The organism is Streptomyces mayteni (genome assembly GCF_054783955.1).
The window spans coordinates 1-57,671 of the sequence record NZ_BAAGPR010000032.1 but is presented as its reverse complement, the minus strand read 5'-3'; the positions used below and the strand labels follow the sequence as shown (position 1 = coordinate 57,671).

The window sequence follows — 57,671 nt, the reverse complement described above, 5'->3', positions numbered from 1 at the left end:
GTTGGCGCAGCGAACCGGAGTTTCGGTTCCGACGATCAAGTACTACGCCAGGGAAGGCATGCTTCCCGCGGGCGAGCGCACCAGCCCGAACCAGGTGCGGTACGACGAGTCCCATGTCCGTCGGCTCAAGCTGATCCGCGCCATGCTCGAGGTGGGCGGCCTGTCGATCGCGGCCGTCCGCGAGGTGTTGGCCGAGGTGGACACGCCGGGCGGCACCGTGCACGACATGCTGGGCGTCGCCCAACTCGCCGTCAGCCGGGCCACCGCGGAGCGGGGCACGGCCGAGGAGCGGCTGCTCGCCGAGCGCGAGGTGTCCGAGCTGGCCCGCCGGCACGGCTGGAACCCCGCCAAGGCCGAGAAGAACCCGGGTTGGTCGATGCTCGTTCAGATCGTCACCACCTACCGGGACCTGGGCCAGGGCGAGATGCTGGTGCTGCTCGACCGCTACGCGGCGGCGGCCAGCGAACTGGCGGCCGCCGAGCTGGCGGTCGTGGGGGAGATGGGCAGCACCGACGGCAAGATCGAGGGCGTGGTGCTCGGCACCGTGCTGGGGGACGCGGCGATGGCGGCGCTGCGCCGGATCGCCCAGGAGGACACCTCGCAGCGGGTCACGGCGCGGGCCGAGTCGGCCTGACGCCCCGTCGGTGAGCGAAGGCCCCTGACCCCTGTGGGGGCGTCAGGGGCCTTCGTCGTGACGGGAGTTCTTGGTGTGTTCTTGGCCCGGAGTTCGTGTCCCGACAGGTGATAGTGGCAGTATCGATAGTGTAGAGTGTGGATCGTTGAGGGTGGCCGACCGCCCGCGGCGCCGGTCCGCGGGCGCGGTCGCTCCGGACGCCGGCATGCTCGTGCCCGCCTGCGCCTCGACGGAGTCGCGCGGGGGTTCCACCAAGCGTCGAAAAGCAAGCCGCTTGGCCGTCCTGAGATTCTTCCTGTGCGCGGTTTCCGTGATTTCCCGCCGGGTGAAGGAGACGCCGTCGTTTCTCTTGCTCAGGGCTTCCGCAGGAAAGTCACCCAGCTCAGAAAAGTCACCCCAGCTCAGAGAAAGAAACGGGAGACAGGAATGACACGCAAGAGCCCGGGGGTGCTGTGGGCACTCCTGGCCGCCTCGCTCCCCATGTTCATGGGGTCCCTGGACAACCTGGTCGTGACCACCGCCCTGTCCACCATCGCCGGGGACTTCGACACCACCCAGGCCGAGCTCCAGTGGGTGGTCAACGGCTACACGCTGCCGTTCTCCGGCGCGTTGCTCGCCGGAGCGGTGCTCGGCGACCGCATCGGACGGCGCCGCGTCTTCCTGTGGGGTATCGGCTCGTTCACGGTCGCCTCCGCCATCTGCGCGATGGCCGATTCCGTCGGGTGGCTGGTCTTCGCCCGAGTGCTCCAGGGCGCCGGCGCCGGACTGATCCTGCCGGTCTCGCTGACCCTCGCCGTGGCCGCCGTCAGCCGTGAGCAGCGCAACATGGCGGTCGGCGTCTGGGGTGCCGTCAACGGCATCGGCATCGCGGTCGGCCCGCTGGCCGGCGGCCTGGTCACCGAGGGCCTCGACTGGAGCTGGATCTTCTGGATCAACGTGCCGGTCGGCCTGATCGCCTTCCCGCTGGCGCTCTGGGCCATCAAGGAGAGCCGCGGCGACGACCGCAGTCTCAACATCACCAGCCTGGTCCTGGTCGTCGGCGCCGTCGTCGTCGCCGTCTGGGGCATCGTGCAGGCGGCCGACCACGGCTGGGGCGAGCCCAACGCCCTCGTCGCCCTCGTCCTCGCCGTGGCGCTGCTGGTCGGCTACATCGTGCAGGAACGGCGCGCCGACGAGCCGCTGATCCCGCTCCGCATGTACCGGATCCCAGCCTTCATGCTCAGCAACGCCGTCGCCTTCACCATGTACTTCGGCGTCTTCGGCTCCATCTTCTTCCTCGCCCAGTTCCTCCAGGGGCCGATGGGGTACGGCCCGCTCGAGGCCGGCCTGCGGACTCTCCCCTGGACGGCTGCGCCCATGGTGGCCGTGCCCATCGTGAGCGCGCTGGTGGACCGGTTCGGCGGCGGGATCCTGCAGGCGATCGGTTCAGGCCTCCAGGCCGTGGCGCTCGCCTGGATCGCGCTCGTCGCCGAGCCGGACCTCTCCTACGGCGCGATGGTCGCCCCGATGATCCTGGCCGGCATCGGCATGGGCATGGTGTTCGCCGCCAACCCGGCCACGGTGATCGGCTCGGTGCGCGACTCCGAACACAACAAGGCGTCCGGCGTGAACAACACCGTCCGCGAGTTCGGCGGCGCGCTCGGCATCGCCGTCCTCACCACCATCTTCACCCACGGCTTCGACGGACATCCCATCGTCGGCCCCGAGGACGCCGGTGAGGCGTTCGTGGCGGGCCTCGAACCCGCCCTGTGGTTCGGCGTCGCCGTGGTCGGCCTGGGCGCCGTCCTCGGCCTGTTCATCCGTCGCACCGGCGGCTCGGCCGAGCCGCCGGCCGAGGGCTCGGCGGCCGAACGCGGGCTGCCCGAGCAGGGGCTCACGGTCACCGAGTCGCGCTGACCCGGCGAGCCCCACCAGACCACCATCCCGCCCCCGCGCGTCCGGGGGGCAGCCGCCCGGCGGCTCCCCCCGGACGTGGCCCCACTTGCCGCCCCCGAGTCGACGCGTGTCACTCGGGCCGACCGCTCGCCGCCACTGCCAAGCACATGCCACGCCACGCCATACGGGGTTCGGCGCGCGAGCCACCACGACCAAGCCAAGAGGAGCCTCTGCCATGACCACGTCCAGATCCCGCCGCGTCCACCGCACCGCGCTCGCCGTGTCCGCCGCGGGACTGCTGCTGACCGCCCTCCAGGTCCCCGCCACCGCGGTCGGACAGACCGCCGGCGACCGGCACTCCCACGGTCGCCACTGCCCGGCGGACGAGATAGCCGAGGCCGTCACCTCGGTCTCCCCCGAGCTGTACCCGGAGGGCGTGGCCTGGGACCCGACCCGCGAGGCCTTCCTGGTCACCTCCACGCGGCAGGGCAACGTCTCCGTGGTCACCCCCGACGGCACCGTCGAGGAACTCACCCCCAGCATCGGCCTCGTCTCCACCCTGGGCGTCAAGGTCGACACCCGCCGGAACCGGATCGTCGTCAGCTACACCGACTACTGGGTCCGCCGGATGCTGCCCGGCGTCGAGCAGCCGCCCACCTCGGGCGTCGCCATCATCGACCTCAGGACCGGCCGGCTGCTCCAGATGATCGACACCGGCCAGGGCCGCGAGAACACCTTCGCCAACGACCTCGCCTACGACGAGCGCACCGGCACCGTCTACGTCACCGACTCGGTCTCCGCCACCATCCAGCAGATCGACACCCGGGGCCGGGTCAGCGACCTGGTGACCGACGAGCGCTTCGCCGCCGAGTTCATCGGGCTCAACGGCATCGCCGTGCACCCCGACGGCTACCTGCTCACCACCCGCTACGACACCGGCCAGCTGTTCAAGGTCACCCTGCGCGGCCGGCCGCGGGTCACCCCGGTCGAGGTCCCGCAGTCCCTGATCGGCGTGGACGGCATCACGCTGCGGGCCGACGGCACGCTGCTCGCCGTCCAGAACGAGCTCGGCGCCAACCTCGGCATGCCGCGCGGCGACACCGCCGTCACCTCGCTCGCCTCCCGCGACGGCTGGCGCACCGCCTACCTCACCGGTCGCACCGACCCCTGGGCCTTCCCCTCGCCCACCACCATCACGGACACCCCGTCGGGCGCCTACGCGGTCAGCGGCCAGGTCGACGTGCTGATGGGCGGCGTCGGCACCGCCGACACCTTCTGGCTGCAGCGCACCGGGTTCTGAGCCGCCGACGGTCGAGGCACCGGGCCGGCGGGGCCCGGAGAAGGAGGCCGCATGGCGAGAATGACCGCCGCGGAAAGACGCGAATGCGTCATCAGAGCCGCGATCACCGAGTTCTCCCGTGGCGGCTATCACGGCACCCCGACGGCCGTGATAGCCAGGCGTGTTGGAGTTTCCCAGCCCTATCTCTTCCGGCTGTTTCCCACCAAGCAGGACATGTTTCTGGAGGCGGTGAGTCGATGCCTTCAGGAGATTCGCGTCGCATTGCTCGAAGCGGCTGCGGGAGCGCCGGCGGAAGAACGGCACAGGGCCATGGCCGAGGCGTATCGGGAACTCATGACCGACCCCGAGAAGTTGCTGATGCAACTTCAGATCTACGTCTCGGTCGCGGCCGCGGAAGCGGCCGGTGACCTGCGACTCGGCGAGGCGATCCGGGATCGGTGGCTGGAGCTCTGGGACGACTCACACATCGCGCTGAGCGCCGACACCGGGGAAACCACCTACTTCGTCGCGCACGGCATGCTCATCAATGCCCTGGTGGCCATGGGATTTCCCGCGGCCCATCGGGTGTGGTCGGGATTGCCGTTACTCGAAGCGCCGTTTCCCATAGCCCCGGCCGCGGCGAGCGGCCATTGACGACAGCTTTTATGCTCGCTGTATCTCGGCTTGACGACATTCCGTGAGACTCGTAGGCGACCATTTCCGAGAAATCGAGGGACGGGTAATGACCACGCATGGGGACCCGGAACCGGACCCAGATTCCTCCGAGCCAGGACACGCCAGCACCGTGGACCGCGCCCTGGTCCACAAGGCCGCCGTCTCCGAGGTGTTCGTCACCGACGTTCGACCGACGGCCGAGCGCTCCGTGCGCACGGCCGTCCAACTGCCCCTCGTCCACGCCTACTACAACGACCACCTGCAGTCGCCCGCGACGCACGACGCGCTGCTGCTGCTCGAGGCCGGCCGCCAGGCCGCCATCGCCGGTACCCACGCCCACATCGGGTTCAGCCACGACACCACGATGATCGTGGACCGCTTCACCTTCGCCCTGACCGACCTGAAGGCGCTGGTGATCGGTCCACGACCCGGCAGCCTGCGGATCGACACCGAGTACATCGGCAAGCCCAACCGCGCCGGCCGCTACCGCAAGGGCCGGGTGGAGCAGCGCTACCTGGTGGGCGGCGAGCAGGTCGGCGAGCACGCGATGGACGTGCTCTTCCTGCGCAACGCGGAGAACGACGCGCTGCGCCGCGCGCAGCGCGGCACGCCCGCGCCGCTCACCTCCGACTACGAGGACCGGCGGCCGGGCGACGACCCCCACCTCGTCGACCCGGAACGGGTCGGCCGGGTGCACCCGCTCAACGTGGTGCTCGCCGGCGTGGTGTCGGACGACGCCGGCAGCAGCGCCGAGTTCACCCCCAGCTTCCGCAACCGGTCGCTGTTCGACCACGTCTACGACCACCTGCCGGCCATGACCCTGGTCGAGGCCGCCAGGCAGCTGGCCCTGCTGAGCACCGGCGCGCCGCGCACCACCCACACCGTCGGCATCGAGGCGCGCTTCGCGCGCTTCGCCGAACTGGACGACGCCGTCCGCCTCTCGGTGCCGCGCCCCGGCCCCTCCGACGAGGAGGGTCGCGTCACCCTCCCGGTCACCTTCCAGCAGAACGGCGCCGAGATCGCCTCGGTCACGATGACGATGGGGAGTCTCCTGTGAGTGGTGAACGTGTGGCTGTCTGGAGCGACTTCGGGGGCGTCCTGACCCCGCCGCTCTCGCACACCATGGGCGTCTTCTGCGCGCGGGTCGGGGTGCGGCCCGAGGTGCTGAACGAGGCGCTCCGCAAGGTCACCGCGCGGTACGGCACCGAGGACGTCATGCTGCCGATCGACACCCCGCTGGTCACCGAGGCGGAGTGGCTGGCGGAGATCGGCGAGGTGCTCTCGACCGACCACGGCGTCACGGTGCGGCTGAAGACCCTGGCCGACATCTGGTTCGACGGCCGGGAGACCAACCACGACTGGGTGGCCGCGCTGCGCGCGGCCCGCGGCGGCGGGGCGTTCGTCGGGATGCTCTCCAACATGGTGCCGACCTGGGACGCCCACTGGCGGCGGATGGTCGACCCGGCCGAGCTGTTCGAGGACGTGCTGCTCTCCTTCGAGGTCGGGCACCGCAAGCCGTCGCCCGGGATGTTCGCACTGGCCGCCGAGCGGGCCGGGGTGCCGCCCGAGCAGTGCGTCCTGGTCGACGACCTGGCCCACAACTGCGCCGGTGCCGAGGCGGCCGGCTGGCGGGCGCTGCACTTCACCGACACCGCCGAGGCTGTCGCCCGGCTCGCCGAGATCGTCGAGAAGGGGGTCTGAACGATGAGTCGTTCGGTACTCGTGACCGGAGGCAACAGAGGCATCGGCCTGGCGATCGCCCGGCTGCTCGCCGAGGCGGGCGACAAGGTGGCCGTCACCCACCGCACCGGGGATCCGCCGGAGGGGCTCTTCGGGGTGCGCTGCGACGTGACCGACCGCGAGTCGGTGCGGCGGGCGGTGGCGGAGGCCCGGGTGCAGCACGGCCCGATCCAGGTGCTGGTGTCCAACGCCGGCATCACCTACGACAAGTTGCTGGTCGGCATGGCCGACGAGCACTTCCGCTCGGTCATCGAGACCAACCTGATGGGCGCCGTCAACGTCGCCCGCGAGGTGGCGCCCGACATGATCAAGGCGCGGTGGGGGCGGATCGTCTTCATGTCCTCGACCAGCGGCCTGACCGGCGCGCCGGGGCAGACCAACTACGCCGCCTCCAAGGCCGGGTTGATCGGCTTCGCGCGCTCGCTGGCCCGCGAGGTCGGCCGCCGCAAGATCACCGTCAACGTGGTGACGCCCGGGCTGATCGAGACCGACATGTCCAAGGACGTCACCCCGGTCAGGCGCGAGAACCTGCTGGGCCAGACGGCGCTGCACCGGGTCGGGACCCCCGAGGAGGTCGCCCACGCGGTGCGGTTCCTGGCGAGCGAGGGGGCCTCCTACGTGACCGGCGCGATCCTGCCGGTCGGCGGCGGCCTGGGCCTCGGCAACTGAGACTTCCGGCCGGCCCCCGGTCGGCCGGAGCGTGTTCCACCGATTGACCACCATCCACCTAAGCAGGGAAGGCAGGTTCCACGGTATGTCGGAAAGCGTGCTTGAGATCGCCCACCAGATGGGGAAGATCTTCAACGACCTGGACGAGGAGGTCGCGCTGCGCCTCGTGGCCCCGGAGTTCGTCGACTACGAGGCCCCTCCCGGGACGCCCGGCGGCCCCCACGGCTACCTGGGCACGGCCCGTTGGATGAACACCGTGTTCAAGGACGCCAGCTGGGAGCACCTGGACAGCTTCGCCGACGGTGACAAGGCGGTGCTGCGACTGCGGTTCACGGGCGTTCACGTCGGCAACTTCCTCGGCGTCGAGGCGACCGGCAACAAGGTGGACGTCGAGCACATCCACATCTACCGGGTCGAGGACGGCAAGGTCGTCGAGCACTGGGCCTGCCGGCAGGACCTCTTCCTGCTGGCCCAGCTCGGCGCCGTGAAGCTGCAGCTGCCGCCGACCGGTGGTGGCCAGCCGGCCTGACGGACCGTTCGCGACGTGCCGGCCGCCGCTGCCACCGCGGCGGCCGGTTTCGCGCGTGGACCGTACCACCCACGGCAATGGAAAATACGCACGCGCGTTCTGGTTTTCGGCCCCCGGCCCCGATGGTTGCATATTCAAGGTCGATGTCACTCTGGGTTGCATTACTCTAATTTGACCCTGGAGGGGCCGTTCGGACCGAAAACACTATTGTTGCCCGGTGGGTGTGAAGATATTATGAAGGGGTATAACTCTACCGGCATTCTGATCCGACCAATCAGTCTCGTGTCTCGCGGTAGGGCGCTGTGCGCCGTGACCACGCAACCTACGGGGGAGAGTCAGATTCTGAGTCAACCGGAACGTGAACGGGAGCCACGCACCATCGAGTGCCTGGCGGGTGACGGCCGAGTGAATGGTGTCGAAAAGCTCGGACAATCCGAGATGATCGACCGTCTGTACGCCCAGTACGAGGAGCGGCTGGCATATGCCCTGCTCGAGCGGCGCGATCTACGCGCGGAGTGGCGCAGGCAGTTCGGCTACGTCTTCGACGACTGCCAGCGGAGCATGAAGATCGGGCGCGTCGTCGTCAACGAGGACAAGGTCGCGCTGGCCTCGCTTCTGGGGGTCTCCACGGCCCTCTCCGGCATTTCGCTGGAGAAGCTGACCCTGGCCTGGGGGGAGATGTTCGACGTCTTCCTCTCCGGGCTCACCGGCTTCGGCGCCGGCCGGCTGCTGCCGGTCGGCAGAACGCAGTTGGCCCTCACCGCGATCAACAGAAGCGTGGTCGAACGCAGTCGAATATCTTCTGTGTGGTACGAAAAGGCACTGATCAAGCGACTCGAGGGATTAAGAACCGCGGATCGGAAACGGGCAGCCAGAGAACTCCACGACTGGTTCGGCAGTAATATTAGCCTAGCACTTCGGAAACTGGAACTCCACGATCTGACAACGGAGCCGAAAGAGGGCTTCTCCAGACGGCACATCGAGGACCTGCACTCGATACTGGGGAACCTTTTCGAAGGTGTGAGAAGGCTTTCCTCCGGACTGCGTCTCCAAACCCCGGTGTCCAATATCGACCGCGAACTCCGGTCGTATGTCGACGCCTACGGCCTCGACCTGACCGACGTCACCATCTTCGTCGACGGGGACGAGGCCGACGTGCCGACCCATATCCGCGGCGAGGTGTTCCTGGTGCTCCGGGAGTGCATGCGCAACATATTCACCCACGCCGGCGCGGGACAGGCGCTCATCATGCTTCAACTCTCCCCGAGCCGGGTCTGTGCCGTCGTCCAGGACGACGGCCGCGGATTCGCGGCGCAGAACGGCGCCGAGGTATCCGTCACCGGAAGCGGCCTGATCTCGATGAAGGAGCGGATCAGGGCCCTGGGGGGAACCTTCAACATCACCAGCGTGCCGATGAACGGAACACGGATCGCCTTCCTCGTGCCCCTCACGGACGGACCCCATGATCTCGCCTGATCCCATCCGCATCGTCGTGGCGGACGACCACACCCTGCTGCGCGAAACGCTCTGCGAAACCCTGCTGGTGGAGGAGGACTTCGCCGTCTGCGGGGTGGCGGGCACCGGTGAGGAGGTCGTCGCCGTCACCGGTGCCACCAGACCCGACATCGTGCTGCTCGACCTCGGCATGCCGCAGCACGATCCGCTGGACACCGTGGCGCGCCTGCACCGGGTGTCGCCCCGCCCCAAGGTCATCGTGCTCACCGTGCACGACCGGGCCGACCTGGTGCGCCGGCTGATCGACGCCGGGGTGGCCAGCTACCTCTCCAAGCACGTCAGCCGGAAGTACCTGGTCACCACGATCCGCAGCGCCCACGAGGGCCAGGGCGTCACCATCGCGGTGCCCGGCGGGTTCACCGTCGGCGGCGGCGCCGAGCAGTCCATCGTGCTCTCCCCCCGGGAGCTCGAGGTGCTCAGCCTCGTCGCCGACGCGCTCAGCAACCGGCAGATCGCCTCCCGACTCTCCATCACCGAGGGCACCGTGAAAAGACATCTCCGCAACGTCTTCGAGAAACTGGGGGCGTCCTCCCGCATGGAGGCCGTGCGCACCGCGCGGGAAGCCGCCCTCATCTCGCCGGAATCCTCCTACCTCTGATAGCCGGAGGAGAGGATCTGGAGATAGGTCTGGTGCAGATCGTCCGACGGCTCGATGCCGAGCTGTTCGTCAAGACACCGGCGGGCGTCGTGGAAACTGCGAAGTGCCTCACCGCGCCGCCCCGATCGGTGTAGCACCTCCATCAGCTGTGCCTGAAGCCATTCGTTGAGCGGATCGATCGCGACGAGTTCGTAGAGTTCCGGCACCAGATCCCGGTGCCGGCCGCTGCGCATGTCCGCCTCGATCCGCAGCTCCAGAATTCGGGCCCGCTTCTCTCCGAGATGCGCCAGGTGACCGGAGAGCACCGGGCCCACCGATATCCCCTCCAGCGCGTTGCCCCGCCACACCCCGAGGGCGGCGCGCAGCCGGTCCGCGGATTCGGCGTAACGGCCGCCGTCGAAAAGCGCGCGCCCCTCGTTGGCGAGCCGGTCGAATCGACTCACGTCGAGCAGTTCGTCCGGAATCGAGAGCTGATATCCCATGGGTCTTGTGTGCAACGTCACACCGGACGACGGGCCGGTATGTGAGGAACTCAACACCCGGCGCAGGTTGTAGACGTGAGTTCTGATGGTCGTCGCCTCATTACGCGGCGGGGAGCCCGACCACAACTCCTCGCTGATCGTCTCCATCGAGACGAAGTGGTTGGCGCGCAGCGCGAGAAGCCCCGTCACCTTGGCGAGCTTGAACCCGCGTACCCGACACGTCGCGGCACTGCCTATCACTTCGATTGGGCCGAGGACGTTGAGTCGCATTATGCACCTCTGAATCCTCCGGGTGGAATCGCCCGGCGCGGTCGATGACGACTCATGGAATCACGGACCGCGGACTTCTGGCGAGTCCACTCTAAGGGTTACCACCACTGCCACCAAAGGAGTAGTCAGGTGCGCCGGATTGCGCATCATGATCCCTGAAATCCAGGGGGGTTCTCATGGCTATCATGAGTTGGTCGAGCCGAGCTTCAAGATCCGTTCCGGACCCCATGGAAGGGGAATGACGTTGACGCTACCGGAAGAATTCTGGACAGGGTCCAACAGATGACGGAATCGATATTGTCGATGATTTGTCATCGGCCCGCATCGGACTCGAAACTCACCCTTTACCTGATGCACCACGCCGGCGGCTCCCACAGCACGTTTCGGCCATGGTTGGCGCACCTCCCCGAGGACTGGGAGGTCCGTCTCGTGGTGGCCCCGGGGCGCCCCAAGGCCGCCAGGCACCCGGCCGAACGGCGACTGACCGTGATCAGCGACGCCCTGGCCGCCGAACTCCTGGACCGGGAGGAGGGGCCGTATGCGCTGTTCGGCCACAGCATGGGCGGCCTGGTGGCCTTCGCGGCCGCCCTGGAGGTGCGGCACAAGGGCGGTCCCGCGCCGGCCTGGGTCGGCGTCTCCGGCCACCCGGGCCCGTACTTCTCCATCACCCGCTCCAACCCGCCGCTGTACGGCCTGTCGCCGGACGGGCTGCGCCGGGCGCTGTCGGATCTCGGCGGGCTGCCCGACCGGATCCTTCGCGACCCGTTGCTCTGGGAGCGGGTGCAACCGCTGGTCCGCGCCGACCTGGAAGCGGCCGAGACCTGGGAGCCGGACCCCACCCCGCCGCCTGTCCTGAACCTGCCGCTCTCCGCGTTCTGCGGCGACCAGGACCCGGTGGCCGGCGAGCGGGACGCCGCGCACTGGGGGCGCCACACCACCGACTTCCTCGGCGTACGCCAGTTCCCCGGTGGCCACTTCTACTTCCTCGACGACCCGGAACCCCTCGTCAAACGGATCGTCGACGACATCCGCTCGGTCCTGCCGGGCCGCGAGCCACGCCGCTAGGGCAGGGCCTGGGGCGGGACCCGCACGGCGGGTCCCGCCCCAACCGTCAGCCGTCGCCCGGGAGATCGGCCGGCGGCAGGGCCCGCAGGCACCGCTCGGCGTACGAGGGAGAGCGCTTCAATACGAGGAGATCTCCGCCGCCGACTGGGGCGCCGCTGACTGGAGCGAGGACGCTGACTGGGGCGCGGACGAGGAGGGTGACCCCGACGCCTGGGCCCCGGAGCGCGACACCGTCCCCACCGGCGTGCTGCTCTCCGCCCACGACGTCACCGTCCGCCCCTGGGCCGAGCGCGACCACCACGTCGTCGCCTGGACCGAGCTGGCCGAGGGCGGCCACTTCCTCGCCATGGAGGCCCCGGACGCCCTGGTCGACGACGTCCGCGCCCTCTTCCGGAAGCTGCGCTGACCGACGACCAGGCGCGCACGCTCACACCCGAGGGGCGGCCGGTGTGCAGGGGGCGTAACGCGGCTCGTTCGCGCCGCGTGACGCCCGCGTAATGGGCCGTTCGTACGGTCGACTCGCAAGAGCCGAACGTGGAAGGGGCCTGGGGTGGCCGCAGTGGAACCGGGGGGCGTGCGCACCGTCTGCTCCTACTGCGGGGTGGGCTGCGGAGTCGTGCTCGACATCGGAACAGGACCCGACGGGCGGCGCACGGTCACCCGGGTCACCGGCGACCGCGACCACCCGGCCAACTTCGGGCGGCTCTGCACCAAGGGCGCCACCACCGCCGACATGCTGGCCGCCCCCGGCCGCCTCACCACCGCGCTCCGGCGCCCCGCCCGGGACGCCGAGCCGGAACCCGTCGACGTGCCGGCGGCCGTCCGGGAGACCGCCCACCGGCTGCGCGCCATCGTCGACGAGCACGGCCCCGACGCCGTCGCCCTCTACGTCTCGGGGCAGCTGAGCCTGGAGGCCCAGTACCTCGCCAACAAGCTGGCCAAGGGCTTCCTCCGCACCAACCAGATCGAGTCCAACTCCCGGCTCTGCATGGCGAGCGCCGGCACCGGATACAAGCTCTCCCTCGGCGCCGACGGCCCGCCGGGCTCCTACCAGGACCTCGACCGGGCCGACGTCTTCCTGGTCATCGGCTCCAACATGGCCGACTGCCACCCCATCCTCTTCCTGCGCCTGATGGAGCGGGTGCGGGCCGGCGCGAAGCTGATCGTCGTCGACCCCCGGCGCACCGCCACCGCCGACAAGGCCGACCTGTACCTGCCGATCCGGCCGGGCACCGACCTGGCGCTGCTCAACGGCCTGCTCCACCTGCTGGTGGCCGGCGGCCACACCGACCCCGCCTTCATCGCCGCGCACACCGAGGGCTGGGAGGCGATGCCCGAGTTCCTCGCCGACTACCCGCCGGCCGCCGTCGCCGAGACCACAGGCCTCCCCGAGGCCGACATCCGCCGCGCCGCCGAGCTGATCGGCGCGGCGGGGGAGTGGGTCAGCTGCTGGACCATGGGCCTCAACCAGTCCACCCACGGCACCTGGAACACCCAGGCCCTGATCAACCTGCACCTGGCCACCGGCGCCATCTGCCGCCCGGGCAGCGGCCCGTTCTCGCTCACCGGCCAGCCCAACGCCATGGGCGGCCGCGAGATGGGCTACATGGGCCCGGGGCTGCCAGGACAGCGCTCGGTGCTGGTCCCCGAGGACCGGGAGTTCACCGAGCGCCTCTGGGGCCTGCCGCCCGGCACCATCCGCGCCGAGGGGCCCGCCCAGGGCACCGTCGAGATGTTCCGGCGGATGGCGGCCGGCGAGATCAGGGGGTGCTGGATCATCTGCACCAACCCCGTCGCCTCGATGGCCAACCGCGACACGGTGATCGCGGGCCTGCGCGCGGCCGAGTTCGTCGTCACCCAGGACGTGTACGCCGCCACCGAGACCAACGCCCACGCCGACGTGGTGCTGCCCGCCGCGATGTGGGTCGAGGGCGAGGGCGTCATGATCAACAGCGAGCGGAACCTCACCCTCACCCCGCGCGCCGTCGACCCGCCAGGACAGGCGCTGCCCGACTGGCGGCTCATCACCCTGGTCGCCCGCGAGATGGGCTACGCCGACGCCTTCCCCTACGAGAGCGCCGAGGAGATCTTCGAGGAGCTCAAGGGCGCCCACAACCCCACCACCGGCTACGACCTGCGCGGCGTGAGCTACCAACGGCTGCGCGCCACCCCCGTGCAGTGGCCGGCCGCCGACCCGGCGGGCCCCGACCGCAACCCCATCCGCTACCTGCCGGGCGACGGCGGCGGCCCGCTCTTCCCGACCGCCAGCGGCCGCGCCGCCTTCTACCCGCGCCCGCACGTGCCGCCGGCCGAACTCCCCGACGACGACCACCCGTTCATCCTCAACACCGGCCGCGTGCAGCACCAGTGGCACACCCTCACCAAGACCGGCCGGGTGGACCGCCTCAACCGGCTCAACCCGGGCCCCTTCGTCGAGATCCACCCGGACGACGCCCGGGAACTCGGCGTCGCCGAGGGCGACTCCGTCGAGATCGCCTCCCGACGCGGCCGGGCCGTGCTCCCCGCCGTGGTCACCGACCGCCTGCGGCCCGGCTGCTGCTTCGCGCCGTTCCACTGGAGCGACCTGTTCGGCGAGCGGATCACCGTGAACGCCCTGACGAGCGACGCCGTCGACCCGCTCTCCCGACAGCCCGAACTCAAGGTCTGCGCCGTCGCGTTGACCAGGGTCGCCGGGCGCCGGCCGACGCCGGAACCGGTGCGCGTCGAACCGCTCCCCACCCCGGCACGGGCCACCGCGCACGGCCGCGAGGTCATGGTGCTGTGGGCCTCCCAGACCGGCAACGCCGAGGAGTTCGCCAACGCCGCCGCCGGCCGGCTGCTCGCCGCCGGACACCCGGTGCGGCTCGCCGGCATGGCCGAATCCGACCCGGCCACCCTGCCGGCCGCCGCCGACCTACTGCTGGTCACCAGCACCTTCGGCGACGGCGACGCGCCCGACAACGGCGCCCACTTCTGGACCACCCTCGCCGACGGCCGCGCCCCCCGCCTCGAAGGACGCCGCTACGCCGTCCTCGCCCTCGGCGACTCCGCCTACGACGACTTCTGCGGCCACGGCCGCCGCCTCGACCACCGGCTCGCCGAACTCGGCGCCACCCGCCTCGCCCCCCGCACCGACTGCGAACCCGACTACGAACCCGCCGCCCAGGCGTGGCTCGACCAGGTGCTCGCCACCCTCTCCGGCGGCGCCGCGCCACTCCCCACCGCCCCCGTGGCCCCCACCAGGCGCCGACGCACCACCGTCACCGCCCGTCTCACCGGCAACCGGCTGCTGAGCCTGCCGGGCGCCGGCAAGGAGGTGCGCCGCTTCACCCTGGACGCCGGCGACAGCCCCACCCCGCTCGAGTACGAGGCCGGCGACGCGCTCGGCATCCACCCCACCAACTGCCCCGAGTTGGTGGCCGAATGGCTCGCCGTCACCGGCGTCGACCCCACCACCCCGCTCACCCTCGACGGCGCCGGGGACGTCCCGTTCGCCGAGGCGCTCCACCGCCACCTCGACCTCACCAGGATCACCCCCACCCTGCTCCGCTTCGTCGCGGAACGCACCGGCGACCGCGGTCTGCGCAAGCTGCTGCGCCCCGGCAACGCCGGCGAACTCGCCCAGTACTCCTGGTGCCGACAGGCCGTCGACGTCGTCACCGAACACCCGGTGCGCGCCACCCCCGAGGAGTGGGCCGAGGTGCTCGGCCGGCTACGGCCCCGCCTCTACTCCATCTCGTCCTCACCGCTCGGCGACCCGCGCACCGTCTCGCTGACCGTCTCCGTCGTCCGCTACGAGAACGCCCGCGGCCGGGGACGCAAGGGCGTCTGCTCGACCTTCCTCGCCGACGCCGCGCCCGACACCGAGATGTCCGTGTTCGTGCAGCGCGCCCCGCACTTCAGGCCGCCGGCCGACCCCGCCACCCCGATGGTGATGGTCGGCCCAGGCACCGGCGTCGCGCCCTTCATCGGCTTCCTCGACGAACGCCGCGCCCGCGGCCACCGCGCCCCCAACTGGCTGTTCTTCGGCGAACAGCACGGGGCCACCGACTTCTACTACCGCGACGAGCTGACCGCCTTCCGCGACCAGGGCCTGCTCACCCGGCTCGACACCGCGTTCTCCCGCGACCAGCGCGCCAAGGTCTACGTCCAGGACCGGATGCGCGAGCAGGGCTCCAGGCTCTGGTCCTGGCTGCGGGACGGCGCCCACTTCTACGTCTGCGGCGACGCCAGCCGGATGGCCCGCGACGTGGACGGGGCGCTGCGCGAGATCGCCCAGACGCACGGCGGCCTCGCACGGGACGAGGCCGCCGCCTACGTACGCCGGCTCGCCGCCGACCGCCGCTACGTCCGCGACGTCTACTAGGCCCTGTCCTGCCGATCTTGCCGGGCCCGCGACTCCCCCAGGCCTGGCGGCCTGGGTGGGGGTGCCCCCTGCACGGAGTGCTTGGGGGAGTGCCCCCAAACACGGCGCCTCGCTGCGTTGTCGCATCGTGCGAATACGGCCAAGTATGAGCTGCGATACTCCGCCTTGCGCGAAGCGAATGGGGGCACCTCCCGGACGAAGTCTGGGGAAGCACCGCGTCTGACGCCGCGGGCTGATCCGACAAGATCGACAGGACAGGACCTAGGCCCTGTCCGCGACCTGGGCCCGGCCGGCCGGCGCGTGCTCGCCCGCCGGGTGCCTGGCGTGCGGCACCACCATCGGCGTGCCCGTCCGCGGGTCCGGCACGATGTCGCACGGCAGCCCGAACACCTCGGCCACCAACTCGGCCGTCAGCACCTCGTCCGGCGGACCCTGGGCGGCCACCCGGCCCTCGTTCATCACCACCAGGTGCGAGGCGAACCGCGCCGCCTGGTTGAGGTCGTGCAGCACCGCGACGATGGTCCGCCCCTCCCGGTGCAACTCCCCACACAGCTCCAGCAGTTCGTACTGGTGCGCGATATCGAGGAAGGTGGTGGGCTCGTCGAGCAGCAGCAGGTCCGTCTCCTGCGCCAGCACCATCGCGATCCACGCCCGCTGCCGCTGCCCGCCGGACAGCTCGCTCGCCTGCGCGTCCGCCAACTCCGTGAGACCGGTGCGCTCCAACGCGAACGCGATCGCCGCGTCGTCCGCCGGCGACCACTGGCGCAACAGCGTGTGGTGCGGATAGCGGCCGCGCCGCACCAGACCCCGCACCGTGATCCCGTCCGGCGCCACCGGACTCTGCGGCAACAGCGCGACCTGCCGCGCCGCCTCCTTCGGCCGATAGCCGCCCAGATCCCTGCCGTGCAGCAGGATCCGCCCGCCGACCGGCTTCAACACCCGCGCGAACGCCTTCACCAGCGTCGACTTCCCGCAGCCGTTGGGGCCGATGATCATGGTGAGCCCGCCGTCCGGGATGTCGATGCTCAGCTCCCGCACGATCGGATCACCGCCGTACGAGATCGTCACCTCCCGCGCGCTCAGCCCCCGCTCGTCCGCCTGGATGGTCAAAGCCTTCCCCTTCTCCATTCCCGAACCAGCAGATAGCCGAGGTAGACCCCGCCGATCGCCATCGTGTAGATGCCCACCGGCAGGCCGTCCGACCACGGCGCCTGCTGCGCCGCCAGGTCGGCGAGCACCAGCAGCAGCGCGCCCACCAGGGCCGCCAGCGCCTGGTGCGCCCCCGTGCCGCCCGTCAGCCGGCGGGCGATCTGCGGCGCCGTCAGCGCCACGAACGCGATCGGCCCGGCCACGCTCACCGCGCCGGCCGACAGCACCACCGAGAGCGTGACCGCGAACACCCTGGTCCGCGTCGGGTCGGCGCCGAGCCCGGCGGCCAACTCGTCGCCCATCTCGCTCGCGTCGAGACGCCGGCCGAGCAGCGCCGCCAGCGGCGCCACCACCGCGAGCACCAGCCAGATCGTCGCCGCGTGGTCCCAGTCCCTCGCCGACAGACTGCCGTTCACGTACGCCATCAGCACCGAGGCCCGGTCCCGCTCCATCACGTAGACCACGTACTCGGTGAACGCGAACGCCATCGCCGCGACCCCGAGGCCGGCCACGATCAGCCGCCCCGGGTTGCGGAAGCCGGTGCCGGTGGCGAAGTACACCAACGCCATCGCCAGCGCCGCGCCGGCCAGCGCGCCGAGCCACACCGGCAGCGTGCCGGGCAGCAGCAGCGCGAAGACCGCCGCCCCGGCCCCGGCGCCCGCGCCGAGACCGATCACGTCCGGGCTGCCCAGCGGATTGCGGGTGACCGACTGGAACAGCGCCCCCGAAAGACCGAGCGCCGCCCCCGTGCCGATCGCCACCACGAGCCGCGGGCCACGGAGCCGCTCGAGCACGAACGCGTCGCTGCCCTCCGCCCCGCCCGCCAGCGCCCCCGGCAACTCGCCGAGCGGGATCCCGAGCCGCCCCAGCGTCAACGTCGCCACGCTCGCCCCGAGCAGCAGCACCACCACCGCGAGCGCCGCCAGCAGATAGCCGCGGTGCACCGGCAGCGCCACCACCCGCCCGATCCGCAGCACGCCGGGACGCGCCCGCCCAGCCGTCGCCGTCACGCGCTCCCCCTCATCCGACGCACCGCGAACAGCAGCACAGGCGCGCCCACGAACGCCGTCACCACGCCCACCATCAGCTCCTGCGGACGCACCACCACCCGGCCCACCACGTCGGCCAGCAGCAGCAACGCGGGACCCACGATGGCCGCGTAGGCGATCTGCATCCGGAAGTCGACGCCGACCAGCGCCCGCACCACATGCGGAACCGCCAGGCCCACGAAGGCGATCGGGCCCACGGCCGCCGTCGCCGCGGCGCTCAGCAGCGTCGCCGCGACCAGCCCGGCCGAGCGCAGCACCGTCGGGTTGGCGCCCAGCGAGGACGCCGACTCGTCGCCGAGCGCCAGCGCGTTGAGCCCCGAGCCGAGCAGCAGCGCCAGCACGAAACCGATCAGCGCGAACGGCAGCACCGAGCGGAACACGTCGAAGTCGCGGCCGCCGAGCGCCCCCACGACCCAGTACCGGTAGCTGTCGAACGCGTCGGGATGGCTCAGGGCGATCGCCTGCACCAACGCCGTCAGCACCGCCGACACCACGGCGCCCGCCAACACCAGGCGCACCACGCCGGAGTCGGCGCCCGCGGCCCCGATCACATAGACCAGCAGGCCGGCGACCAGCGCGCCTGGCAACGCCCACCACACGGTGGCCGCCTGCCCCGACACGCCGAGGAAGGCCGTCGCCGACACCACGGCCGCCGCGGCGCCCGCGTTGATGCCGAGCAGCCCGGGATCGGCCAGCGGATTGCGGGTGATGCCCTGCATCAGCGTGCCGCCGACGGCCAGGCAGACACCCGCCAGCACGCCGAGCGCCGTCCGCGGGTAACGGCTCTCGACGACCGTCGTGAGATAGGGGTCGGCGTCGCCCGACCAGACGTCGAGGACGTCGCCGAACGACGTCGACCTGCTGCCGAACATCACGCTGGCCAGCACGGCGAGCGCCAGCACGGCGATTCCGATGAGCAGCGCGTACACCCGCCGAGCGGTGCCGACGCGGGAGGCGTCGGCACCGCTCGGGCGGGGCTTCGCGAGGGTGGTGGTGGTCACGAGGACGTGCTACCCCGTCGTCGTCACTGGTCGATCGTGGCGACGGCCTCGTCGATCAGCGGCAGATAGCGGTCGATCACCCACGGCACGGTCAGCGGGTTGATGATCGACGACGCGGTGACGAAGGAGTTGTCGTCGCTCGCCACGACGGAGCCGCGCTCCACGGCCGGGATGGCGGCGTACAGCGGCTGCGCCTCGATCTCCTGACGGGTCTCCGCGTCGGTGTAGAAGGTGAAGACCAGGTCGCTGTCGGCGAGTTGGTCCGCGTTCTCCAGGCCGATCAGCGCCGAGTCGGTGCCCTCGGTCTCCTCGAAGGTGTCGACCACCGGGTCGACCGTCAGGCCGAGGCCCGAGACCATCGCGACCCGCTGCTCCTCGGGCAGGAACACGCCGAGGGTGCCGGGGCCCGAGGTGTAGACGTAGGAGAAGCTGACGTCCGCGTACTCCGGGCGGGTCGCGGCGGCCTCCGCCAGCTGGTCGTCGATGCCGGAGATCAGGCCGGCCGCCTCGTCGGGCTGGCCGAGCGCGGTGGCGATGATCTCGATCTGCTCGTCCCAGTTGGTGGACCAGGCCAGGTCGGGATAGGCCACGGTGGGCGCGATGTCGGACAGCACGTCGAAGTCGTCCTGGGTGATGCCGGACCAGGGGGCCAGGATCACGTCGGGCTCCAGCTCGATGATCGCCTCGAAGTCGATGTCCTCGGCGCCGGCGAACTGCGTGGGCAGCTCGTCACCGGCCTCGGTCACCGCCTCGTGGATCCACGGCAGATAGCCGGTGTCGTCGCTGCCCCACTCGTAGCTCTCGATGCCGACCGGGGTGTGGCCGAGCGCGATCGCGGTCTCGGCCGAGCCCTGCCCGAGGGTGACGACCCGCTCGGGCTGCTCCTCTATGGTGGCCGCGCCGAGCGCGGACTCGATGGTCACCGGGAACGCGCCCTCGCTCTGCGCGGAGTCGCCGGAGTCACCCGAGCCGCCCGAGCTCTCCTCCCCATCGTCCGAGGAACAGCCGGAGAGCGCGAGGGCCGCGGCGGTGGCGGCGGCGGTGAGGGCGAGCGCGTGGCGGCGCGCGTGAACAAGGCGGGGCGACATGCTGTTCCTTGGGTGGGTGTGTGCGGCGTGGTCGGTCGGGGACGAAGGCTAGCTTAGGTAAGCCTTACCATACACGGCGCCCCGCTCCCGGTGGGCGGGACCTCGAGGGGTGGCGGTGCGGCCGCACCGCCACCCGGGGCGCGGAAAACCTTTGCCCTGACCGTTCCTCGACGAGGGTCCATGGGAGCGCTTCCATGAGAACATCTCCCTTGTCGCACGCGCATGTTCCTTGCGAGCCGCGTTCTCTCCGAGCGAAGGAGCAGTACTGTGCCATCCGATATGTCATGGACACGTCGTAGATTTGTGACGGTGGCCGCCCAGGCGTTCGTCGTGGCCGGGGTCGGCGGGGCGGCCGCGCTCCAGCCGGCCGGGACCGCCTCGGCGGCGGCCAAGTCCCTCTACCTTCCCGCGCGTTGGCAGTCCACGGGTGAGGTGCCCTGGAGCCAGGACCGGACCAGGGAGTCGGCCAACTTCATCCTGCTGTGGGGAGAGAAGTCGGGCACCAACCCGCTCAACGCCCCCGGCGAGTTCCGGTTCGACCCGAACGACATCCTCAACCAGTTGGAGAGCCTGTACTCCTTCTACGTGAACACCATGCGGTTCACGCCGGAGACCGGGCTGCTCGCCGAGCACAAGATCGTGGTGATCGTCACCCGCACCTGGAACCGCACCGCGCTGGACGCCTGGGCCACGGGCGGCTCGGTGGACGGCCGGGTGGGCGTCATCAACATCGCGCCGGCCGCCGCCCAGCCCGGCTCCTGGGGCCTGGCGCACGAGCTGGGCCACGTCTTCCAGAACTACACCTTCCTCGGCCGGGGCTCGGGCGTCGGCTTCACCGACCCGTCGGCCGGCACCTTCTGGGAGACCAGCGCCGAGTTCATGGCCATGCGGGTCTATCCGAACGGCGGCGCCGGCGACCTCACCCGTTTCCTGCGCACCGAGAACCTGGCCTGGTCGTCCAGCCGCCACCACTACGGCAACTGGATGCTGATGCAGTACCTGGTCGACCGGTACGGCGGCATCCAGGCGTTCAACGACATCTGGAACCAGGCGCGGAGCAACGAGCACCCGCTGGAGACCTACCGGCGGATCAACAACCTGAGCCAGGCCCAGCTCAACACCCGGGTCGCGGAGTACGCGCAGCGCCAGGTCACCTACGACTACTCGAACCGCGCGAACATCATGCCGTTCATCAACGGCGTCTACGGCGCGGGCTTCATCAACGCGTACAACGGCGTGCCGGTGGAGCCGATCAACCAGTCCGCCGGCCAGTACGCCGTCTCGAACCGGCTCGCGCCCTCCGACTACGGCTACAACAAGATCCGTCTCGTGCCGAGCAGCGACGGCGGCCTGATCACGCTGCGCTTCCGGGGCCACGTCAACGCGGCGGCCGGCTCCGGCTGGTCCTACGGCTTCGTGGCGGTGCGCGACGGCGTGCCGCGCTACGGGCCGATCCACAACAGCGCGGACGCGCAGGTCACCTTCCAGACCCAGTCGGGCGAGCGGGACGTCTACCTGGTGGTCACCGGCACCCCGAGCACCGTGCACCACTACGCCTTCCTGGACGGCTACCCGAGGAACTACCGCTACCCGTACGAGATCACGCTCCAGGGCGCCGTCCCCTCCGGTTACGAGCCCGGCTACCAGAAGCCGGCCGCGACCGGCGGCGGGCACTGGCACGCCAACGGCGGTGGCTGGGTGGACAACCGGGCCAACGTCGCGGCCAGCGTCTACGTCGGCCCGCGCGCGGCGGTGTTCGGCAGCTCGACGGTCAGCGGCAACGTCCGCATCGAGGGCCTGGCCTGGGTGAACTCCGGCGCCACGCTCCGCGACAACGTGGTGGTCAGGGACAACGCCATCATCCAGGGCGGCGCCAACCTGTCGGGCAACGTGGTGGTGGGGGGCGACGCCGAGCTGTGGATCGCCTGCTCCTCCGGCACCTACCTGATGTTCAACCCCGACCGGGGCTGCGACGGGCGCGGCGGGGAGACGGACATCAACCCGGCGGTCAGCCCGTTCACGACGGCGGAGATGGCCGTCACCGGCTGATCACCGCTTCCGGGCGGGGCCCGCCGTTCTCGCCCGGGGCCGCGTTGTCAGTGCCGTTTGCCACCATGGCGGCATGACCGATCGCCCGAGTACCACCGCCGCCATCGCCGCCTACTGGGACGCGGCGGCCGACCGGTTCGACGAGGAGCCGGACCACGGCCTGCGCGCCGTCGAGACCAGGACCGCGTGGCGGCGCCGGCTGCGCTCCTGGCTGCCGCCCGGGCCCGCCGACGTGTTGGACGTGGGCTGCGGCACGGGCTCGCTCACGCTGCTGATGGCCGAGGCCGGGCACCGGGTCACGGGCGTCGACCTGGCGCCCGGCATGATCCGGCAGGCGCGGGAGAAGTTCCAGGCCGCCGACCGGGGCGGCCGCTTCCTGGTGGGGGACGCGGCCGCGCCGCCCACCGGTGCCGCCCGGTTCGACGTGCTGGTGGCGCGGCATCTGGTGTGGACGCTGCCGGATCCGAGGGCGGCGCTGCGGGCCTGGCTCGGGCGGTTGCGTCCCGGTGGGCGGCTGGTGCTGGTCGAGGGGCGGTGGCGGGAGGCCGGGCAGGCCGGCGCGCCCTATGTGGCGGGGGCCGAGTCGTTGCCCTGGGCCGGCGGGATATCGGCGGCTGAGCTCTCCGCCGTGCTGCGGCCTTCGGTGGCGCGGGTGTCCGTCGAGCCGCTGAGCGGGGATCCGGCGCTCTGGGGTGGCCCGGTGGCTGACGAGCGCTATGCGCTCGTCGCGCTCACGGCGTCGCCGGCACGGGCGTGAGCAGGGTGCCCTTGGCCAGATAGTGCTCCAGGTTGCGGCGGGCGAGGTCGCCCATTGCCTCCCGGGTCTCGTGGGTGGCGCTGGCGATGTGGGGGAGGAGCAGCACGTTGTCCAGGTCGAGGAGCGCGGCCGGCACCCTGGGTTCGTCGGCGAAGACGTCGAGGGCGGCGCCCGCGATCCGGCCTTCCAGCAGGGCGGTGACGAGCGCCGGTTCGTCCACCACGGAGCCGCGGGACACGTTGACCAGATAGCCGTCGGGGCCCAGGGCCGTCAGCACCTCGGCCGAGACGAGCCCCCGGGTGCCGGGGCCGCCGGCGGTGGCCACCACCACGGCGTCGGCCCACTCGGCCAGCTCGCGCGGCGAGTCGGCGTAGCGGTAGGGCACGCCGTCGACCCGGTGGCGCGAGTGGTAGCCCAACTCGGCGTCGAAGCCGGCCAGCCGGCGGGCGATGGCGCCGCCGATCCGGCCCAGGCCGAGGATGCCGATCCGCTTGCCGCTGACCCGGGTGGCGAGCGGGTAGCCGCCGGCCACCCACGCGCCGCTCCGCACATAGCGGTCGGCGGCGGCGAGCCGGCGCATGACGTCGATCAGCGCGCCGACGGCGAGGTCGGCCACGCAGTCGGTCAGCACGTTGGGGGTGTTGCTGACGTCGATGCCGCGGGCGCGGGCCCTGGCCACGTCGGTGGTCTCGTAGCCGACGCCGAAGTGCACGATGGCGCCGAGCCCGGGGAGCGCGTCCATCAGCGCGTCCGGCACCCCGATCCGGGCGGTGGTCACGGCCGCGACCACCTCGTGGCCGTGCACGGCGAGATAGGCGTCCGGGTCCGGCTGGTCGCTCAGCCGCACCGCCTGGTGGTCGGCGTCCAGCGCGGCGTCCAGCGAGGGGAGCAGGGGGCAGACCTGGAGGACCGTGCGTGGCGCCTGCGCGGCGGGCGTGGTCATGGTGGGATGCTCCTTCGGGTGGGCCTCGACAGGCCCCTGGTCGAGATGCCGGTGAGGGTTGGGCGGCCGGCTGGTGGGTCGGCTGCCTGCGGACCGGCGCGGAGCTCGGGGGAACGGGAGCCACGTCGGGGTGGGCGGTCTTCGCTCCGCGCAGCGGTCAGGCGGTCACCCGCTCCACCAGGGCGCGCAGTTCGTCGCGCTCGGCCGGGGTGAGGTCGGTCAGCGGCGGGCGGACCGGGCCCGGGTCGCGGCCGACGACGGCCAGCCCGGCCTTGACGATGGACACCGCGTAGCCGACGCCGCGGTCGCGGATGGTGAGGTAGGGGAGGACGAACTCGTTGAGCTTGCGGTAGACGGTCGCGGCGTCCCGCGCCCGCACCGCCGCGTAGAAGTCGAGCGCGAACTCGGGGAGGAAGTTGAAGATCGCCGAGGAGTAGGTGGTGACGCCCATCTCCAGGTACGGCAGGGCGTACGTCTCGGCGGTGGGCAGGCCGCCGACGGAGAGCAGCCGGCCGTCGAGGCGCGCGTGGATGCGGGTCATCAGGTTGACGTCGCCGATGCCGTCCTTGAAACCGATCAGGTTCGGGCAGCTGTCGGTCAGTTCCCGCACGGCGTCGAAGCCGAACGCGGCATTGGCCCGGTGGTAGACGATCACCCCGAGCTCGGTCGCCTCACACACCGCCCTGACGTGGGCGACCAGGCCCTCCTGGGACACCTCGGTGAGGTAGGGCGGCAGCAGGAAGACGCCGGCCGCGCCGGCGGCCTCGGCGTCCCTGGCCATGGCGACGGCCTGCGCCGTGCCGTAGCCGACCGGCGCGATCACCGGCTTCTCGGCCGGCACGGAGGCGACGGCGGCGCGGACGACCCGGCCGACCTCGTCCGGGGTGAGCGAGACGAACTCGCCGGTGCCGCCCGCCGCGAACACGCCGGAGACCGGGTACGAGGACTGCCAGGCCACGTGCGCGCGGTAGCCCTCCTCGTCGAAGGTCAGATCCGGCCGGGCGTGGGTGACGGGGAAACACAGCAGGCCCGCGCCGAGGGTGGTCCGCAGGCTCTCTGGACTGAACGAGGTCATGGTCTCCGCTCCGGTGTCGTTCCGGTGTCGAGGAAGCTGCCCGGAGCGTATGGCCAGGGGTGATACCTGTCTAACACCAAGAAGGCATTCACCGATACCTTCGAGGCATACCACCCCCGGCTGCTGCGAGGTCGCCATGCCCACCCAGTTCACGCTCGAGCAGCTGCGCGGCTTCGTCGCGGTGGCCGAGGAGGGCCACTTCGGCCGGGCAGCCGACCGGCTGCGGATCACCCAGCCGCCGCTGAGCCGCCAGGTGCAGAAGCTGGAGCGCGCCCTGGAGGTGGAGCTGCTGGTCCGCACGCCGCGCGCCGTGCTGCTGACCGCCGCGGGGCAGGCGTTCCTGGCCGAGGCGCGGCGGATCCTCAAGCTCGCCGACGCCGCCCCCGCGACGGCCCGCAACGCGGCCCGCGGCGAGGCCGGCGCCCTGTCCGTCAGCTTCACCGCGGTGGCCGCGCTCGCCGTGCTCGGCTCCTGGCTGCGGACCATCACCGCCGAACTGCCCATGGTGGAGCTGACCCTCACCGAGCTGGTCACCAGGGACCAGGTCGACGCGGTGCTGGCCGGCGGCGTGGACATCGGCCTGGTCCGCGGGGTACCCGCCTCCGACGTGCTGAGCGTGCGGCGGGTGCACACCGAGAGCCTGCTGCTCGCCTGCCCGCGCAACCACCCGTTGGCCGCCCTCGGCCGGCCGCCGTCGCTCGCCGACATCGGCCGGCACGGCGTCGTCACCTATCACCCGGTGGTCGGCCGCTACCTGCACGAGCTGGTGATCAGCGTGTTCCGGCAGGCCAGGATCGAGCCGCGCTACGTTCAGCGGGTCGGGCAGGTGCACAGCCTGCTGGCGCTGGTGAACGCCGGCCTCGGCGTGGGTCTCGTGCCCAGGACCGCGGCCCGGCTGCGGCTGCCCAACCTGGCCTTCACCGAGATCGACGGGCTCAGCCCGGACATCGTGGAGACCCACTGTGTGTGGCGGACCGACCACGCGAACCCCGCGCTCGACGCGCTGTTGCGACTGATCGGATCCGGCCATGACCGAACCCTTGACGGCCTGGGGGTGCAGCCCTAGCGTCTCCGTCTACAAATGCAGACGCGGGACGCATGTATAGACGGCCGGGCCCTTTCTTTCCCGGAGATCTTTTCCGAAGATCGGGCCCCGAGGGTCGCGCGTCCCCGGCGGCAACACCCCAGCTCTCCGGAGAGACGATGACGACGAAGTCTGCCGTACCTCCCTCCCCCTCCCCGGGCAGGGCCCGCGCGTCGCTCGCCGCTCTCGTCTCGACCGCGTTGCTGCTGACCAGCGCGTGCGCCGTGGCGAACAGCGGCGGCGGAGGCGACGCGGGCAGCGGGGCGGGCGGCACCCTGCGCGTCGTGCTCGGCCAGGAACCGCCGACGCTCGAACCGTGCGAGGCGTCACTGACCTCGACCGGCGTCGTCGTCCGTTCCAACATCACCGAGCCGCTGATCGAACGCGACCCGACCTCGGGCGAACTGCTCCCGCTGCTGGCCACCGGCTGGCAGCAGTCCGAGGCGGACCCCACCACCTGGACCTTCGACATCCGCGAGGGCGTCACCTTCCAGAACGGTGAGCCGTTCACCGCGGAGGACGCCGCCTTCACCATCGACCGCGCGGTCAACTCCGACCTGGCCTGCAACGTCGACGGCTACGTCTTCGGCGACATGGAGCTGACGGCCGAGGCCACCGGCCCCACCCGGCTGACCGTCACCACCGGCGAGCCCGACCCGATCCTGCCGCTGCGACTCAGCTTCGTGGAGATCGTCCCCAGGACCACCAGCACCGAGGCCAAGGTCCGCGAGCCCGTCGGTACAGGACCCTACGCCGTCGCCGAGTGGCGGACCGGCGTCTCCATCACCCTCAGCCGCAACGAGGACTACTGGGGCGAGGCCCCCGCCTACGCCACCGCACGCTACGTCTGGCGCGCCGAGTCCAGCGTCCGCGCCGCCATGATCGACCGCGGCGAGGCCGACATCGCCGCCGCCCTCGACCCCGAGGACGCCACCGAGGAGAACTCGGTGCCCTACCCCAACAACGAGACCACCGCGCTGCGCCTCGACGGCACCGAGGCCCCCCTCGACGACATCCGGGTGCGCCGGGCGATCTCCCTCGCCATCGACCGCGACGGCATCGTCGACACCCTCTTCGACGGTGAGGCCGACCCGGCGGCCCAGCTCGTGCCACGCGGCGTCGTCGGCTTCAACGACGAGCTCGACCCCACCCCCTACGACCCGGCGGCCGCCCGCGACCTCGTCGAGGAGGCCGCCGCCGACGGCGTCCCCGTCGACCGGCGGATCACCCTCATCGCCCGCAACAGCCAGTTCCCGCGGGTCGCCGAGACCGCCGAGGCACTCCAGTACCAGCTGGCCGAGATCGGGTTGAACGTAAGGATCCGGATGACCGACACCGCGGCCCATCTCCAGTACCAGCTCCGGCCGTTCCCCGAGGACGCCGGGCCCGTCGCGCTGCTCATCATGCACGGCAACCAGGCAGGCGACGCCGCCTTCACCGCCAGCCAGTACCTGCTCGCCGAGGGACCGCAGTCCACCTTCGGCACCCCGGACCTCGACCAGCGGATCGCCGAGGCCGACGCCGTCGCGGGTCCTGCCCGCCAGGACGCCTTCGCCGACGTCCTCACCTACCAGGACGAGAACGTCGCCCAGTACGCCTACCTCGCCCACATGCGCGGCCTGCTCGGCCTGGCCCCCTCGGTCAGCTACGAGCCGGACCCCGCCACCGGCGACGAGCTGCGGCTCGCCGAGGTCAGCCCCGCCGGCGACCCGCGACCGAGAGACGAGGACTGACGATGACGGTCTTCCTGCGCAACCGGATCGTCTCCAGCGCGATCCCCCTGCTCTTCGTGGTGCTCGGCGTGTTCTGCCTCGCCCGGCTGGCCGGCGACCCCGTCGACCTCTACCTGCCGCTCAGCGCCACCGAGGAACAGCGCGCCGAGTTCTCGGCCGCCCACGGCTTCGACCAGTCCATCCCCGCCCAGCTCTGGGACTACCTGGGCCAGGTCGTCAGGCTCGACTTCGGCGAGTCGCTGCGCACCGGGCAGTCGGCCGGCGAGATGGTGCTCACCGCCTTCCCCGCCACCCTGCAACTCGCCGCCGTCACCATGGTGATCGCCGTCCTCGCCGCGATCCTGGTGGGCAGCGTCGCCGCCTACCGGCCCAACTCGGCGGTCGACCGCTTCTCCAGCCTGCTGGCCATGACCGCCGCCAGCATCCCCGACTTCTGGTTCGCCATCGTGGGCGTCCTGATCTTCGGCGTCAGCCTGGAGTGGCTGCCGACCTCAGGCGTCATCGGCGGCCCCGAGGTCTGGGTGCTGCCCATCGCCACCCTGCTGATCCGCCCCTTCGGCGTGCTGGTGCAGGTGGTGCGCGGCAGCATGGTCGCCGCGCTCTCCGCCCCCTACGTCAAGGTGGCCCGCAGCAAGGGCGCCAGCGAGCGGCGCGTCGTCTTCGGACACGCCCTGCGCAACGCCACCACCCCCGTGCTGACCGTCGCGGGCGACCTCACCATCGGCCTGGTCAACGGCGCCGTCGTGGTCGAGACGATCTTCGGCTGGCCCGGCATCGGCAAGCTGATGATCGACTCCATCCTCCAGCGGGACTTCGCCGTCCTCCAGGCCGCCGTCCTGCTGACGGCCGTGACGATCTTCGCCCTGAACATCGTCGTCGACGTCGCCCACGCGCTGATCGACGCACGCGTCCGCCAGCCGGTCCAGGCGTGAACGAAGGAGCCACGATGACCACCACCGCAGAACCCGCGACCGGCTCCGCACCACCCGAGGGCGCCGCCGCGCCACCCGGCGCCCGCCCGCCGCGCTGGTGGCGGCTGCTCGGCCGCGACTGGGCCGCCGCCGTCGCGGCCACCGTGCTGGGCGCCGTCCTCCTCGTCGCCCTGCTCGGCCCGCTGCTCATCGGCGACCGGGCCGTCCGGCAGGACCTCGACGCCTCGCTGCGCCCGCCCTCCCTCGACCACGGCTTCTTCGGCCTGCTCGGCACCGACGTCCTCGGCCGCAGCGTCCTCGCCCGGCTGGTCGAGGGCGCCGGCACCACCCTCTCGGTCGCCGTCCCCGCCGTGCTGTGCTCGCTGGTGATCGGCTCCGCCCTCGGCATGTGGGCCGGCTACCACGGCGGCATCAGGGAGAACCTGGCGATGCGGCTCGCCGACGCCATCCTCAGCTTCCCCTCGCTGCTGATCGCGGTCGTCGTGCTCTACGTGTTCGCGCCGAGCGTCGGCAACCTGGTGGCGATCCTGGCCGTCACCCGGATCCCCGTCTACCTGCGGACCGCCCGCGCCGAGTCGACCGAGCTGCGCAGCCGCCTCTTCGTCGACGCGGCCCGCACCTTCGGCACCGCGAGCTGGCCGATCATCTACCGGCACATCCTGCCGATCGCCCTGCCCACCCTGCTGACCGTCGCCACCCTCGACTTCTGCTTCGTCATGCTCACCGAGTCCTCGCTCAGCTTCCTCGGCATCGGCATCCAACCGCCCGAGGTGAGCTGGGGCCTGATGGTCGCCCAGGGCCGCCAGTACCTGGGGTCCGCCTGGTGGATCGCCGTGCTGCCGGGCGTCGCCATCATGCTCGTCACCGTGTCGGCCACCGTGCTCGCCGCCTGGGTGCGGCTGGCCACCGACCCCGCCCAGCGCTGGCGCCTGACGCTGCCCCGCAAGCGGCGCGGCACCCGTCCCGTCACTCCGGAGGTGACCGCCTGATGCCCGCGTCGACCGACACCCAGACCCGTGCCGAGGAACGACCGGCCGACGACCCCGCGCTCGAGGTGCGTGGGCTCTGCGTCGACCTGCACACCGCCGCCGGCACCGTACGCGCCGTCGACCACGTCGGCTTCACCGTGCGCCGCGGCCGCACCCTGGCGCTCCTCGGCGAGTCGGGCTGCGGCAAGTCGATGACCGCGCAGGCGATCGTCGGCCTGCTCGACCCGGTGGCCGAGGTGACCGGCGGCTCCGTGACGGTCGCCGGCACCGACGTGCTGCGGCTCAGCCCCGGTAAGCGACGCAAGCTCGCGGGACCGGTGCTTTCCATCGTGTTCCAGGACGCGCTCACCGCCCTCAACCCCGTGCAGCCGGTGGGCCGTCAGCTCGCCGAGCCGTTCCGCATCCACCGCGGGCTCTCCCGGCGGGCCGCCAGGGAGAAGGCCATCGAGCTGATGGCCAGCGTCGGAATCCCCGAGCCGCGCCAGCGCGCCCGCTCCTACCCGCACCAGTTCTCCGGCGGCATGCGGCAGCGCCTGCTGATCGCCATGGCCGTCGCCCTGGAGCCGGACGTGCTGCTCGCCGACGAACCGACCACCGCGCTCGACGTCACCGTCCAGGCCCAGATCATGCGGCTGCTCCGCGACCTGCAGACCGAGCACCGGCTGGCCGTCGTGCTGATCACCCACGACCTCGCCGTGGTCGCCCAGCGCGCCGACGACGTCGCCGTGATGTACGCGGGCAACGTCGTGGAGACCGGCCCGGTGCGCGAGGTCTTCGCCGCGCCCCGCCACCCCTACACCAGGGGCCTGCTCGACTCGGTGCCGGAACACGCCAGGCGCGGCGAGCGGTTGCCGGCCGTGCCAGGCAGCCCGCCCGAGCTCAGCGCCATCCCGGCCGGCTGCGTCTTCCAGGCCCGCTGCCCGCTGGCCAGGGAGCGCTGCGTGACGGAACGCCCGGCGCTCGCGCCCGTCGGCGCCGGCCGCTCGGCCGCCTGCCACTTCTCCGAGGAGCTCGCCCATGCCTGAGACCACCCTCGAACGGACCCAGGACGCGGCACCGCCCGGCGCGCCGCTGCTCGAGGTGACCGGGGTGCGCAAGACCTTCAGGGCCGGCCGCGGCCGGCTGACCGCGCTGGACGGCGTGGACCTGCGGCTCGGCCACGGCGAGACCCTCGGTCTTGTGGGGGAGTCGGGCTGCGGCAAGTCCACCCTGGCCCGGGTGCTGCTGCGGCTCGAACGGCCGGACGCCGGCACGGTGCGCTTCGACGGCGTCGACCCGTTCACGCTGCGCGGCAGGGAACTACTGGCCTGGCGCCGCCGCATCCAGATGGTCTTCCAGGACCCGTTCGCCTCGCTCAACGCCCGGATGAGCGCCGCCGACATCATCGGCGAACCGTGGCGCACCCACCGCGACGTGCAGCCCACGGCGCAGGCCAGGCAGCGACGGGTCCGCGAGCTGCTCGACCTGGTCGGGCTGCGGGAGAGCGACGCCCACCGGCACCCCAACGAGTTCTCCGGCGGCCAGCGGCAGCGACTCGGCATCGCCCGCGCCCTGGCGCTGGAACCCGACCTGATCGTCTGCGACGAGCCGGTCTCCGCGCTCGACCTCTCGGTGCAGGCCCAGGTGCTCAACCTGCTGTCCGATCTCCAGCAGCGGCTCGGCGTCTCCTACGTCTTCATCTCCCACGACCTGTCGGTGGTCCGCCACGTCGCCGACCGGGTGACCGTGATGTACCTCGGCAAGGTCATCGAACACGGCCGCACCGAGGACGTCTTCGACCGGCCGCTGCACCCCTACACGGCCGCGCTGCTGTCGGCGGCGCCGACGCTCGACGTCTCGGACGAGGCGGGCGCCGACCGCGAGATCGCGCTGCGCGGGGAGATCCCCTCGCCGTTCGACATCCCGTCGGGGTGCCGGTTCCGCACCCGCTGCTGGAAGGCGGAGGACCGGTGCGCCGAAGAGGCGCCGCCGGTACGGACGCGCTCCCGCGCGGGGGACGGGGCGGGGGAGCCGCACGAGGGCCTGTGCCACTTCCCGTTGGAGGCCGGCGGCTGACGTGCCAGAACGCCGAAGCCGGCCCCGGTCGTCTCGGACGACCGGGGCCGGCTTCGGCGTTCGGGGCGCCGCTCAGGTCCCGCGGCGCAGTGCGCCGGTGAGCGGCTGCCCCGCGGCCAGCCGGGCGATGTTGTCGGCGATCTCCCGGGCCCGGCCGCCGAAGGTCTCTCTCGTGTGGCCGGAGTGGTGCGGCGTCAGCACCACGTTCTCCAGGGTGTGGAACGGGCGGGTGTACCCGCGGCTCCCGGTGCCGTCCTTGGGGTGCGACCACCACACGTCGAGCGCCGCGCCGCCGATCGCGCCGCCCGCCAGCGCCTCGTAGAGCGCGTCCTCGTCGACGACGGGTCCGCGCGCCACGTTGACCAGCAGCGCGTCGGGACGCATCAGGGCCAGCGCGGCGGCGTCGATCAGCCCCCTGGTCGCCGGCGCGAGCGGCACGGTCAGCACCACCACGTCGGACTCGGCGAGCAGCGCGTCGAGCCCGTCCTCGCCGTCCACCAGGTCCAGTCGGTCGGGGCGCAGGCCGGCCGGGAGCGGCGCTTCCGGGTTCCGCCGGACGGCGCGGGCCCGCATGCCGAGCGCCGTCAGCGCGCGCACCACCTGCCCGCCGATCTCGCCGAGCCCGACGACGCCGACCGTGCGGCCGGCCAGCGTGCTGCCGAGCGCGACCCCGTGGTCCACGGCGACCGACTCCCAACGGCCCTCGCGCATCAGCCGGTCGGCGCGGAGCACCCGGCGGGAGAGCATCAGGGTGACCAGCACGACGTGCTCGGCCATCGAGGGGCCGTGGTGCGCGGTGGTGCAGACGGCGACCTCGGGGGCGAGCGAGTCCAGGGCGATCCGGTCCACGCCGGCGCCGGTGACGTGCAGCAGCCGGAGCCGGGTGGCGGCCTCGGCCATGGGCGCGGTCACCCGGGAGGCGACCAGCACCTCGGCCCTGGAGAGCTCGGCGGCGACGGCCGCGTCGGGCCGGCCGGCGAGGAACGCCCAGTCGTGGCCGTCGGTGCCGCCGCGGGTCAGCTCGGCGCGGAACCGGTCGAGGATGGGGTCGGTGAGCACGATCCTCATGGCGCCTCCACCCGCCTCACCAGCGCGGCGGGGTGGGGTCGAACCCGGGGTGCCGGCGGCGGTAGTAGCCGGTGTCGTCGCGTTCCCTGATCCCGCAGGACAGGTACCGCTCGTGCATCCTGGCCAGCGCGTCCCGGTCGAGTTCGACGCCGAGCCCCGGGCCTGTCGGCACGGCGAGGGAGCCGTTCTCGAAGGTCAGCGTGCCCGGCACGACGACGTCGTCCTCGGGGTCCTTCCAGGGCCAGTGGGTGTCGCAGGCGTAGGTGAGGTTGGGGGTGGCCGCGGCGAGGTGGGTCATCGCGGCGAGGCTGATGCCCAGATGCGAATTGGAGTGCATGGAGAGGCCGAGCCCGAAGGTGTCGCAGATCGCGGCGAGCGACCTGGACCGGCCGAGGCCGCCCCAGAAGTGGTGGTCGGAGAGGATCACCTGGACCGCGTCCTGCCGGACGGCCGGCTTCAGCTGGTCGAAGGCGACCACGCACATGTTGGTGGCGAGCGGCATCGGCACCTCGCGGGCGACCGCGGCCATCCCCTCGATGTCGGTGGTGGGGTCCTCCAGGTACTCGATCACCCCGGCCAGCTCCTGGCCGACCCGGATCGAGGTCGCCACGCTCCAGGCGCCGTTGGGGTCGATCCGCAGCGGGTGGTCGGGGAAGGCGGCGCGCAGCGCGCGGATCGCCGCGATCTCCTCCTCCGGCGGGAACACGCCGCCCTTGAGCTTGATCGCGGTGAACCCGTACTCGTCGATCATCCGCCGGGCCTGCGCCACCAGTTGGTCGGGGTCGAGCGCGGCGCCCCAGGTGTCGGGCTCGGCGTCGGGGTGTCCGGCCCACTTGTAGAAGAGGTAGGCGCTGTAGGCGACGCGCTCCCGGACGGCGCCGCCGAGCAGGTCGCTGACCGGGCGGCCGAGCACCTTGCCCTGGATGTCGAGGCAGGCCACCTCGAAGGGCGAGAGCACCCGGTCGGCGGTCCTGGTACCGGTCACCATGCCGCTCATCCCGTGGCCGCCGTTGCTGGCGTCGGCGGCCAGCGCCTCCCGGATCCGGCGCGCGATCTCCTGGACGTGCCACACGTCGACGCCGGTCAGCCGGGCGGCGGACGCCCGCAGCCGGTCGAGGTGGGCGGCGTCGCCGTAGGTCTCGCCGAGCCCGTACACGCCGGAGTCCGTGGTGACCTCCACGATGGCCCGCAGCGCGAACGGCTCGTGGACGCCGACGGTGTTGAGCAGGGGTGGATCGCGGAAGGCGACGGGCGTGATCCGGATGTCGCGGATGCGGTGCGGCTCGTTGTTCGGTGTGTCGGGCACCCTGGCCTCCGGCGGACTGCGACTGACGGCAGCGTCAGCGATCGAACGAGTACCCGGGCAGTCTAGCCACGGGCTGTCTATATAGGTAGACGCGAGTCAGAAATGAAGACGGAAAGGAGTGAGGGGGCCTCGGCGCGGCGGCCTCAGAGCCCGTCCTCCCCCCAGGCCCCGAAGCCGAGCGCGAGCGCGCCCTGTTCGATGCTGTCCCTGGCCCGGCCGAGCGCCGAGACGACGTCCTCCTCGCGGGCCGGCGTCAGGCGGGCCAGCGGCACCGAACAGCTGATGGCGTCGGTCGCCGGCTCCGCGTAGCGCAGCCGCAGCGCGAAGCACTTCACCCCCTGGGTGTTCTCCTCCCGGTCCACCGCCCAGCCGCGCTCCCTGACCTCGGCGAGATCCCGCCCCAGAGCCGCCCGGTCGGTCAGCGTGTGCTCGGTGAGCGGCGCGAGATCCGCCGGCAGGTGCCGCGCCAGGGCCGCCTCGTCGAGCCCGGCGAGCAGCGCCTTGCCGAGCGCCGTCGAGTAGGCCGGCAGCCGGCGGCCCACCCGGCTGTGCGGCCGCAGGTACTGCCCCGACTCGCGGGTCACCAGGTAGACGACGTCCGTCCCGGAGAGCCGCCCCAGGTGGAAGGTCTCGTCCAGGTGCTCGCCCAGCCGGTCGAGCACCGACTTGGCGGTGTGCACATAGGGGTCGGTGTCCAGATAGCTGGTGCCGGCGAGCAGCGCCCGGATCCCGATCCCGTACATCGTGCCCGACGCGTCGGTCCGCACCCAGCCGTACTTGGTCAGCGTGCGCAGCACGGCGTAGCAGCTGCTGCGCGGCATGCCGAGCGCCTCGCTCAACTCGCGCAGCCTGGCCGGCCGGTTCTGGCGGGCGGCGAGCAGTTCGAGCAGTTCGAGGGTCCGCGCCGCGGACTTCACCTCACGCACCCCGCCGGTCCGCTCCTCGGGCGTCGGCTCCGGGGCCGGCTCCGGCACCCGGTCGGCCGCGGCGTTGCCCTCCGTCGCGCTGTCGCGGTGGCGGTCGGTCGGTGCGGTCATCCGGCCCCTCCAGGCCCAGGGCGTGGCCGTCAGGTCTCCGACCGCCGGGTAGCCGCCCATGGTGTGGGGACACGCTACCCGCGTCGCCCGCCTCGGCCGAGACGTCCGGCACGGCCCGCCCCTGGTCGGGCTGTGCTTTGCCCATGGGAAAACAGCGGAGATTGTGTGTCGGTTCTGAATCGGCCGACGCTGAATTCCGGCCGCCGCATACCCGCTGAAGTGCGTGGCCGACGTATTCAGTCTTCTTATTCAGGGGGGTTGACGGCGATTCGGACCCTTGGCAAGAATCTCTGACGAGAACCGCGACACCATGCATTGCAGGCTTCGGCCTGAGGGGGAGGCATTGGTGATCGCTGTGCCGGCGTTGGCACCTCTGGTGATCGCTGGCCGCGCGATCTCACACTCGCTCCCCTGTTCGCTTGGAACACCGAGGGAATGGAGGGGTGAATGCCGACGGCACCGACTTATCCCGGCGTGTACATCGAGGAACTCCCGAGTACCGTCCGGACGATCAGCGCGGTGACCACCTCGGTCACCGCGTTCGTCGGGCACACGCGCCGCGGGCCGGTCAACCGGCCGATCACCATCACGAGCTTCGCCGACTTCGAGCGGCAGTTCGGCGGGCTGGCGGCGGACAGCCCCGTCAGCTACGCCGTCAGGCAGTTCTTCCTCAGCGGCGGCTCCGTCGCCGTGATCGTCCGCGCCGTCGCCGCCAGGGGCGGCACCGCCGCCACCGTCGCCCTGCGCTCCACCGAGGCCGGCACCGAGGCCGACGCGCTGCGGATCACCGCCCGCGACCCCGGCAGCTGGGGCAGCGGCCTGCGGGTCACCGTCGACCAGGACACGCCGGCGCCCGACGCCACCTTCAACCTGCTGATCACCGACACCGCGGGCGCCGTCCGCGAGTCCTTCACCGGCCTCTCCACGCGCGAGGGCGACCCCAACTTCGCCGAGACCGTGATCAACGAGTCCTCGGCCGCCGTCACCGTGAAGGTGCTCGGCGAGGGGCGCCCCGACCCGTCGGGCACGGTCAGCAAGCCGTTCCCCGAGGAACTGCCCGACCTCGCCAAGGAGATCGAGGTCAAGGTCGGCGACGTCGCCCGCACCTTCACGCTCTACGAGGAGGACGGCGACGGCGAAGCCCCGGCCACCCTCGTCGACCTGGCGCTGCTGCTGGAGCGCAAGCTGCGCTCGCTCCCCGACGCGCCGGGCAGGCGCGCGTTCGCCGGCACCCGGGTGGTGCCCTTCGGCCGCCGGCTCCAGGTGGTCGCCGGCTCCTCGGAACCCACCGACGTCGTCCGCTTCCTCGGCCAGGCCGCCAACGACCTGGGCCTGGAGGCCTCCGTCAACGCGCCGGTCTTCGCCCTGGACGGCGGCGAGGACGGCGGCGCCCCGGGATTCACCGACCTGATCGGCAGCGAGGCCCGCAAGAGCGGCATCCAGGCGCTGCGCGACGTCGCCGACGTCAACCTGCTGGTGCTCCCCGAACTCGCCTCCTACGCCTCGCACGACGAGATGGTCACCGTGCTGTCCGCGGCCGAGGCGCTGTGCGAGGAGAAGCGGATGTTCCTCATCGCCGACGCCCCGGCCACCTGGACCAGCGTCAACGCGGCCCGCGCCGGCCTGTCCACCTTCGACTCGGTGCGCAACGACCACGCGGCCCTCTACTTCCCGCACCTGGAACTGGTCGACCCGCTCACCGGGCGGCTGCGGGCCTTCCCGCCCTCCGGCACGGTCGCCGGCGTCTACGCCCGCACCGACGCCGAGCGCGGCGTGTGGAAGGCGCCGGCCGGCATCGAGACCCGGCTCTCCGGGGTCCGGGCGCTCACCGTGCCGATGACCGACCCGGAGAACGGGCTGCTCAACCCGCTCGGCCTCAACTCGCTGCGGAACTTCCCGGTCGTCGGCCCGGTCGTCTGGGGCGCCCGCACCCTCGACGGCGCCGACGCGCTGGCCTCGCAGTGGAAGTACGTGCCGGTCAGGCGGCTCGCCCTGATGCTCGAGGAGAGCCTGTACCGGGGCCTGAAGTGGGTCGTCTTCGAACCCAACGACGAGCAGCTGTGGTCCCAGATCCGGCTCAACGTCGGAGCCTTCCTGCACACCCTCTTCCAACAGGGCGCCTTCCAGGGCACCTCGGCGCGCGACGCCTACTTCGTCAAGTGCGACCGGACCACCACCACCCAGGACGACATCAACCGCGGCATCGTCAACGTGCTCGTGGGATTCGCCCCGGTCAAGCCGGCCGAATTCGTGGTGGTCAAGATCGAACAGATCGCCGGGCAGTTCGAGTCCTAGCCGAAGATCGCCGAGGCAAGATCGAGACATAGGAAGCCGCATGGCCGAATTCACCGTCAACGCGCAGCGATTCGACCCGTACAAGAACTTCAAATTCCTGGTGGTCTGGGACGGCCGCATCGTCGCGGGAATCAGCAAGATCAGCGCGCTCAAGCGAACCACCGAGGTCGTGAAACACCGCAACGGCGGTGATCCGAGTTCGCCGCGCAAGTCCCCGGGACGCAGCGAGTTCGAGGCGGTCACCCTGGAACGCGGCGTCACCCACGACCCCGAGTTCGACCGCTGGGCCAACAAGGTGTGGCAGGTCGGCGCCGGCCGCGGCGCGGAGATGTCGCTGCGCGACTTCCGCAAGGACCTGACCATCCAGGTCCTCAACGAGGCCGGACAGGTGGCCGTCTCCCACAAGGTCTACCGAGCCTGGCCGAGCGAGTACCAGGTCCTGGGCGAACTGGACGCCAACGCCAACGCGGTGGCCATCCAGAGCCTCAAGCTGGAGTGCGAGGGCTGGGAGCGGGACTACGAGGTGCCGGAGCCCGAGGAGCCGTCCTTCCAGCAGCCCGCCTAGGGGGCGGGCGCGGTGACCGGGGAGGGGAGCGGCCTGGGTGCCGCCGCGTTGGGCGCCGCCGGGCTGCTGGCCGTCTGGGAGGCCGGCCTCGCCACGGGCGGCGTGGGCCGGGCACTGCTGCTGCACTCGGCGGCCCGCCCGGCGGCCGGCACCGACGAACTGCTGGCCACGCCGGTCGGCCGCCGGGACGCCGACCTCTTCGCGCTGCGCGCGGCCCTGTTCGGCGACCGGATGGACGTCAGGGTGACCTGTGAGGAGTGCGAGCAGGAGATGGAGTTCGGCTTCAGCGCGGCCCAGGCCGTCGCCGCCAGGCCTCGGGCCGGCGGGCCGTTGGCGGAGGAGTCGTCGGCCGTCGACTCGCTGGTCGTCGAGGAGGGCGGCTGGACGGTCAGGTTCCGGCTGCCGACGACCGGCGACCTCGCCGCTGCCGAGGAGGCCGGCGGGCCGGAGCCGGCCAGGCGCCTGCTGCTGCGACGGTGTGTGCTGACGGCCGAGCTGAACGGCACACCGAAGGCGGCCGAGCGGCTGCCGGAACCCGTCCAACGCCGGATCACCGAGGCCGCCGCCGAGGCCGACCCGCGCGCCGACATCCGGCTCGCCGTCGCCTGCCCCGAGTGCGGCCACCGGGCCTCCGCCGAACTCGACATCGCCGCCCACCTCTGGGCCGAACTCGACGCCTGGGCCCAGACCACGCTGCTCGACGTCCACCTGCTCGCCAGCGCCTACGGCTGGTCGGAGGCCGAGATCCTGGCCCTCAGCCCGCTGCGCCGCCGCTACTACCTGGAGCTCTGTGCGGATGTCTGACTTCTTCGCCCGCCTGGTGGGGCGTACCGCGGCCGGCTCAGCGGCGGCCGGCGGGCCCCGGGTCCGCCCCCGGCTGCCGGGTCCCTTCGAGCGGCTCGACGGAGCCCGCACCGGCCTCCCCGACCTCGTGGAGACGGAGCTCGGGAGCGAAACCGCGCCGGCCATCGGCCCGTTACCCCACGCGCCGACGCGCGTCACGGAGCCCGCGCCGCGTACCGGCCCCACACCCGCGCTCGTCCCCCCGCCGGCCCCCGCCCCGCTCCGCCCACCCACCGCCCGGCCCTCCCCGAGCGCGGCCCACCCGCTGCTGGTAGGCCCGCCGGCGCCGCCCCTCCGACCGGCCGAGCCCCGCGTCGTCCACTCACCGGAACCGCTGCCGGTGCCCGTCGCGTCCGCCGCCTCCCGCGCCACCGCCCGGCCGGCCTCCCCGTCACCGCGGGCCGGTTCAGGACGCCCACCGCTGGCCGCCGCCCCCGCCGCCACGCCCACTCCTCGCGCCGCCACGACCCCGTCCGGCACCGCCAGGGCCGCCGCGGCCGGCGCCACCAACCGGCGGCGCCCCGCGGACCGCACGGTCCAGGTCAGCATCGGCCGCCTCGAAGTCCGCGCCGCGGGCGCCGGACCGCGCGAACGCGAACGCGAACGCCCCGAGCCACCGCGACGCCAGCCGCCGACGCTCGGCCTCGGCGACTATCTCACCCGTGAGGAGCGCCGCCGATGAGCAACGCCCTCGCCCTGGCCACCGTCTCCGAGGCCCTGCGGCTGCTGATCGCCGAGAACCTGGGCCCCGAGATCGACATGGCCGTCAACGTCGAGACCAAGCGCCCGCCGACCGACCCGCCGGCCGAACCCACCATCACCGTCTTCCTCTACCAGGTCACCCCCAACGGCGCGCTGCGCAACCAGGACGTCCCCACCCGGGCCGCCGACGGCACCCTGCTGCGCCGTCCCACCGCCGCCGTCGACCTCCACTACCTCATCACCGGCTACGGCGAGGAGACCGAGCTGACCGGCCAGCGGCTGATCGGCGCCGTCGTCCGCACCCTCCACGAAATCCCGGTCCTCTCCCGCGAGTTGATCGAACGCGCCGCCCAGAGCAGCCACCTGACCGGATCCGACCTCGCCGCCTCCCCACAGCGCGTCAGGTTCACGCCCACCCAGATGGACATCGACGAGACCTCCAAGCTCTGGGGCATGCTCCACCACACCCCCTACGCGCTGTCCGTCGTCTACCAGGCCACGCTGGTGCTGCTCGAGGGCCGCGAGGACCCGGCCGCCGGCAAGCCCGTACTGCGCCGCTCCGTCACCACCATCCCCGGCCTCCGGCCCCGCCTGGACCGCGTCGGCTCCCGGCCGGCCGGCGCCGACTACCCCACCCCGGAGGCGGAAGGACCGGTGCCGCTCGGCCACGAACTCGTCCTCACCGGCTCGGGACTCGCCGCGGGACCCGTCACCGCCCACCTCGGCAGCCACCAGGTCCCCGTGCCCGCCGACGACGTGACGGACGGCCGGATCGTCCTCACCCCGCCCGAGGACCTGGCCCCCGGGCCCCACCGGCTCCGCCTCGTCTACGGCGGGCCCGCCAGGGGCCTGGAGTCCAACGCCGCCACCTTCGCCCGCCAGCCCGCCCTCGCCGAACCCGCCAGGTTCACCGACACCGCCGGCGGCGACCTCCACACCGGCACCGTCGCGCTGCGGCTCGACATGCCGATCGGCGACCAGCAGCGCGTCGAACTGCTCCTCGACGAACTGCGACCGCCCGAGGACCGGCGCGCCTTCAGCTACCGGTTCCGCGCCCCGTTCCCGGCCGCCGACCGCGAGGACCCCGAGGCGCTGCGGGTGGCGGTCAAGGACGTCCAACCCGCCGAGTACCTCGTCCGGGTGCGGGTGGACGGCGTGCCGAGCGCCATCGAACAGACACCGGACGGCACCTTCGCGGGGCCGGCCCTCGACCTCACCGCACCACCGCGCGACCAGGACTGATCGGCGAGCCGGACACCCGGAGGGGGGGACACCATGGGCACCACAGAAACCCGCGGCGACGCCGACGCGCTGCCGGCCGCCGTCGCCGCCGTGCTGGCCAGGCTCGACGCCCACGCCGCCGGCGACACCACCCCACCCCCGGTACCCGAGCCGCGCGGCAGCCTGGCCGCCGTCGCCGCCTGCTTCGACCTCACCACCTTCGAACGCGCCGTCCTCCTCCTCGCCGCGGCCGCCGAACTCGACGCCACCACCGGCGGCCGCTGCGCCGCGGCCGCCGGCGATCCGGAACGCGCCCACCCCACCTTCTCGCTCGCCCTCGCCACCCTCCCCGACCCCCACTGGAGCGCCCTCACCCCGGTCGCCCCGCTCCGCCGCTGGCGACTGATCGAACTCGACGACGAGACCCGGCTCACCACCAGCCGGCTCCGCATCGACGAACGCGTCCTCCACCTCCTCGCCGGCACCCCCTACCTCGACAGCCGCCTCCACGGCCTGCTGCGCCGTACCCCCGCCCCCGCCGAGGCCGAACTCCCCGACGCCTACCGCCACACCGCCGACCGCCTCGCCGCCGCCTGGGCCACGGCACCCGCCGGCGAACCGCCCCTGGTCGAACTCGTCGGCGGCGACCCGCGGAGCCGCGCCGACCTCGCCGCCGCCGCGGCCCGCCGCGCCGGCCTCGGCCTCTACGCCGTCACCCCCGACGACCTCCCGAGCGACCCCGTCGAACGCGACCGACTGACCCGCCTCTGGCAGCGCGAGGCCGTGCTGCTCCCGGCCGCGCTGCTCATCGAACTCGGCGAGACCACCGAACCCACCCGCGAACTCGCCGCCACCACTGACGCGTTCGTCGCCGCCACCGGCGTGCCGCTGATCGTCGCCAGCCGCGACCCACGGGGGAGCGGCCGCCGAGCCGAGCGGATCAGCGTCCCCACCCTCACCCCGGAGGAGCAACTCCGCCTCTGGACGGACGCGTTCCACGACATCCCCGGCGTCACCGAGGACCAGCTGCGCGACCTCGTCGCCCAGTTCACCCTGCCGCCGCACATCATCCGCTCCGCCGCCACCACCGTGCGCCGCGCCGGCGGCGACGACCTCGACGCCGCCGACCTCGCCTGGCGGGCCGGCCTCGACGAGGCCCGGATCGGCCTCGACGAACTCGGCCGACGCATCGAGCCCGAGGTCACCTGGGACGAACTCGTCCTCCCCGAACGACAGTTGGTCATCCTGCGGGAGATCGTCGCGCACGTCAGGCAGCGCGGCACCGTCTACCAGGAGTGGGGCTTCGAATCCGTGCTCCGGCGCGGCCTCGGCGTCACCGCCCTCTTCGCCGGCGGCTCGGGCACCGGCAAGACCCTCGCCGCCGAGGTGCTGGCCAACGAACTCGACCTCGACCTCTTCGTCATCGACCTCTCCCAGGTCGTCAGCAAGTACATCGGCGAGACCGAGAAGAACCTCCGCCGGGTCTTCGACGCGGCCGAACGCGGCGGCGCGCTGCTGCTGTTCGACGAGGCCGACGCGCTCTTCGGCAAGCGCAGTGAGGTCAAGGACAGCCACGACCGCTACGCCAACCTGGAAGTGTCCTACCTGCTGATGCGGATGGAGGCCTACCGCGGCCTCGCCGTCCTCACCACCAACATGAAGAAGGCCCTCGACAGCGCCTTCATGCGGCGCATCCGCTTCGCCGTCGACTTCCCCTTCCCCGGCGTCCCGGAACGCGCCGAGATCTGGCGCCGGGTCCTCCCCGAACGCGCCCCCACCAAGGGCCTCGACCCACGCCGCCTCGCCCAACTCACCGTCGCCGGCGGCTCCATCCGCAACATCGCCCTCTCCGCGGCCTTCCTCGCCGCCGAGGAGGGCGACCCCGTCCAGATGCGCCACATGCTGGCCGCCGCGCGTACCGAGTACCTGAAGCTGGAACGCTCCCTGACCTCGGCGGAGGTGCAGGGATGGATCTGACGCCCCTGACGCCGGCGAGCCCTGCGGGCCCGCGGCCGAACGTGGAATTGATCATCGGCGAACTCGTCCTCGACGGCTTCCCGCCAGCCCACGCCGACCGGATCACCGAGTCCTTCCGCCGCGAACTGACCCGCCTCGTCACCGAACACGGCGTCCCACTCACCACCCCCGCCGATGAACTCGGTGCCGTGCTCCCCGAGTTACCCCGCCACCTGCCACCCCACCGGCTCGGCGAGGAACTGGCCCGCACCGTGCACGCCGCCCTGACCGACTCCGGCAGGACCCGGGAACGGAGGCGGTCCCGATGAGCTCCTCCGCCCGCGACACCCAGCCCCGCTCCGACCAGCGCCGCAAGAAGCGCCGCACCCCCACGGCCCACGTCCCCGAACCCCGCCAGATCGTCAGCGGCGCCGGGCAACCGCTGGACCCGGGCGTGCGGCGGGAGTTGGAGCAGCGCCTCGGTCACGACCTCAGCCGCGTCCGCCTGCACACCGACCGCGACGCGGCCGCCCTCGCCGAACTCCTCGGCGCCGACGCCGTCACCGTCGGCGAGGACGTCTTCTTCGCCGACGGCGCCTACCGCCCCGAGACGGCGGACGGCCGGCGCCTCCTCGCCCACGAACTCCTGCACACCGTCCAGGCCCCGCACGCCCTCGGCACCCTGCGCGCCGGCCGCGACCTGGGCGCGGTCAGCCTCCCGCACGAACCGATGGAACGCGAGGCCGAGGCCGGCGCCCACTCGGCCGACGCCGTCACTGCCTCCCCCCACGCGACCCCGGGCTGGCTCCGCTACGCCACCGTCGACGCCGACCGCAACCGCACCGAACGCCTCGACCCCGCCACCCTCGTCGACCGCCTCACCGCCGGCATCATCCGCTCCCTGCGCGGCGACCCGACCGACGCCTCGGGCCGCGTCCGCCTCCAACTCGCCCGCTTCTCACCCGAGGTGGAGGAGTCGGTGCTGGGCCGCCTGGAACAGCGGCTGCCCTCGTCCGAGCTGGAACATCTGATCACCCTGGTGGAGGACGTACGGGAGAGCAGCCCGTCCGCCCGTGGCTCGTCCGAGGCGCCCGAGCCGATTCCGTCCTTCATCGAGCAATGGCATCGCGACCGTGCTCGGGAGCGTGCGTGGGAGAGCCAGCAGGACCTGGAGTTCGACCGGGAACGTGAGAGAGCCGCTGAGCGGGGCGATTCCCAGGCCGAGGAACCACCCACAGATGCCGGGCAGTCGACCCGGGCACCGGCAGGCAGCACGGCTGCGGCATCCGCGCCTTCCGCCGCTGGTCGGACTCCGGTGGCGAGTGGACCCGGCGCGGGCCGTGAGGCCGGCTTGGAGGAGGAAGCACCACAAGAGGAGGCGGCGGAGGAACAGAGCGACGAACAGAGTGAGGAGGAGCGAACACGCGAGGAGGAGGAAGAGCAAGCCAGGGAGGAAGAGGAAGCCCGGGAGGAGAAGGAGAAGGACAAGAACGAGGAACAGGCGGACGAGGATGGGGAACCGACGGAACCTGAGCCGAGCGACGCCTTCGAGGCGGACGCCACCGGAACGTCCGAGATCTCCGCCACGTCCGCTCCCGACGTCGGCTCGCTCACGGTGCGCGGTGCTGAGGCGGAACCGGAACCCGCACCCCAGCCCGTCGTCCAGGAGACATCGGAGCCCGCTGAGGACCAGGCAGCCGCGGAACCACCCAGCGCCTGGGACATCGAACTCCAGCCGGACGATTTCCTCCCAACCTCTGATCTCGACGTCTCCGGCGTCCCGACGGCGGATCAGCTCGACGTCGGTGCAACGACGCAGCCGTCGACGCCGACGTTCCCCGACCCCCCACCCACCCGGGCCGAGCAGGTGCAGGCGCAGCGGGACAGCGAGGACCAAGACGATGCCGCCCCGGTCACGTCACCAGAGTCCGGCACGACGGCGGAACCGGAGAACACTCCGTCCCCCGCACCCAGCGACGATCTCCAGACCGAGCGATCCGTCGAGCAGGAAGTAGGCCCTGGCCCCGCGACTCCGGCCCCGACGCCTCAGTCAGGCTCGCAGCCCTCCTCGACACCAACACCGACCACCCCGCCGGCGCCGACACCCATGCCCGAGCCCGCCAGCGCCCCCTCCGAACCGGCCGCTGAAGTCCCGGCGCCGGCCCCGGAGCCGGCGCCCCGGCCCGTGCGCGAGCCCGCCCCCGCGAGCACCCCGGTCCTCGAACGCGACCCCATGCCCACGCCGGCGTCAGCGGGGCCCGAGGAGCCTTCGACGCCCCAGCCGATGGCCGAGCCAGCGGCAGCACCTCCGCAGGTCGCGGCTCCCGCTCCGGCCGCCCGCGCTATGCCTGCTGGCGCGCCCCGTGGCGGCGGCCGAGGCGGCGGCGGTCAGGCGGTGCCGCCCGCGAAACGGGAGCGCCCCGCGCCCGACGTCTCCCAGGCGACGCCGGAATCCGGGCTGAGCACGGCTGCCGGGCTGAAGCCCCACCAGGCCCTCGCCACGCTCAACGGCGTCGACGCGTCCGCCGAACGCGACGTGGGCCAGGAACGCGCCGCCGCGCAGGACGCCCCGCCGACGATGGAGCGACCGTCTGGCGCGCCCCAGACCCTGCAGGGCGACCCGGTCGCCGCGCCCCCCGGTGAGTACACGGAGGACGACGTCACGGAGGTCGAGGGACCGGAGGCGCAGCAGGCGAACGTGGACGGGCCAGATGCCCCGAACCCCGAGGACGTCCCGGGAGCGGACATCGAGCTCAGCACCACCGACATGATCATTGCCGGCGGCGCGTCCATGGTGAGCGGACTCGTCAACTGGGGGAGCAACCAGCTCGGGATGGGCGACGTCATCGACACGGACGCCTTCATCCAGAAGCTCCTCGACCTGCCGACCGAGGACGAGATCCTGGCCGAGGCCCAGCTGGGCAACGCGCCGGGCGTGGAACTCAAAGGTGAGACCGAGGGCCTCACCGGTGAGCAGAGCGCCGAGTTCGACACCAGGGGAAGCCAGCTCCACACGGAGGGGCAGGCCGACTCCCAGCGGCCGATGGGCGAGGACCAGATCTTCCCCGACGTTCCATCGGAGACGATGACCGGATCCGTGCCGGGCACGCGTGGTGACTCGGAGGGCGGCCGAGGCTCGGGAAGTGGAGAACCCGCCGGCGAGGTACCGGCGGAGGCCCTGTCCGAGGTGGCCGAGCATGAGCGAGGCGCCGAGATCCAGGCCGCCTTCAGCGAGGGGCAGCAGGGTATCGCCGCTGGCCGGGAAACCAAGGAACAGGACCTCACGGCGGCTCGCGAACAGCACGAGGCGGAGGTCCAGACCCAGATCGAGGCCAGCACCCGGGTCCAGACCGAGGAACGCGAACGAGCGAACGCCGACGTCATCGGCGCACGCGAACAGTGGCGGCAGGAACAGGACGACGAACTCGAGGAAATCGAGACCGAGAAGGGGGAGACGCTCACCACCGTCCGCCAGGAGGTCAAGGCCGAGGAGGAAGACACAGACACCAGAGTCGAGACGCGAAGGAAGACCGACGACGAGCAGATCACGACGGCGCACGACACCGCCGTGGCGACGGCGGAAACCGAGCACCGGAGGGTAGAGAACGAGTCGGACAGCTGGCTGGACAGGGCTGTCGACGAGATCGTGAACATCTTCAACAGGATCAAGAACGCGATCATCGGTGCCTTCCGGGAGGCCCGTGACGCGGTCGGCCAGTTGATCGAGAGCTTCCGTACCAAAGTCGCCGAATGGATCAATGAGGCCCGCGAAGCCATCGTCGGGTTGTTCAACGACTTCGTCGAGGCCGTCGTCGGGTTCGCCGAGCGTCTACTCAACGGCCTGTTGGAGATAGCGAACAGGATCCGCCAGGAGATCGAGGCACTGATCCGGACCGCCATCGAGTTCGTCAACCGGATCGCCGACGAACTCGGGACCATGATCAGTGGCCTGCTCGACGCGATCGGCGAGCGGATCGGCGGCATCCTTGACACGCTCAAGCGCGGCCTGCTCGCGGCGGTCAACGTCGTCAAGAACGCACTGAACGCGGTGATGAACTTCGCGCTGGGCCTCCTCGGCGCCCTGGGCGAATGGCTGCCGGTCGCGGTCGACATCCTTTCCAACCCCGGCGGCTGGCTGAGCAGCGCGGGCAGCGCGGCCGAGACCGGGGCTCGCGAGCACCTGTTCACCGAGACCCAGGCCGCGGTGAAGGAGTGGTTCAACCAGAAGATCCAGGAAGTCCTCGGGCTCGACCAGGAGACCTTCGACCTTCTGATCAACGGTGGCATGACGAAGGAAGAGATCGTCGAGGAAGCCTGGGCCGCGGTGGTCCCGCAACTTCCCCTCATCATCGGTGAACTCGTCATCACCAAGATCGTGGCCAAGCTCATCCCCGGCGCCGGCTGGGTGTTGGCGATCGTCGACGCCATCAGGACGGCCTGGGAGGCGCTGAGCGAGATCCTGCGAGCACTCGGCCTCGTCCTGGACTTCCTGAAGGCGGTCAAGAGCGGCAGGGGCGCGCTCCCCTTCGCCCGCGCCGTCGCGGCGGGTGTGGTGGCGCTGCTCGAACTCGTCTACCAGGCGCTGATGAGCGGCATCGGCAAGTACGTCGGCCGAGTCGCCGACCGGCTGAAGGGCGTGGCCCGCACCCTGCGCAACCGCCGGCCGGATCGGGATCGGCGAGACGAACGGGAGGCCGACCAGACCCAGCAGCAACTCCGCGAGACCACGGAGAGGTTGACGGCTCCGCCCCCCACACGTCCGACCGCCGGGCGGCCGACAGCCTCCTCCCGGCCGCCCACCACGCCGCGCCGCCCCGTGCCTACGCGCCCTGGGCCGGCCCACCCGCCCGCTTCCCGCCGCCCTGAGCCGGCGCGTTCGGACGAGTCCCGACGGTCGGAGGCGCAACCCGCGAACCGCAGGACCGAGGCGGAGCCCTCCAGCCCCCGCCGCGCCCCCGAGCGCCCCCGGTCGACTCCGCGCCGCCCCCGCGTCTCACCGGAAGGTCAGGAGCACCGACGCGACCGCGCGGCCGTGCGGGCAGCCCTGGACCGAGTCCGTCGGCAGAACCGCCGGCGCGACGAGCGTGACCGCATACCCCGCGACAACACCCAGCCTCGTCGCTCTCAGAGCCAGGATCGTGACCGCCCTCGCGACAACGAGCGTCGCCGACAACGCGACAACGACGCCCGCCGAGTCCGCGATGCCTACCGCAATCGTCGCGACCAGCTTCGCGACCACCAGCGCACGCGCGAGCAGCGACGCCGCGAGCAGCGTGAGGAACGCCGTGAGCGTGAGAACTCTCCAGAGTCCAAGGACGCCCGACTTCGAAGCATCGTCGCGCGCCTTCGGCCGAGATTGACGAGGATCTTGAGATGGGGGGTGCCGAGACCAGTCCTGCGAGGGTTGCTCCTCGGCATGCGTCGGTGGTATCGCCTTTCAGGATTGTCGGTCGATGGTCGGGACACATTCGACATCGAGGCCTGGCTGAATCCCCGGGATCTCGTCCTCGAGGGTCTTAATGTCACCATACCGCAACGCGAATTACTCTTGTTCCTGCGGCAACTTGCGTTGGATCTCGAGAGGGACCCCGCTGTTATTGCTGCACGCAACAGCGGCATTGTTTCCGAGACGCGACCGAGGCGGTCGCCCAGAACGATTGAAAGAGACCCACTGCCTCTGCCGGCACGCACCGGGGTTGCGCGTGACCAAGATGCTCTTCCCGAGGGTAAGAAAGATGTATGGGTAACCCCATACGGAGAAGTGCGTCGGCGTCAGACCGGGGAGGCAGCTGCACACAAGGTAGTGGAAGGCGGCGGGAGCTATCGTGACAGTGAAAAAGGGCCAGGAATAGCGAGTGAGATAGACTCGAGGGAGCGTTGGGTTCTTTTCACGGAATTCCTTGATGACTTCTTCAAGGGAGGCGGTACCGACTTTTTGGCGGAAGGGGTTGAAGAAGGAGAGTTGGCTGCATTGCTGAAGGCGGCGTTCGTCTTCGGCCAACAAGAGTCGGAGCGTGACCCCATTGCGCTGGTGACGAATCTGCTCGTAGTTGAACGCATGAAGCGGGCTGTCGAGGTCGATATGTACGAAGGTATTGAGTCTGATTCGAATGCGATGCGTTCCCGGGACTACAGCGAAATATTTCTCTCCACTCCTGCGGCCTTCTCTGGATCAGAGCAAGCGGGGATGGTGCTTGAGGAGAGTCTCTCCTCTGGTCGGACCTTGGAGGAGTTGGACGCAGATCGGCTCGAACGTAGGCGGCGAGAGTTGGGTTACTTGAATAGGGGTGAGAATCCGGCGGAGAAGGAGGATGGACTTGCCAATACAAAAAAGGAATCCGATGATTGGTTCAATAATCGGCGGAAACGACTTAAGGATGCCGGTACCCTTGCTGATCGCCATGTGGGTGTGATCGACGACTGGATGCGTGACTTCGGTATCGTTGATCGGGTTCGACAAATGCTTCCACCGGAGGGGGTTGATTCTTCAGAAGATCGGGCCAGAGTGATCAAGGACCGAGTTTTTGCGGAGATTCGGACCTATGTTCGTTCGGCCTACCTAAGCTCTCTGTCATAACTGTCGGGAGTTCGCCGGATGGGTGGTGAGAGTTTTGGATCATAAGAGTTCACGGTACGTCCTCAGGCCGGAAGTTGGATCTTCATCTGTCGCGAAGTTCGCTCAAGCCTTCAACTGGCCTCTTGTTGAGCGTGTCGAGAGAGATCCGGATCGAGGGGTCGATGGGCTGGCGGTATGGCAGGTGCCTGGGGTGGTGACGCTGTATTGCTGCGAGGATGCCGAATTCGCGATTCCGTACTATGTTCTGGCGGGCGATCAGCGTCGAGTTGTCGAATCTCTAGCACGTCAGGCCAAAAAGACGCTGAACCCTTGGACGCTGGATGAGCTATACGGGAAGTATGATGAGGCGGCGGATGAACAGGAACTCGCTCTGGCGGCTCTTCTTCTCGGAATCGCAGCTCCCGACGACTTCTCGGTTGACGTATTTTCGAGGATCGAAAGGGCGCTAGAGAGCCCGGAGGAGATGACGAGGTGGGTTAGCCTGCTGGCTGGTGTCTATACCGGTTATCAACAGTTTCATCCGATTCTTTCTAGTGTGGCTGAGTGTGACCCCGTTGACTGGGTCAGAAAACGTGCGCGAACGTTCTTGGGAGCGTTGGAATCGGAGGGTGGTGTGAATTGACCCGCTACGCCGACATACCGAAACCCATCCGGTCCGGGATCGTGATCGTTGATCCGCAGCGCGGCACGCCGCAACGCATCATCGTCCTCCAGTTCAACCCCGACAGCCTGGAGCGGAGCCTGGCTCCGCAGACCGCCGGGGCCGAGGGGGCCGGGGACCGGACCGAGGCGCTGCGGCTCAAGGGGCCAGCCGTCGAGACGTGGAAGTTCACGGCGGAGATCGACGCCACCGATCAGCTCGATGTGCCGGCGCCTGAAGGGATTCACCCGCATCTTGCGGCGTTGGAGATGCTGGTGAATCCCACCAGCGGCCAGCTGCGGAACCTCGAAGCCCTTGCCGCCGCCGGCACGCTCGAGATCACGCCGATCGAGGCGCCGTTGACGCTCTTCACCTGGGGGAACAAGCGGGTGCTGCCGGTCCGCCTCACCGAACTGGCGATCACCGAGAACGCGTTCGACGTGGAGCTGAATCCCATCAGGGCGAGCCTCAGCATCGGGCTACGGGTGTTGACCGTCAGCGACCTGCCGACCGGGCACCGGGGTTACGAGCTGTATCTCGCCCACCTCGCGCAGAAGGAGCGGCTCGCGGCCTCCGTGGCCAACGGCCGGCTCGCCACGCTCGGGCTCAACGGAGGGGGAGGCCTGTGACCGACCACGACCGCTTACTCGATGCCGCGCTGCCCGCCGCCACCAACTATCCACGGTCGAGTCGGTATCACGGCGTGCCGACTGCCGTGCATGTGACAGCGGAAGGGCGGGAGGTGCCGTATCTCAAGCGGAGGCTGATCCCGAAGCAACCAACCGACGACACCGTCGAGAACGTCCCGCACACCGTCAGTGCCGGTGAGCGCCTGGATCTCCTCGCGCACCACTACTTCGGCAGCGCCGGGCAGTGGTGGCGGATCGCGGATGCCAACCCTGCCACCGATCCCCGGGAGTTGACGGACACGCCGGGGGAGCGGATCAACATTCCCCTCCCCGGGGGGAGTTCACATGGCGGTTGACGAACCCGTCCGGCGCGGGCCCATTCATCTCACGCTCCGCATGGGGGCGCAGATCGCGCGCCCGGTTCCCCGTGAGGTGACCGACGCGCTGCTCTCCGCCCAGGTCACCATGTCCGCGGGCGAGCGCAGTGGGTTCCAGCTCTCCTTCGACCTCTCGAAGCGTGGGCTGATCAACACCCGCCTGCTGCCGGACGGGTTCTTCGACCCCAAGACGAGGGTCGTCCTCTCCACTGCCATCCAGGGCACGACCACCGTGCTCATGGACGGGATCCTGATCCGGCAGGAGGTCGGGATCAGCAACCAGCCGGGGCAGTCCACCCTCACCGTCACCGGCGAGGACCTGACCGTGCTGATGGACCTGGAGGAGCGGCAGGGCGTGCCGTTCCCCTCCATGGGGCCGGCGGCCCGCGTCTCGCACATCGTCTCCCGCCCCGAGTACGCCAGGTACGGCATCGTCCCGCAGGTGATGCCGGAGCTGATCCGGCAGATGCCGGTGCCCACCCAGCGGATCGACTTCCAGACCGGCACGGACCTCGCCTACATCACCGACCTCGGCAAGGCCAACGGGTTCGTGTTCTATCTGGATCCCGGGCCGACGCCCGGCATGAGCCGGGCCTACTGGGGCCCCGAGGTCAGGCTCGGCACCCCGCAGCACGCGCTCAACGTCAACATGGACGCGCTGTCCAACGTCGACCAGCTCACCTTCTCCTTCGACGGCACCGCCCGCGAGGAGCCGCAGGCGCGCGTGCAGTTCCAGGCGACCCGCGTCTCCCAGGTGCTCAACGTGCCCGAGGTCAGCGTCTTCCGGCCGCCGCTCTCCCAACGCCCCGCGCCCGCGCTCAAGAAGAAGGTGCTTGGCGGCACCGCCAAGAAGGAGGGGCCCGAGTCCCTCGCCGAGATCCTCGGCAAGGCGATGGAGGTGGCGGACGCCGTGTCCGGCTCGGGGCAGCTGGACGTGACCAGGTACGGCTACGTGCTGCGGCCCCGCGAACTCGTCGGAGTCCGGGGCGCCGGCATCACCTACGACGGCCGCTACTACGTCAAGAGCGTCACCCACGACCTGCAACGCGGCTCGTACACCCAGAACTTCACCCTCGCCCGCGAGGGGCTGATCGCGCTCGAGAACACCGTTATCCCCTAGCCGGCAACACAGGCAAAAGACGGAGCACACCCGCATGGCGACAACGGCACCACGCACCTACCTCGGCAAGTACCGGGGCACGGTCAAGGACAACCGTGACCCGCGGGGCCTCGGCCGCCTCAAGGTCCAGGTCCCCGACGTCCTGGGGGACGAGCCATCCACCTGGGCCATGCCCTGCTTTCCGCTGGCCGGCCCCGGCATGGGGAACTTCCACCTGCCGCCCGTCGGCACCGGCGTCTGGATGGAGTTCGAGCAGGGAGACGTCAGCTACCCGATCTGGACGGGGTGTTGGTACGGCGCCGCCGACGAGGTGCCGCCCGACGCGGAGAGCGGTACCCCCAACGCCCCGGGGAACGTGGTGCTCCAGACGCAGGGGGAGCGGGTGCTGCTCCTCTCCGACGAGCCGGGCGGCAAGGGGATCACGCTGCGCCACCCGTCCGGGGCCTCCATCGTCATCGACGACTCGGGCGTGCACATCAGCAACGGCCAGGGGGCCAGCATCTCGCTCGTCGGATCGACCGTGTCCATCAACCAGGGCGCGCTCACGGTGACCTGAGAGACCAGGGGGAGGAAGACAACGATGTCCGGAAACCTGCTGACCACGGCAGCCACCGTGACCTGCCCGCACGGCGGCCAGGCGACGGCGCTGCCCGCCCAGACGCGCGCCCTCGCGGTGGGCGCGCCCATCGACACCCAGGCGGACCTGTACACCATCGCCGGCTGCACCTTCAACGTCGGCGGCAAGCCGCAGCCCTGCGTCACCATCCGGTGGACCGGCCCCTCGGCGCGGATCAGGGCCGGCGGCTCGCCGGTGCTGCTCCAGTCCTCGACCGGCCAGTGCCTCAGCGCGGAAGGCGTGCCACAGGGGCCGCCGAGCGTCGCCTCGGTGCAGCAGCGGGTGGTGGGGCAATGACGATGCCGAGCACCCCCGACGTGCCCCGGATCGACATCGCGTTCCCGTTCCGGCCCGACAGCCGGGGCCGTACCGCGCACGCCCAGTACGACGACCATGTCCGGCAGATGATCGAGCAGTTGCTGTTCACCAGCCCGGGCGAGCTCGTGATGGAGCCGGAGTTCGGCTGCGGGCTGCTCGACCTCGTCTTCGCGCCCAACAGCCCCGAACTGGCCTCCGCCGTCCAACTCTCCGTGCACGCCGCCCTCCAGCGCTGGCTCGGCGACGTGATCGAGGTGGAGGCCCTCGAGGTGATCAGCGAGGAGAACGTGATCCGGGTGCTGCTCACCTACACCGTCCGGCGCACCGGGACGCGCCGGGTCGGCGAGACCATCGAGTACGAGAGGGGCGGGGCCGCGTGAGCACGGAGTGCGGGACGGAGAAGCGGCGCGGCCGGGTCCGCGCGGCCCGGTTGAACGGCGTCGACGGGGTCGAGGTCAGCGACGACGGACGCACGTTGACCGTCACCTTCCTCGGGAAGGCGCCACGGCACGTCGGGCCCGAGAACATCCGGATCGACGGCGGCCGGCGGGTCACCGGGATTCGCGCCACCGCCGTCGAGGTCCACCGCGAGGAGGACCCGGAGCTCGACGACCTGATGCGGGTGACGGTCGACCGGCCGGGCGACACGTCCGGCTACCGGCTGGCCGTCGTGGAACAGGACCCGCACGGCCGGCCCGGCACCACGCCCTACCGGGGCTTCGACCCCCGCTACCACCAGGCCGAGTTCTCCTTCTGCCAGGGCCGACCCACCCCCTTCGACTGCCGACAGGAAGACCCACCGGAGCCCGACACCAGGCCGCGGCCGGTCATCGACTACACCGCACGCGACTACGAGAGCCTGCGCCGCCTCGTCCTCGACCGGATGAGCCTCACCACCCCGGGCTGGGTGGAGCGCCACCTGCCCGACCTGGGCGTGACGCTGGCCGGGCTGCTCGCCTACACCGGCGACCAACTCTCCTACCAGCAGGACGCGGTGGCCACCGAGGGCTACCTCGACACCGCCAGGATGCGCGTCTCGGTGCGGCGCCACGCGCGGCTCGTCGACTATCCGATGCACGACGGCTGCAACGCCCGCGCCTTCGTCGCCCTGGAGACCGACCGGCAAGTCGCGTTACCGCGCGGCCGGTTCAGGTTCGCGGCCGTCGACGTCAGCCGCCTCGGGCCGACCGACCGGCCCGAACTCGGCCCGGTCATCGACGAGGACCAGGTGGACGCGCTCACCAGCCGGGCCGGCGTCGAGATCTTCGAGCCGCTGACCAACGCCGAGGTGACGCTGCGCCCCGAGCACAACGCCATCACCTTCTGGACCTGGGGCGACGCGGACTGCGTCGTCCCCAGGGGCGCCACGTCGGCGACGCTGCGCGACGGCACCGGCCGCCACGAGCACCAGGAGACGAAGAGCGACAAGCGCGGGCAGCGGCGGGCGCTGCGGCTGCGGCCAGGGGACGTGCTGATCCTGGAGGAGGTCGTCGGGCCCCGCACCGGCACCCCGGCCGACGCCGACCCGGCCCACCGGCAGGCCGTCCGCCTCACGTCCGTCACCCCGCTGGTCGACGAACTGCACGACCAGCCGGTGCTCGAGGTCGAGTGGGCGGCCGAGGACGCGCTCGCCTTCCCGCTCGTCGTCTCGACCCGGGCCGGCATCGACTGCGCTCCGCTCGACGACGTCAGCGTGGCCCGCGGCAACGTGGTGCTGGTCGACCACGGCAGGACCCTCACCCACTGCGGCGGCGTGCCCGAGACGTTCACCGTGCCGCCCGAGCCCGTCACCCTCCCACCCTGCGGTCCGCCCGGCTGCGGCTGCGCGGACCCGCGCCCCGAGGGCAGCCCGTCCGCCGAGGCGATCCGCGCGCTCCGCGACCAGACCCGCGCCGGGCGGCACCTGAGCCCGCGGCAGGTCCGCGAGCTGTTCACGCTCCTCGGCGAGGCGACCATCGCCCGCGCCGGCCTCGACATCCACCTCGCGCCGGGCACCACGGCGGTGGAACGCGTCCAGCCGCCGACCGCCGAGGAACAGGCCGCCGCGCTGGAGACCCTGCTGGCCCAGGTCACCTACCCGGCCGTCCCGACCCCGTTCCGCCCGGTGCTCACCCGCTCGCCCGTCACCCAGGCCGCGCCCTACCCGGATCCGGCCCGGGTCGCCGCCGGGCAGGCGACACTGCTGGCCGCCATCCCCGACCGGCTCCAGGAACGCCTCGACGAACTGTGGCGGGCCGCCGCCGACGGCCACCCGCCGGGCCGGGCCGAACGTGCCGAACTCGCCGTGGCCTTCGGCCGCGAAACCCTGGAGCGGCTCCGGTTCGACCGCCAACCCGAGCGCGCGCTGCGGGAGTTGCTGGCCCGCTGGGAGCGGCTGCTGGCCACCGAGCTGCGGCGCCTCGACGTGCTCGTCGCCCGGGCCAGGGCCGGCGGCGTCCTCGACCGGTACGTGGTCTGGGAGGCCACACAGAGCTGGGGCGACCGCTACGCCGAAGGGCTCGACCCGGACGACCCGCGGCTCGCCGGGCCAGCCACGGCCGCCGTCAGCCAGGACCCAGGGGCCGCCCTGCCCGCCGTGCGCGTCACCACCGCCGACGGCGCCTGGACGCCGCGCCGCGACCTGCTGGCCAGCGGCCCCCGCGACCGGCACCTCGTCGGCGAGCTCCGCGAGGACGGCCGGCTCGCCCTCAGGTTCGGCGACGGCCGGTACGGCGCCGCGCCCAAGCCGGGCCCGCTGGAGGCCGGTTACCGGATCGGCGGCGGCACCGCCGGCAACGTCGGCGCCGAGGCGATCGGCCACCTGCTGTGGTGCCGCGACGAGTCGGCGGCCGGCAAGCGGTCCCGCAAGCCCGACATCCGGGCCGTCGTCCGGGTCCGCAACCCCCTCTCCGCCACCGGCGGCACCGAGCCCGAACCGATCGACGAGGCACGGCAGCTGGCCCCGCTGGCCCTCAGGCGCCGCCCGCTGCGCGCCGTCACCGCCGCCGACTACGCCCGGCTGGCCGCCGAGACGCCAGGCGTGCAGCGGGCCGCCGCCGAACTGCGCTGGACCGGCGCCTCCCGGGAGGCGCACGTCGCCGTGGACGCGCTGGGCACCGCGGACCCCACCCAGCGGCTGCTGGACGCCGTCGCGCAACGCCTGGAGGCGTACCGCAGGATCGGCCACGACCTGGTGGTGCGGGCCGCGACGCCCGTGCCGCTCGACATCGAGCTGACCGTGTGCGCCGCCCCCGGCTACCAGCGCGGCTACGTGCTCGCCGGGCTGCGCCGCGCGCTCGGCGCCGCGCCCGGCGGCTTCTTCCACCCCGACGCGCTCACCTTCGGCGAGCCGGTGCGGCTCAGCCGGCTGATCGCGCTGGCCGCCGCCGTGCCCGGGGTGTCCAGCGTCCACGCCACCCGGCTGCGGCGGCTCTTCGGGCAGGACGAGGGCGAGTTGGCGGCCGGACTGCTGCGGATCGGCCCGCTGGAGATCGCCCGCTGCGACAACGACCCCGACCGGCCGGAGAACGGCCGGCTCTCGCTTGTGATCGGAGGTGGCCGATGAGCGGCACCACCCGGGGCCGCGGCTGTGGCTGCGGCTGCGAAGGCGGCGGGCCGGCCGGCCGCCCGTACAACCCGCCGGGCCTGGACACCATCGCCTACCGGGCGGGGGAGCACCCCGACCTGCTGGCCGCGATGCTCGAACGACTCTCCGGCCCCGCCTATCCGGCGCTGCGCGGCCTCACCGTCCGCACCGTCGACGACCCGGCCATCGCGCTGCTCGACGCCTGGGCGGTCCTCGGCGACCTGCTCACCTTCCACACCGAGCGGATCGCCAACGAGGGCTATCTGCGCACCGCGCGGGACCCGGAGTCGCTGGCGCTGCTCGGGCGGCTCGTCGGCCACCGGCCGCGGCCGGGCGTCGCCGCCGACACGTTCCTCGCCTACGCGCTCGACCGCGACCCGCGCAGCGGCGAGGAGGCGGCCGTCACCATCCCGCGCGGCGCCCGCGCCCAGAGCGTGCCGGGTCCCGGCGAGGAGCCGGAGACCTTCGAGACCGCCGAGGACCTGCCGGCCAGGGCGTCCTGGAACCGGCTCGGGGTGCGGCGCCGCCGCCCCTACCAGCTGACGGCCGGCCAGCTCGTCGCCCGCCGGGAGATCCACGTCGCCGGCACCACCAACAACATCAAGCCTGGCGACCAACTGCTCTTCGTCTTCAGCGCCGAGCAGACCGCGGATCCGGCCGCGCGCGCCCTGCTCACCGTGCCCGAGGTGCGGATCGACCGTGAGGCCGACGCCACCGTGGTCGGGCTGCCAAGGCCGGCGCTGCCCTCCCTGGCCCGGATCCTGGAGGAACTGGCCACCTGGATCACCCCTGGCGACCAGGACACCCCCAACCCCTGGCCGGACGGCAGCGAGCTCGTCGCCGACTTCGACGAGGACGTGCTGGCGCCGCTCCGCGCCGCGCTCGACACCTTCGACTCCCCGAGCGAACTGGCGACAGTGCTCGGCGAGACGCTGGAACGGCTCGCCGAGGCCCGGGAGTTGGCGGCCGAACACGAGGACGCCGAGGCATGGTTCGCGGCCCAAGTCGACCGGCGCGCCGCGCTCGGGGAGCAGGCCAGGCAGTTGGAGCCGCCCCAACCGGACGCCGGTTCCGCTGCCGGTTCCGCTGCCGGTTCCGCTGCGCGGAGCTTGGCCGCCGACTTGGGCCTCGTGCCGGCCGCGGCCGCCGCCGCCGGCCTCGGCAGGCACTCCGCCGTGCCCGGCGTGCCGGGCCCGCCGGCCTTCGGCGCCGGGCCCGGGGCGCTGTCCCAGCAG

At 71.7% G+C, this 57,671-nt stretch carries 47 protein-coding genes and 1 pseudogene (1 of these 48 running past the window's edge); 38 read left to right on the top strand and 10 right to left on the bottom strand.

The window, feature by feature from the left end; genetic code table 11:
- From ACYVPE_RS16760 to ACYVPE_RS16715, 10 genes are all read left to right on the top strand, one after another.
- Positions 1–634: the 3' portion of a MerR family transcriptional regulator gene (locus ACYVPE_RS16760; protein WP_461034403.1), read on the top strand. The gene continues 14 nt to the left of window position 1, outside the view; the window shows 634 of its 648 coding nt (coding positions 15–648); its start codon lies off the left edge, out of view; it ends in the stop codon at positions 632–634.
- Between the two features lie 426 nt (positions 635–1,060).
- Positions 1,061–2,530 carry an MFS transporter gene (locus ACYVPE_RS16755; protein ID WP_461034402.1) on the top strand — a complete coding sequence of 490 codons (1,470 nt, stop codon included), beginning with the start codon at positions 1,061–1,063 and terminating at the stop codon, positions 2,528–2,530.
- Between the two features lie 214 nt (positions 2,531–2,744).
- Positions 2,745–3,809 (top strand): SMP-30/gluconolactonase/LRE family protein, encoded by a 1,065-nt coding sequence (locus ACYVPE_RS16750; RefSeq protein ID WP_461034401.1) that lies wholly within the window; start codon positions 2,745–2,747, stop codon positions 3,807–3,809.
- A 51-nt stretch (positions 3,810–3,860) separates the two neighbouring features.
- Positions 3,861–4,442 (top strand): TetR/AcrR family transcriptional regulator, encoded by a 582-nt coding sequence (locus ACYVPE_RS16745; RefSeq protein WP_461034400.1) that lies wholly within the window; start codon positions 3,861–3,863, stop codon positions 4,440–4,442.
- 88 nt (positions 4,443–4,530) lie between these two features.
- Entirely contained in the window at positions 4,531–5,520 is a 990-nt protein-coding gene (locus ACYVPE_RS16740; RefSeq protein ID WP_461034399.1) for an AfsA-related hotdog domain-containing protein, read from the top strand.
- Between the two features lie 11 nt (positions 5,521–5,531).
- Positions 5,532–6,164, top strand: coding sequence for an HAD family hydrolase (locus ACYVPE_RS16735; RefSeq protein ID WP_461034398.1), 633 nt, complete (start codon positions 5,532–5,534; stop codon positions 6,162–6,164).
- A gap of 3 nt (positions 6,165–6,167) precedes the next feature.
- Positions 6,168–6,872 carry a 3-oxoacyl-ACP reductase FabG gene (gene fabG / locus ACYVPE_RS16730; RefSeq protein ID WP_461034397.1) on the top strand — a complete coding sequence of 235 codons (705 nt, stop codon included), beginning with the start codon at positions 6,168–6,170 and terminating at the stop codon, positions 6,870–6,872.
- An 85-nt stretch (positions 6,873–6,957) separates the two neighbouring features.
- Positions 6,958–7,401: an ester cyclase gene (locus tag ACYVPE_RS16725; protein WP_461034396.1), complete on the top strand. Its 444-nt coding sequence runs from the start codon at positions 6,958–6,960 to the stop codon at positions 7,399–7,401.
- A gap of 438 nt (positions 7,402–7,839) precedes the next feature.
- The gene (locus ACYVPE_RS16720) at positions 7,840–8,877 is read left to right on the top strand and encodes a sensor histidine kinase (RefSeq protein ID WP_461034395.1); all 1,038 of its coding nucleotides are present in this window, start codon (positions 7,840–7,842) and stop codon (positions 8,875–8,877) included.
- On the top strand, positions 8,864–9,514 hold the full coding sequence (locus ACYVPE_RS16715; RefSeq protein WP_461034394.1) for a response regulator: 651 nt from the start codon (positions 8,864–8,866) through the stop codon (positions 9,512–9,514). The genes ACYVPE_RS16720 and ACYVPE_RS16715 overlap by 14 nt, the downstream gene beginning before the upstream one ends.
- Here the strand turns inward: ACYVPE_RS16715 and ACYVPE_RS16710 are convergent.
- The gene (locus ACYVPE_RS16710; RefSeq protein ID WP_461034393.1) at positions 9,505–10,266 is read right to left on the bottom strand and encodes an AfsR/SARP family transcriptional regulator; all 762 of its coding nucleotides are present in this window, start codon (positions 10,264–10,266) and stop codon (positions 9,505–9,507) included. The two genes, ACYVPE_RS16715 and ACYVPE_RS16710, sit on opposite strands and share 10 nt — an antisense overlap.
- A gap of 351 nt (positions 10,267–10,617) precedes the next feature.
- Between ACYVPE_RS16710 and ACYVPE_RS16705 the strand changes: the two genes are divergently transcribed.
- From ACYVPE_RS16705 to ACYVPE_RS16695, 3 genes are all read left to right on the top strand, one after another.
- A complete protein-coding gene (locus tag ACYVPE_RS16705) occupies positions 10,618–11,331 on the top strand; it encodes a thioesterase II family protein (protein WP_461034392.1) in 714 nt (237 codons plus the stop codon).
- Between the two features lie 244 nt (positions 11,332–11,575).
- On the top strand, positions 11,576–11,737 hold the full coding sequence (locus ACYVPE_RS16700; protein WP_461034391.1) for a hypothetical protein: 162 nt from the start codon (positions 11,576–11,578) through the stop codon (positions 11,735–11,737).
- Positions 11,738–11,890: 153 nt separating this feature from the next.
- Positions 11,891–15,697, top strand: a complete 3,807-nt coding sequence (locus ACYVPE_RS16695; RefSeq protein WP_461034412.1) for a molybdopterin-dependent oxidoreductase — start codon at positions 11,891–11,893, stop codon at positions 15,695–15,697.
- A gap of 261 nt (positions 15,698–15,958) precedes the next feature.
- Here ACYVPE_RS16695 and ACYVPE_RS16690 read toward each other — a convergent pair whose 3' ends face one another.
- From ACYVPE_RS16690 to ACYVPE_RS16675, 4 genes are read right to left on the bottom strand one after another with little or no spacing between them, the layout of a single operon-like run.
- Positions 15,959–16,825, bottom strand: a complete 867-nt coding sequence (locus tag ACYVPE_RS16690; protein ID WP_461034390.1) for an ABC transporter ATP-binding protein — start codon at positions 16,823–16,825, stop codon at positions 15,959–15,961.
- Positions 16,804–17,856 (bottom strand): FecCD family ABC transporter permease, encoded by a 1,053-nt coding sequence (locus ACYVPE_RS16685; protein WP_461034389.1) that lies wholly within the window; start codon positions 17,854–17,856, stop codon positions 16,804–16,806. The genes ACYVPE_RS16690 and ACYVPE_RS16685 overlap by 22 nt, the downstream gene beginning before the upstream one ends.
- Positions 17,853–18,896, bottom strand: a complete 1,044-nt coding sequence (locus ACYVPE_RS16680) for a FecCD family ABC transporter permease (RefSeq protein WP_461034388.1) — start codon at positions 18,894–18,896, stop codon at positions 17,853–17,855. Before ACYVPE_RS16680 ends, ACYVPE_RS16685 begins: the two co-directional genes overlap by 4 nt.
- Positions 18,897–18,919: 23 nt before the next feature.
- Positions 18,920–19,984, bottom strand: coding sequence for an iron-siderophore ABC transporter substrate-binding protein (locus ACYVPE_RS16675; protein WP_461034387.1), 1,065 nt, complete (start codon positions 19,982–19,984; stop codon positions 18,920–18,922).
- Between the two features lie 309 nt (positions 19,985–20,293).
- Here ACYVPE_RS16675 and ACYVPE_RS16670 point away from each other — a divergent pair, with 309 nt between their 5' ends.
- Both ACYVPE_RS16670 and ACYVPE_RS16665 read left to right on the top strand, forming a co-directional pair.
- Positions 20,294–22,033 (top strand): DUF6055 domain-containing protein, encoded by a 1,740-nt coding sequence (locus ACYVPE_RS16670; RefSeq protein WP_461034386.1) that lies wholly within the window; start codon positions 20,294–20,296, stop codon positions 22,031–22,033.
- 73 nt (positions 22,034–22,106) lie between these two features.
- Entirely contained in the window at positions 22,107–22,790 is a 684-nt protein-coding gene (locus ACYVPE_RS16665; RefSeq protein WP_461034385.1) for a class I SAM-dependent methyltransferase, read from the top strand.
- Here the strand turns inward: ACYVPE_RS16665 and ACYVPE_RS16660 are convergent.
- Together ACYVPE_RS16660 and kdgD are read right to left on the bottom strand one after the other, a co-directional pair.
- The gene (locus tag ACYVPE_RS16660) at positions 22,765–23,733 is read right to left on the bottom strand and encodes a 2-hydroxyacid dehydrogenase (RefSeq protein WP_461034384.1); all 969 of its coding nucleotides are present in this window, start codon (positions 23,731–23,733) and stop codon (positions 22,765–22,767) included. The genes ACYVPE_RS16665 and ACYVPE_RS16660 overlap by 26 nt on opposite strands.
- A gap of 157 nt (positions 23,734–23,890) precedes the next feature.
- Positions 23,891–24,808 carry a 5-dehydro-4-deoxyglucarate dehydratase gene (gene kdgD, locus ACYVPE_RS16655; RefSeq protein WP_461034383.1) on the bottom strand — a complete coding sequence of 306 codons (918 nt, stop codon included), beginning with the start codon at positions 24,806–24,808 and terminating at the stop codon, positions 23,891–23,893.
- Positions 24,809–24,944: 136 nt separating this feature from the next.
- Here kdgD and ACYVPE_RS16650 point away from each other — a divergent pair, with 136 nt between their 5' ends.
- From ACYVPE_RS16650 to ACYVPE_RS16625, 6 genes are all read left to right on the top strand, one after another.
- Positions 24,945–25,874, top strand: coding sequence for a LysR family transcriptional regulator (locus tag ACYVPE_RS16650; protein WP_461034382.1), 930 nt, complete (start codon positions 24,945–24,947; stop codon positions 25,872–25,874).
- 137 nt (positions 25,875–26,011) lie between these two features.
- A complete protein-coding gene (locus tag ACYVPE_RS16645) occupies positions 26,012–27,625 on the top strand; it encodes an ABC transporter substrate-binding protein (protein WP_461034381.1) in 1,614 nt (537 codons plus the stop codon).
- Positions 27,626–27,627: 2 nt separating this feature from the next.
- Positions 27,628–28,557 carry an ABC transporter permease gene (locus ACYVPE_RS16640; RefSeq protein WP_461034380.1) on the top strand — a complete coding sequence of 310 codons (930 nt, stop codon included), beginning with the start codon at positions 27,628–27,630 and terminating at the stop codon, positions 28,555–28,557.
- A gap of 14 nt (positions 28,558–28,571) precedes the next feature.
- Positions 28,572–29,546 (top strand): ABC transporter permease, encoded by a 975-nt coding sequence (locus tag ACYVPE_RS16635; RefSeq protein ID WP_461034379.1) that lies wholly within the window; start codon positions 28,572–28,574, stop codon positions 29,544–29,546.
- Positions 29,546–30,571 carry an ABC transporter ATP-binding protein gene (locus tag ACYVPE_RS16630; RefSeq protein WP_461034378.1) on the top strand — a complete coding sequence of 342 codons (1,026 nt, stop codon included), beginning with the start codon at positions 29,546–29,548 and terminating at the stop codon, positions 30,569–30,571. The genes ACYVPE_RS16635 and ACYVPE_RS16630 overlap by 1 nt, the downstream gene beginning before the upstream one ends.
- Positions 30,564–31,601: an ABC transporter ATP-binding protein gene (locus tag ACYVPE_RS16625; RefSeq protein ID WP_461034377.1), complete on the top strand. Its 1,038-nt coding sequence runs from the start codon at positions 30,564–30,566 to the stop codon at positions 31,599–31,601. Before ACYVPE_RS16630 ends, ACYVPE_RS16625 begins: the two co-directional genes overlap by 8 nt.
- 72 nt (positions 31,602–31,673) lie before the next feature.
- Here ACYVPE_RS16625 and ACYVPE_RS16620 read toward each other — a convergent pair whose 3' ends face one another.
- The 3 genes from ACYVPE_RS16620 to ACYVPE_RS16610 form a co-directional block, all read right to left on the bottom strand.
- Complete coding sequence (locus ACYVPE_RS16620; protein ID WP_461034376.1) at positions 31,674–32,669, bottom strand: 2-hydroxyacid dehydrogenase; 996 nt, start codon at positions 32,667–32,669, stop codon at positions 31,674–31,676.
- Between the two features lie 16 nt (positions 32,670–32,685).
- The gene (locus ACYVPE_RS16615) at positions 32,686–33,975 is read right to left on the bottom strand and encodes a glucarate dehydratase family protein (RefSeq protein ID WP_461034375.1); all 1,290 of its coding nucleotides are present in this window, start codon (positions 33,973–33,975) and stop codon (positions 32,686–32,688) included.
- 143 nt (positions 33,976–34,118) lie between these two features.
- The gene (locus ACYVPE_RS16610; protein ID WP_461034374.1) at positions 34,119–35,012 is read right to left on the bottom strand and encodes an IclR family transcriptional regulator; all 894 of its coding nucleotides are present in this window, start codon (positions 35,010–35,012) and stop codon (positions 34,119–34,121) included.
- 447 nt (positions 35,013–35,459) lie between these two features.
- On the opposite strand from ACYVPE_RS16610, the gene ACYVPE_RS16605 reads away from it, so the two are divergent.
- From ACYVPE_RS16605 to ACYVPE_RS16525, 17 genes and pseudogenes are all read left to right on the top strand, one after another.
- Positions 35,460–37,307 carry a phage tail sheath C-terminal domain-containing protein gene (locus ACYVPE_RS16605; RefSeq protein WP_461034373.1) on the top strand — a complete coding sequence of 616 codons (1,848 nt, stop codon included), beginning with the start codon at positions 35,460–35,462 and terminating at the stop codon, positions 37,305–37,307.
- Positions 37,308–37,347: 40 nt separating this feature from the next.
- Positions 37,348–37,872, top strand: coding sequence for a phage tail protein (locus ACYVPE_RS16600; RefSeq protein ID WP_461034372.1), 525 nt, complete (start codon positions 37,348–37,350; stop codon positions 37,870–37,872).
- Between the two features lie 12 nt (positions 37,873–37,884).
- Positions 37,885–38,676 (top strand): T4 family baseplate hub assembly chaperone, encoded by a 792-nt coding sequence (locus ACYVPE_RS16595; protein ID WP_461034371.1) that lies wholly within the window; start codon positions 37,885–37,887, stop codon positions 38,674–38,676.
- Positions 38,669–39,397 carry a hypothetical protein gene (locus ACYVPE_RS16590; RefSeq protein WP_461034370.1) on the top strand — a complete coding sequence of 243 codons (729 nt, stop codon included), beginning with the start codon at positions 38,669–38,671 and terminating at the stop codon, positions 39,395–39,397. Before ACYVPE_RS16595 ends, ACYVPE_RS16590 begins: the two co-directional genes overlap by 8 nt.
- Positions 39,394–40,659 (top strand): Pvc16 family protein, encoded by a 1,266-nt coding sequence (locus ACYVPE_RS16585; protein WP_461034369.1) that lies wholly within the window; start codon positions 39,394–39,396, stop codon positions 40,657–40,659. Before ACYVPE_RS16590 ends, ACYVPE_RS16585 begins: the two co-directional genes overlap by 4 nt.
- A gap of 33 nt (positions 40,660–40,692) precedes the next feature.
- Positions 40,693–42,615 carry an ATP-binding protein gene (locus tag ACYVPE_RS16580; RefSeq protein WP_461034368.1) on the top strand — a complete coding sequence of 641 codons (1,923 nt, stop codon included), beginning with the start codon at positions 40,693–40,695 and terminating at the stop codon, positions 42,613–42,615.
- Positions 42,606–42,923, top strand: coding sequence for a hypothetical protein (locus tag ACYVPE_RS16575; RefSeq protein WP_461034367.1), 318 nt, complete (start codon positions 42,606–42,608; stop codon positions 42,921–42,923). The genes ACYVPE_RS16580 and ACYVPE_RS16575 overlap by 10 nt, the downstream gene beginning before the upstream one ends.
- On the top strand, positions 42,920–49,171 hold the full coding sequence (locus tag ACYVPE_RS16570) for an eCIS core domain-containing protein (protein WP_461034366.1): 6,252 nt from the start codon (positions 42,920–42,922) through the stop codon (positions 49,169–49,171). The genes ACYVPE_RS16575 and ACYVPE_RS16570 overlap by 4 nt, the downstream gene beginning before the upstream one ends.
- A gap of 190 nt (positions 49,172–49,361) precedes the next feature.
- Positions 49,362–49,793 carry a hypothetical protein gene (locus ACYVPE_RS16565; RefSeq protein WP_461034365.1) on the top strand — a complete coding sequence of 144 codons (432 nt, stop codon included), beginning with the start codon at positions 49,362–49,364 and terminating at the stop codon, positions 49,791–49,793.
- The gene (locus tag ACYVPE_RS16560; RefSeq protein WP_461034364.1) at positions 49,790–50,440 is read left to right on the top strand and encodes a CIS tube protein; all 651 of its coding nucleotides are present in this window, start codon (positions 49,790–49,792) and stop codon (positions 50,438–50,440) included. The genes ACYVPE_RS16565 and ACYVPE_RS16560 overlap by 4 nt, the downstream gene beginning before the upstream one ends.
- Positions 50,437–50,796 (top strand): hypothetical protein, encoded by a 360-nt coding sequence (locus tag ACYVPE_RS16555; protein ID WP_461034363.1) that lies wholly within the window; start codon positions 50,437–50,439, stop codon positions 50,794–50,796. The genes ACYVPE_RS16560 and ACYVPE_RS16555 overlap by 4 nt, the downstream gene beginning before the upstream one ends.
- Positions 50,786–51,937 (top strand): hypothetical protein, encoded by a 1,152-nt coding sequence (locus ACYVPE_RS16550; protein ID WP_461034362.1) that lies wholly within the window; start codon positions 50,786–50,788, stop codon positions 51,935–51,937. The genes ACYVPE_RS16555 and ACYVPE_RS16550 overlap by 11 nt, the downstream gene beginning before the upstream one ends.
- A gap of 34 nt (positions 51,938–51,971) precedes the next feature.
- A complete protein-coding gene (locus tag ACYVPE_RS16545; protein ID WP_461034361.1) occupies positions 51,972–52,493 on the top strand; it encodes a phage baseplate assembly protein V in 522 nt (173 codons plus the stop codon).
- 24 nt (positions 52,494–52,517) lie between these two features.
- Positions 52,518–52,850 carry a hypothetical protein gene (locus ACYVPE_RS16540; RefSeq protein WP_461034360.1) on the top strand — a complete coding sequence of 111 codons (333 nt, stop codon included), beginning with the start codon at positions 52,518–52,520 and terminating at the stop codon, positions 52,848–52,850.
- A 2-nt stretch (positions 52,851–52,852) separates the two neighbouring features.
- Positions 52,853–53,251 carry a GPW/gp25 family protein gene (locus ACYVPE_RS16535; protein ID WP_461034411.1) on the top strand — a complete coding sequence of 133 codons (399 nt, stop codon included), beginning with the start codon at positions 52,853–52,855 and terminating at the stop codon, positions 53,249–53,251.
- The gene (locus ACYVPE_RS16530; RefSeq protein ID WP_461034359.1) at positions 53,248–56,415 is read left to right on the top strand and encodes a putative baseplate assembly protein; all 3,168 of its coding nucleotides are present in this window, start codon (positions 53,248–53,250) and stop codon (positions 56,413–56,415) included. Before ACYVPE_RS16535 ends, ACYVPE_RS16530 begins: the two co-directional genes overlap by 4 nt.
- Positions 56,412–57,671 (top strand): annotated as a pseudogene (locus tag ACYVPE_RS16525) (putative baseplate assembly protein); the annotation flags it as partial. The gene ACYVPE_RS16530 and the pseudogene ACYVPE_RS16525, both read left to right, overlap by 4 nt.

What these genes read in the sequence shown, in the direction of transcription:
- ACYVPE_RS16755 (WP_461034402.1), top strand. Translation starts at nt 1,061, where the DNA reads ATGACACGCAAGAGCCCGGGGGTGCTGTGGGCACTCCTGGCCGCCTCG.
- ACYVPE_RS16750 (WP_461034401.1), top strand. Translation starts at nt 2,745, where the DNA reads ATGACCACGTCCAGATCCCGCCGCGTCCACCGCACCGCGCTCGCCGTG.
- ACYVPE_RS16745 (WP_461034400.1), top strand. Translation starts at nt 3,861, where the DNA reads ATGGCGAGAATGACCGCCGCGGAAAGACGCGAATGCGTCATCAGAGCC.
- ACYVPE_RS16740 (WP_461034399.1), top strand. Translation starts at nt 4,531, where the DNA reads ATGACCACGCATGGGGACCCGGAACCGGACCCAGATTCCTCCGAGCCA.
- fabG (WP_461034397.1), top strand. Translation starts at nt 6,168, where the DNA reads ATGAGTCGTTCGGTACTCGTGACCGGAGGCAACAGAGGCATCGGCCTG.
- ACYVPE_RS16725 (WP_461034396.1), top strand. Translation starts at nt 6,958, where the DNA reads ATGTCGGAAAGCGTGCTTGAGATCGCCCACCAGATGGGGAAGATCTTC.
- ACYVPE_RS16720 (WP_461034395.1), top strand. Translation starts at nt 7,840, where the DNA reads ATGATCGACCGTCTGTACGCCCAGTACGAGGAGCGGCTGGCATATGCC.
- ACYVPE_RS16715 (WP_461034394.1), top strand. Translation starts at nt 8,864, where the DNA reads ATGATCTCGCCTGATCCCATCCGCATCGTCGTGGCGGACGACCACACC.
- ACYVPE_RS16710 (WP_461034393.1), bottom strand. Translation starts at nt 10,266, where the DNA reads ATGCGACTCAACGTCCTCGGCCCAATCGAAGTGATAGGCAGTGCCGCG.
- ACYVPE_RS16705 (WP_461034392.1), top strand. Translation starts at nt 10,618, where the DNA reads ATGCACCACGCCGGCGGCTCCCACAGCACGTTTCGGCCATGGTTGGCG.
- ACYVPE_RS16690 (WP_461034390.1), bottom strand. Translation starts at nt 16,825, where the DNA reads ATGGAGAAGGGGAAGGCTTTGACCATCCAGGCGGACGAGCGGGGGCTG.
- ACYVPE_RS16675 (WP_461034387.1), bottom strand. Translation starts at nt 19,984, where the DNA reads ATGTCGCCCCGCCTTGTTCACGCGCGCCGCCACGCGCTCGCCCTCACC.
- ACYVPE_RS16665 (WP_461034385.1), top strand. Translation starts at nt 22,107, where the DNA reads ATGACCGATCGCCCGAGTACCACCGCCGCCATCGCCGCCTACTGGGAC.
- ACYVPE_RS16660 (WP_461034384.1), bottom strand. Translation starts at nt 23,733, where the DNA reads ATGACCACGCCCGCCGCGCAGGCGCCACGCACGGTCCTCCAGGTCTGC.
- kdgD (WP_461034383.1), bottom strand. Translation starts at nt 24,808, where the DNA reads ATGACCTCGTTCAGTCCAGAGAGCCTGCGGACCACCCTCGGCGCGGGC.
- ACYVPE_RS16650 (WP_461034382.1), top strand. Translation starts at nt 24,945, where the DNA reads ATGCCCACCCAGTTCACGCTCGAGCAGCTGCGCGGCTTCGTCGCGGTG.
- ACYVPE_RS16645 (WP_461034381.1), top strand. Translation starts at nt 26,012, where the DNA reads ATGACGACGAAGTCTGCCGTACCTCCCTCCCCCTCCCCGGGCAGGGCC.
- ACYVPE_RS16640 (WP_461034380.1), top strand. Translation starts at nt 27,628, where the DNA reads ATGACGGTCTTCCTGCGCAACCGGATCGTCTCCAGCGCGATCCCCCTG.
- ACYVPE_RS16635 (WP_461034379.1), top strand. Translation starts at nt 28,572, where the DNA reads ATGACCACCACCGCAGAACCCGCGACCGGCTCCGCACCACCCGAGGGC.
- ACYVPE_RS16630 (WP_461034378.1), top strand. Translation starts at nt 29,546, where the DNA reads ATGCCCGCGTCGACCGACACCCAGACCCGTGCCGAGGAACGACCGGCC.
- ACYVPE_RS16625 (WP_461034377.1), top strand. Translation starts at nt 30,564, where the DNA reads ATGCCTGAGACCACCCTCGAACGGACCCAGGACGCGGCACCGCCCGGC.
- ACYVPE_RS16620 (WP_461034376.1), bottom strand. Translation starts at nt 32,669, where the DNA reads ATGAGGATCGTGCTCACCGACCCCATCCTCGACCGGTTCCGCGCCGAG.
- ACYVPE_RS16610 (WP_461034374.1), bottom strand. Translation starts at nt 35,012, where the DNA reads ATGACCGCACCGACCGACCGCCACCGCGACAGCGCGACGGAGGGCAAC.
- ACYVPE_RS16605 (WP_461034373.1), top strand. Translation starts at nt 35,460, where the DNA reads ATGCCGACGGCACCGACTTATCCCGGCGTGTACATCGAGGAACTCCCG.
- ACYVPE_RS16600 (WP_461034372.1), top strand. Translation starts at nt 37,348, where the DNA reads ATGGCCGAATTCACCGTCAACGCGCAGCGATTCGACCCGTACAAGAAC.
- ACYVPE_RS16590 (WP_461034370.1), top strand. Translation starts at nt 38,669, where the DNA reads ATGTCTGACTTCTTCGCCCGCCTGGTGGGGCGTACCGCGGCCGGCTCA.
- ACYVPE_RS16585 (WP_461034369.1), top strand. Translation starts at nt 39,394, where the DNA reads ATGAGCAACGCCCTCGCCCTGGCCACCGTCTCCGAGGCCCTGCGGCTG.
- ACYVPE_RS16580 (WP_461034368.1), top strand. Translation starts at nt 40,693, where the DNA reads ATGGGCACCACAGAAACCCGCGGCGACGCCGACGCGCTGCCGGCCGCC.
- ACYVPE_RS16575 (WP_461034367.1), top strand. Translation starts at nt 42,606, where the DNA reads ATGGATCTGACGCCCCTGACGCCGGCGAGCCCTGCGGGCCCGCGGCCG.
- ACYVPE_RS16570 (WP_461034366.1), top strand. Translation starts at nt 42,920, where the DNA reads ATGAGCTCCTCCGCCCGCGACACCCAGCCCCGCTCCGACCAGCGCCGC.
- ACYVPE_RS16550 (WP_461034362.1), top strand. Translation starts at nt 50,786, where the DNA reads ATGGCGGTTGACGAACCCGTCCGGCGCGGGCCCATTCATCTCACGCTC.
- ACYVPE_RS16545 (WP_461034361.1), top strand. Translation starts at nt 51,972, where the DNA reads ATGGCGACAACGGCACCACGCACCTACCTCGGCAAGTACCGGGGCACG.
- ACYVPE_RS16540 (WP_461034360.1), top strand. Translation starts at nt 52,518, where the DNA reads ATGTCCGGAAACCTGCTGACCACGGCAGCCACCGTGACCTGCCCGCAC.
- ACYVPE_RS16535 (WP_461034411.1), top strand. Translation starts at nt 52,853, where the DNA reads ATGCCGAGCACCCCCGACGTGCCCCGGATCGACATCGCGTTCCCGTTC.